The organism is Rhodobacter sp. 24-YEA-8 (assembly GCF_900105075.1).
Lineage (GTDB): Bacteria > Pseudomonadota > Alphaproteobacteria > Rhodobacterales > Rhodobacteraceae > Pseudogemmobacter.
In genome coordinates, this window is the sequence record NZ_FNSK01000002.1 from 170,012 (window position 1) to 225,742 (window position 55,731).

Below are 55,731 nucleotides of genomic sequence, written 5' to 3' on the forward strand. Positions count from 1 at the left end.
GTCGACATCGAGCCGGTGAACGCCACCGGTTCGAGAGAACCGGCGAGGCCTCGACCGGCAGTTCGACGTCGAAGCACCAGACTGGGTGTGGGTGACCGACATCACCTACATTCGGACGCAGGAAGGTTTTGCCTATCTTGCCGTTGTCATCGACCTCTATTCCCGGCGTGTGGTCGGCTGGTCGATGCAAAGCCGTCAGACGACAGATGTCGTCTTGCAGGCCTTGCTCATGGCTGTCTGGCGACGCAAGCCGAAGAACAAGGTGCTGATCCATTCGGACCAGGGCAGTCAGTTCACCAGCATGGATTGGGCTGCGTTTCTGCGCGCCCACAATCTTGAGCATTCGATGAGCCGCCGCGGCAACTGCCACGACAACGCAGTCGCCGAAAGCTTCTTCAACCTGCTCAAGCGCGAGCGGATCAGACGCAGGACCTACCGGACCCGCGAAGACGCAAGGCAGGACGTGTTCGATTACATCGAGATGTTCTACAACCCGAAGCGCAAGCATGCGAGAAACGGGATGCTGTCGCCCGCCGAGTTCGAACGGCAGCAGAAGATGAGACGCGAAGGCGTCTAAGAAACTCGGGGCTATTCAACCTGCTACCGTGGAATTACGACGCCCACGTGTGATCGGGACATCGCTTACGTTGATACCGGCACCTCACCCCATGAGTGCTGCCGCTGCAGCCGAACCACCGTTGGTCGCTGGACCCTCTCTCACACGTTCGGGCTTGTCGGAGGCTCCACATCCAGACGGTGAGTGACGACTGCTGCCACTAAAACCTCGGCCGAATCGCCGATGCCCGCCGCACCTTGGCTCTCTGACGCTATGACGACAACAATGACAGGCAGCATTGCTCGCTGGACAAAAAACCCACAGAAGCACGCCTGGCGCTTGAGCGCTTCATGGCAGCGCGCCCGGCGCGCTTCCCAGACTTGAAACAGATGCCCATCAACACCAATGGCTCCCGTTGTGAACGAGGGGCGACCCGGGGGGGCAGGTCAGCGCTACTGACTGCTTACGGCGAAAGCGCAGGGCCGGTGTGCGCCGAGATCGCAAATATAAGGGTTCTGAAGTTACCGGGCACCTCTGCGAGCTTGTTCAGGCTGAGAAGGTCAAGCTGGCGCAAGTGTAAAAAAATCACCCATTACAACGCACTAAAGCCATCCTTTCGAATGGCTTTAGGATCTGCTGCCCAGTTTCCCAGTTCAGCTATTAGCAATTGCTATGAGGGGAGAATGACATTAAGCGCTACCTGTGTCAACCCCATCTATCAACTCTTTGGTCAAAAGGCGGTTCCGTGAAGATCTGCTACATCGACGAAGCTGGCTGCACCGGAATGCTGCCTGCGGCGAACTCCGCCATTCAGCCCACATTGGTAATCGTCGGGGTGATCGTCGACTACGGTAAGCTACACGACCTCACTGACGGAATGCTCAACCTAAAGAAAAAATACTTCCCAAACCTGGCGCCCTCTAAGACAACCCACATGGGTTGGATGTTGCATGAGATAAAGGGCTCCGAAATCAGGAAAAATATTGCCACCGGCAGCAGAAACCAACGCCGACATGGTATGACATTCTTAACAGAAGTAATGAACCTGTGCGACCAGATTGAGGCGAAGCTGGTTGGCCGCGTATGGGTCAAGGGTGTCGGGGCGCCCATCGACGGCACCGCCATCTACACCTACTCTGTGCAGTCAATCTACACGAGTTTTCAGAATTTCCTGGTTAAACACAGTGACATGGGCTTCGTAGTTGCCGACAGTCGGATCAAGCATCTCAACACTCAGGTAGCCCATTCGATCTTTACGCAAAAGTTCAAGGGCTCAGGCGATGCATACGATCGGATCATAGAGCTCCCTGCATTTTCACACAGCGATAACCATGCTGGCCTTCAGCTGGCAGACGCCCTGTGTTCCGGAATCATCACTCCAATGGCGATATCAACCTATTGTGAAGGACACTTATCAGGGCCGCATATTCGCCCACGATACGTCGATATCAAGTCCGCGCTTTCGGCAAAATGCATGGGCCTTCAACATCGTTTCCAAGAGGCAAATGGAAGACATCGTGGCGGCTTGGTGGTGTCAGACCTTCTGGGACAGCAGTCGGGAGGGCGCCTGTTTAAGTCATGAATCGCGCCCAACCTCATGGAGGTTGCTGATGACATCGTATGCGGCGTCCACGATCTTTATGATGCGCTGGCGATGTGACTGGCTTATCGCAATCGATTGGGACATTTCACAAGGGAGGAAGTGTGCGCTGCCTTCATGGCAGGCAAGCCGACACGGGCAGATGAAAGAGCCAATGACCGCTTGATACCGTTCGTGGATAAGCTGTTCGGCGAAGGTGAAGACCGGAACCAAATCATCGGGGCGCTTATCAATCATCTTGTCCTGGCTGCAGCCTTCGAAGATTGCACGAGCTTCAATGAGGCGCGGCTGCGGTGGCGGGCCGTTCTTCACCATCCGGCTATTAGGATCACGGGTATTCACCCACAGGACATTGACGATTATGATGGGATACATCTGCCAATTCGGCCTTTCGGAGCGTATTGCTGCTCGCCAGTGCTGCGAAATTGTGTAGTCTGACAAGTCGGCACCACCTTACCTTGGACCACTCATGAAATTCGATGGCGACCAACATACAGCTCAGGCGATCGCTGATGAGTGGGAAATCGACGTAGATGCCCTCGATCGGACATCTTGGGTTCTTGAAGAACGCGAGGGAAATGACGGCGAAATTTACGGATATTTGGTCCGTTTCTCCCCTGACACGGATAACCATATACTGAAGGAGCTTGGGCTGGCATCTGGCGACTTGACGCGGGAAGTCAGCGCCTCAGCTTTCGAAACAGATGATTTTGATGACCGAGAGGATGACGATGACGGCATCTTCTCGTTAGAAAAGCCATTTCCGGATCTGTTTGCGCCCGCGGATGATGACGATAGCCGCGATATTCAGAAGAAAGGATCCGAAACATCGTATCTCGTCACTGAGGATGGTGCTTTCATTACGGATGAGGCTGGTAACCGAATCATTCTTGAGGGCACAGAGGCCGACGACGGGCTTGATGATCCAATTGCAGCTGCCCGTGATGAACTTCTGTCTCGTCTCACTGGGGTAGAAGACGCACTTCGCCAGCTACAGAAGAGCGGAGCGCCAAACCTCCACAATAATCCACCTGAACCGGTAGACGACAATCCGCTGAGCAGAGAAGATCTGGAAGGTATTCGTATCGCGATCGCGGAATTGCGCCGGGAGGCACAGGCAGACGTGCCGCAAGCCTCTGTTATAGGTGAACAAGGCAAGATCCTGAGAAACGTGGCATATTCAGTTACAGTCTGGATCGCACGAAAGCTGAATATGGGCGTTGATACGCTAATAAAATGGAGCATACCGGCTGGTGCAGCAGCGATCGCACATCGCGACCCGGAATTGGTTGCGCGCGCTTTGAACGCGGCCGCAGAAGCGGCGGAAAATTTGTCCAGAATCGTCGGCGGTGGGTGACATATGCGACGGCTGTGCTCTGGCCTTGAAGGTCAATGAAATAGCACGTTGGAAGACACCCCGTTGCCATTTTCTGAAAAGCATAGACCGGTCCTTCGGTAATCCTCCCCTTTAAAACGGGGAGGATTACCCGTTAGCGGACGGCAGGACACGTCAACTCATAGAAGAGTGAGGCGCCTGCCACACCAAACCTTTCCCTTAGTATTTCGGTTCGGATGGGCTTGATCCGGCTGCATGAAATGTTTGAAGATGAGACTCAGTATAACTGCGCGTGATCTCAAATGTCTAATTACCGGTTTCGCTGCCTCGGCCCATTTGAATTTCCTGTCTATAAAAGCACCCGACATTGGAAGAATCACAAGCGACTCTACGACCCGAAAACTGCCACAGAATCTGTGTTTAGCCAAGCAGCCATGGAAGAGCGCAGAATAGGGATCGATGGGATAAACGGGGCGATTGGTCTCTACGTCATCGGCATGAAACCTCGCGGGAAGCTGATCCCGTTCTATGTCGGGCAAGCGGCTCGTCAAACGATCAAGGCTCGGATATTTCAGAGACAGGACAAATTGGCTAAAGTAATTGAGATTCTAAATATTTATACGCATGCAAAACCATTTGTATTCCTGTTCCCGCTGCTTACGCCGAGCGGTCGGCTCGCGAAAATGCCGAAAGCGGGAGTATCAGGGACCTCGAATGCTCAAAGGATTATCACCAGCGCCGAATATATGATGATTGGCCACGCAATGAATGTGAATCCGTGGCTGCACAACATTTCTACCGTAGCAGAGCGAGAGCGATTTTCCATTGATGGAAGCCCAGGATCATGGGGTAATCAAACGAAAGATGCGCGATCTTATGCTGAAATGATGGGCTTCAGTAAGGCTTCTTCTGCTAGCGACAAGCTGCGCGAGGTGGGTGCGGCAATCGAGGACGTTAAGGACGCTGACACCCAGCTCATTGAGGAGGCGCTAGCCCACGAAGAAAGCCTCGAGGAGGAGCCCATGGACGTAAACGAAAATGGGGGCGGAGGGGAACAGTAGTGCCATGCTTCGTGAGTTGCGCCGATTGGCCGCTCCGTCCCGCAGAGCTGCCCCCGGCCTCCCCGGTTCAGCGCGGCGGGCGGGATTATGCCGCCGGGATCGACGCACAGAGCCCTGAGCTGCCATTCGGGGAAAGTCAGGCAAGATCCTTTTGCATTTTGTATCGCTTCAGGACGACACCCTTCCGCTCTACATTATCCTCTTCGACCACGACCCACCCGCGCTTTTGGAAGAAGGGATGTGCGACCAAGCTGGCTTCGGTTGTGAGTTGTGTCGCTCCGTTGTCTTTGGCCCAATCTTCTGCTGCATTCAGGAGGGTTCGGCCTACGCCCCTGCCGCTCGCGGAAGGTAGCACAAACGCCAAATCGACATATCCTGTCCGGTCGATAGTAATGAAGCCAATTGGTTCGCCGTCCGTTTCCGCGACAAAACCGTAAAGTGCTTCGACCCGAGCTTTCCAGCGATCAAGGTCGATCGCTTCTCCGCCCCAGGCAAGGCGTTGCGGATAGCTGTAGGAGGTTCTTGTCCCCTCATGCACAGTGCAGAAGAAGATGCGAGCAACCGCACTGTAGTCGTCAGGTGCCAAGGACCGAATATGGATCTGTGTGCTCATGTTCTCCCCACGGGGCAAAAGTTTAGCCTCGGAGGACGATCTCGGCAATGTCGGCTTCTCGACATCTTCAGCGCAAGCGGACGGTCTCGGGCGTGCCGAGTGACGGGAAGCGGTTCGTCTGGCGCGGGTGAACGCCATTGGTTCAGGAGAGCCTGTGCGGTCGTTCTGGCATCGACATGAATTCGTCGGTGATATCGACCATGTCTTCCACTTCACCCGACCGACGCGTTTGCAAGCGCGTAACGCTTCGTTTCGCGCCTGCAAACTGCGCAGCGGCGCCGTGATCGAGGATGACGATATCACCAGGAGCCGCTGACCACCCCACCTTTGATCCCTGTCTGGCCGGAAATTATTTTGCGCTGAAAGGCAGACATTATCTTCCATAAATGGAAGAAATATGGGTTCGCAGCATTTTCGTAAATCATTATAATTCAGTTACTTGAGATGGATTTCGGGGCGGTGAGTGGCAAAGTAATGGGTTCGCTAACATTCTGTTGAGAAACCAATCAGATAACGTCCATTGTTGAAATATCTACCGATTGAGTGCCATTTTCGAGGTATTCGCCGCCATTTGTTGGGGCATTAGCTGCCACTGAATCTGACAATCTTATTTAATTCAATGTAATCAATACCTTGAATGCGGCTCATGGGCAGCGATGACGTCAGCACTTCAATCCTTGGTCCCAGCCTGACTGCCAGCCCGGACCGGTTGACTCAATCGAGAACATTCCGGCAGCACTGGATGCGCCGAAACCGGCCACCGCGACCTGATCTCTAAGCCGAACCCCATCGACATCCATCGGAGACCAACCGGAAAGCGTCCGCTTTTCGCACCGGTCCCCTCATGCCGCGAGGTTGCCAACGCTATGACCAGGATACCCATGCTCGGGATCAGAATCTTCGATCCGGATCAGACCCCCGACGTCCTCCGCCAACGTTTCTTGAGCCATCTCGCGACACTCCGGTCCGCCAAGGATCCGGAGCTGGTCGGAAAGCCTTTGCACCCGGTTATCCTCAAATCTCTGGTGGGCGATCTGACCTTCGACGAGATCGAGAAGATCGGTCGGATCTGGTATTCGCGACATGCCGGAAATTGAAGCTATCCTGGCCACGTTGAAAACAAAGAAATTTCTGGGCCGCAGTGAGACGGTGATTGCCTTGTCGTCGCCCGTCCCGGACGCCCTCGTGCTCAAGGAGAGCAAGTGATGGAAGCGATGTTGTTTCTGAAAAGCCTGCTGCTAGGGGTCGCCATTGCGGCACCTCTTGGGCCGATCGGCGCGCTTTGCATCAACCGCACTCTGGAGCGCGGATTCACCGCGGGCGGTGCCGGTGGTCTCGGCACCGCACTTGCGGATGCGGTTTATGCGGCCCTGGCTGCTGTGGGCTTCGCGGCATTCTCACATGCGCTCGGTGTCATCGACACCCCCCTCCGTATTGTCGGCGGGGCCTTCATGCTCTGGCTCGGCTGGAAAAGCCTGACGCCCATGCCGCCCAGGAGAGCAGCAAAGGTTTCGGCGCGGGATCTCCTGGGAACCACCGTTGCAACTTTCATGCTGACGATCACCAACCCGATGACGATCCTGTCGTTTGCGGCCATGTTCGCCGGCCTTGGGCTGGCTTCCGGCGCCGGAGCGGTCGAGGCGGTTCTCGTGGTCTGCGGTGTCTTCATCGGGTCCATGCTGTGGTGGGCGGTCCTTAGCGGCGGCGTGGCTTTGGCCCGCCATCGGCTGCCGGAAACATTCGCCGGCTGGGTGTCGCGCATTTCCGGTGCCGTCCTTATCGTGTTCGGCATCTGGGCTGTCGGGTCTGCTGTTTTCTAAGGCTAAGACTGTGCCAGGTTTGCGGACCGCGCACGAACTGAGCTACTCCCCGATGCTTGGACAGTTTTCGAGGATGTTTAAGCTACCGCCTGTGCCTGCCGGTCGGTTTCGATGCTGTTGAAGTAGACCACGGCGGGGGGCAACCCGCCATGGGCAGTGTGTGGCCGCCGATGGTTATAGAAGCTGACCCAGGATCCGATTGCGGCCTTTGCCTGAGACCCGGTCTCCCAGGCATGCAGATAGACGCATTCGTATTTCAGGGACCGCCACAGGCGCTCGATGAAGACATTGTCGATGCACCGCCCCTTGCCGTCCATCGAGATGCGGGTTCCGACGCGTTTCAGCCGATCTGTCCAAGCGAAGGACGTGAACTGGCTGCCTTGGTCAGTGTTCATGATTGTGGGCGCGCCGAACCGGTGGATGGCCTCGTTCAACGCCTCGACGCAGAAGTCCGCTTCCAGGGTGTTCGATATGCGCCAGGCCAGAACTTTGCGCGTGAACCAGTCCATGATGGCGACCAGATACAGAAACCCCCGCCGCATCGGGAGATAGGTAATGTCGGCGCACCAGACCTGACCGGGGCGATCGACCCGCAGCCCGCCCAGCAGGTAGGGATAGGTCTTGTGGCCCTTTCTCGGCTTGCTGGTGTTGGGCTTCTGGTAAATCGGCATCAAACGCATGAGCCGCATCAGCCGCCGGATGCGCTTCTGGTTCACGCCGTGCCCCTCGTTTTGCAGATGCCAGGTCATCTGCCGGACGCCGTAGAAGGGCGTATCCATGAACTGCCGGTCGATCAGCTGCATCAGGCCGAGGTTCTGATCAGTCTCTCCAGCCGGCTCGTGGCAGAACGACGAGCGCGAGATCGACAGCAGGCGGCACTGCGCCCCGATCGACAGTGCAGGGTGGTCCCGTTCGATCATCCCACGCCTCACTTTCCGCTCCACGGCTTGAGCTTTCGTGACAAAAAATCGTTGGCGACAGCCAGCTCCCCGATCTTGGCGTGCAATGACCGGACCGTCTCTTCATCCACCTCCGTCGCGGGCTTCTTGCCGCCGCGCTCGAAGATGTCCGCAGCCCCGTCGAGCAGCGATTTCTTCCATTGATGGATCATCGTCGGATGCACGCCGTATTCGGCCGCCAACTCCGACACAGTGCGCTCGCCCTTGATGGCCTCAAGTGCCACGCGCGCCTTGAAGCCCGCGTCATGGTTCCTGCGTTTTCGCATGCCTGATCTCCTCGTCCGTGGAGACCAGCAAACGTCAGATCGTAGCTTCCGTCACTGTCCGATTTCCGGGGAGTAGCTCAATATGAGCGACTGAGGGATCTGTCGGTCGGAATTTTCGCCCAACATTCGACCGAGTCCTCCGCTCGCATCGCAACGCTCTTCGCGGATCAGACGGGCTATGCAACCCCTAAGATCGATGTGCGGGCAGCTGTTTTTGATGATGCGGGACGCATTCTTATGGTGCGCGAGACTGCCGACGCGGGACGATGGACGCTCCCGGGCGGATGGGCGGATGTGAACCATTCTCCGGCCGAAAACGCCGTCAAAGAAACCAGAGAAGAAAGCGGGTATGAGGTTGAGGTAATCAAGTTGGCTGCTGCTTGGGACCGCACGAAGCAAATGCATCCGGCCGGCGTATTCTCCTGCGCCAAAATGTTCTTCGTTTGTCGCCCTACAGGTGGCGCCGCGAGGACCGGCTTAGAAACATCTGAGATTGGCTGGTTCACGGAACGTGAATTGCCCGCCGACCTCTCGACCGCACGCGTTATGCAGAGGCAGATCACGCGCATGTTTGAGCATATTCGCCAGCCCTCGCTCCCGACAGACTTTGATTGATGGCGGTCGAGCGGCGCCGTGCTGAGGCTGCGCGGCTTACCACGTCAAATGGTGTTTGGCATCAAGGGCAAATCCAATCCTGCCATCCAACAGCAAGACATGCAGTTAATCAGAGACAGGATTGGACCAATCTTAACAGAACTGATGCCCGTTCAGAACCGCTGTCTGAGCTGCAGCGCGATGCTGCGGCCCTCCGCCTGGTCATGATACATGCCGGATGTGCCCAGGCTGCGGTAGTAGTTCCGGTCAAAGACGTTGTTCACCTTCAGCGCCAGCTCGGTCGTCTCGCTCACACGGTAGGTTGCGGCCAGGTCAATCGTGTAGAAGCCCGGTGCGGAGAGCGAGTTGCCATAGTCATAAATCCGGCTCGCCGCAGTGATGCCCGTTGCCAGGGAGAGCCCTGAAAGCGCCTCGCCCTGGAAATCGTGGCTTAGCCACAGAACGGCCTTGTGGCGCGGGGTGTTCGAGGCGCGTTTGCCCAGCCTGCTGAGATCACGGGATTCGGTTACCTTCTGATCCGTATAGGTGTAGCCGGCGGAAATGCCCCAGCCGTTGCCGAGATCGCCGCTCAGCTCCAGTTCTGCTCCACGTGAGCGGGTGGTGCCATCCGCGCGGTAAACGCGGGAAGGCCAGGGCCCGACGCGGTGGGCCTGATTGCTCCGTTCGATGTCAAAGACTGCAGCAGTGAAGAGCAGCCTGCCCTCCGACAGATCCCGCTTCAGGCCAATTTCATATTGCGTGCCGGTCATCGGTGCCAGCGGGCTGCCAGCCGCGTCCCGGTAGAATTGCGGCTCATGAATGTCGGACACACTTGCATAGAGCGACGTGAACGGATCCGCCCGCCAGACAAGGCCAAGCATCGGCGTGAAGAAAGCGTTCTCACGGTAATCCTGCAACACCGGGCCGGTGATGTCCGACGTCATCTCCGCCCAGCTGACCCGGCCGCCAGCGCTGAGAGTAAGACTGTCCGTCAGTCCGGCATTCAGCTGGCCATATATGCCATACTGCTTGTAGCGGCGATCCTGCAGGATGCCGTCATCGGCCAGTTCAGGGATCGGAAGATCGGTAACGGGATTGCTGATATCGACCGGAAAGGCGTCATAGCCCCAGCGTTCATCGACCTGCAGACGGGAACCGATGTAACTGAAACCAATCGTCGCCCTGTGATCACGGCCGAAAGCAGAAAATGGCCCGCTGAATGAGACATCAACCCCCTGCCCCCGCTCGCGGTCCTGGTTCACATTCAGGCCAAGATCCACCATCTGCGCCGTGCCGAGGTTGTAAACCGGGCTGATGGTCATGAGATCAAACTCGTCGATCTTCTGATCAAAATGATTGGCAGCGACCCGTACGGTCCAGCCATTGGCGAAGGCGTGGGTGATTTCGGCGGTAACCAGTGCGTATTCCGTGTCGAACCGGCCCCGATCCGAGCCAAGATAGGTTGACCGGTCAAAGTCGATGAGATGACCATCCTCATGCGAAGGCACACCCCAGAATGGGGTGCGGTCGTCCTTCTGATACATGGCGGAAATCCGGACCAGTGTGTCCGGTGTCAGATCATATTCCAGGGCACCGAACACCGCGGCCCGCTCATGGCTGACCACGTCGCGCTCAAAGCCCTCCTCCATGGTTGCGCCCGCAAAACGGCCGCGAAGACGTCCGTCCGCCGAAATCGGCCCGCCATAATCAAACTCCGCGCGCCGCATGCCGTAGCTGCCAAAGCTCAGGCCCCCATGCCCGGCCGCGAACTGAAGAGGGCGCTTGAAGCTGCGGCTGACCACGCCCCCCGGCTCTCCGGCACCTTCGAGAATGCCGGCGGGCCCCCGCAGGATTTCGATGCCGCCCAGCAGAAATCCATCGATGACCGGCGTGAAGTTGCTGTCCTCGCTGGTCATGCGAAGTCCCTCGACATTGTTCAGCGTGACAAAGCCGCGTGAAGTGATACCGGAAGCATAAGGGGTGCCGGAGATATTCATTCCGGTGCTGCGGCCGATTGCCTCGATGTCATCGGCGATCATTTCTCCGGTCAGGCGTTCCCGCCCTATGCCGCTAAGCGATAAGGGGACATCACGAACATCCGCAGGCGCTCGGCCCGCCACGGTTGTCGAGCGAGGGTTATACCCGGCCTCCTCACCCTGAAGCACAATCGTTCCCAGAAACACCCCCTGCTCGTCCGCAAAGAGCGGCTGCGCGGATGTGGACAGGATTGCTGCTGCAACAGACAATTTTCGCATTGGCAGGAAGCACCGACTCATGGTGGTGAGGACTGACCGGGTGAGCGACTTGGGCATGGGTTTCGACTCGTGTGTAATGTTATCACCTTACAATCACGTCCCAGTCGTCGTTACAACCATACATGGTGGTAGATTCTATTGGGCTGCGATCGATGACTAATGTGATCGTGCCGTTCTATCCGTGAGGGGTCCACGCTCATGCCGGGAGACGTTTCGCGATCAAGAAAAGCCAAGCTGCTGTCTCGCGCGCGTATTATGTCTGCCATCCATGGAAATCCGTCAGGCCATGGACCTTCGGAGGGAAACTGGATCATCGGATTGCGCAGCTGAATATTCTCCTCGGAGGGATCCTGGAGGTCACCGAAAACGAGAAGCCAAAGCCTGTCGATGTGGTTAGAGGGTTCATCAATGTGGCCAGGGAAGCGCCATTCAAGGAATATTTCCCGAAGCTCGAATATGCAATCTAAGGCGCAGCCGGAGCATTCTTCGCAATTCTGCGCCGCATCATAACTCCTCCTTGGTCCTCAGGGTCGATAAACTTGGAGATCTGGCCATCAATGATGACCTGCTGGATATGCTTCGTGAAAATGGTGCAAGTTGAGATGACCGGCAGCTTTGTCCCGCATCGCGGCCATTACTGGCCCGGCCCATCACGGCTCGCGAACGGTGCGGCCAGACCGATGCGGAGAGCCCCTGGCGGTCATTGATCCTGGTGATGAACCTGCCTATGTTATCGCAGTCACAGAAGGAGACTTATGCGCAGAGGCTTCGATTGAACCGCATGTAGCGGCATCGCTCGGCACATGGTTGCCGATCCTTTTTTGCATGATTTCTGTGGAGTTCTCATGGAGAACAACAACGTGGTGATCCGACCGTTTGACGCGGCAACGGATCTGAAAAAACTGTCCGACATCTGGTTTGAAGCCTCGATGAAGGCTCATCCCTTCATCGGCCAGGCAAGGCTGATCGAGCAGCGCCGCCTGATCGAGATCGAGTATCTTCCGAAGGCAGAGACTTCCGTGGCATGCCTGGACCGAGAGGCGGTAGGCTTCATCAGTCTCCTGGGCAATTTTATTGGCGGGATTTTTATTGCGCCAGACCGCCAGAGCCTTGGCGTTGGCCGCAGACTTATCGCTGATGCACTGGCCCGAAAGGGGGAGCTTTCTCTCGAGGTCTACACCGAAAATGAGCAGGCTGTTCGCTTCTACGAAAGGCTCGGTTTCCAAGAGGTATCCCGACGGAAAATCGACGACTTCGGCTTTGCGTTCCCGAATGCGACTTTAAGCCTGAAGGGGTGATATTAGCTCGGGCGAGGCTTCATTGCCTCGCCCAACCGCACTGCAAGTGACAGCCGCGTCCCCCATTGCTGGCACGCGCTTCAGATGGACGTTCTGAAGCCCTTTGTTGCCGTTCGAGATCAACCCCAGAGCGCAGGGAGAACGATGTCCCGCGTAAGGGGAGCGAGATCGAGGTGGTCCTGCGAGCCGGAAGACATCTCCACTGGCAGGTCGATCGCGTTACCTACAGTGCGACGGTCGTATTCGATCCTCGCCGCCTGAAACAAACCTCTACATGGCGCAAGTTGCGCAATGAAATCTACCCGCCCGAAGTCTCGGATGCGGAGGTTTTTGAGGTTCTTCTGGAACTGATCACAAGGGGGCCTGCCTGATGGCTGATCCCTTTTCGATTGCCTCTGGCGTCGTTGAGGTTCTTGGGGGCCTCAAGGGCCTTTTCGGTAAGAAGCCCAAGAACCCGACGCCTCGCGATAATCTTCTCTCTCAGCTGCAAGGCATTGAGGAGGGCGCAGAAAAGTACGGTTACAACCGTCTTACTCTTCTGCAGCATGGTCAAACCGCCGGTACTGGCCTTGGTGCAAGTGGCCCTCCGCTTGCCGCCATCTGGCTGCGGGATGTGCCGCTGTTCGATCCCCGTTTCGGCGATGCCGGTCAGGTCTTCGATCCCTTCACCTATATGGCGTGGCTTGCAGCAAAGACATCGCGCATAGCGCTGACGACGAGAAGCGCGGTCGTCACACTGCGCCACCCTATCGATCTAGCAAAGATGGCAACGACCATCGATCACCTGTCAAACGGGCGACTGATCTTGGGTATCGCCTCTGGCGACAGACCCGTCGAGTTTCCGGCCTATGGCACCCGCGGCTGCGTTCTGCGCGGCGGCGATATCAGTTCCTCCAGCGACAAGCCGGTTTGCGCCTCCGCCTTCAAGACGACCATTGCTGCGGCCTTCGCGTCCTCTCCCGCATCGTGATGGGCAAAATCTAGGGTCAGCGCCTTTTTCAGATGCCCAAGCCCGTGGCCGCCATTACCCCGAAATTCCGGCCATGCCCGGCGGGCGATCGTCACGCTGTTCACCCATCGCCATCCGGGGTCGGCAATGCCGCCCGCCCGGCAGGCTCCGCCCATGGCACGGCTGTCGAAAGTGCTGTGCTGGATGATGAGGTGAGTCTCAAGAAGCGGCGCGGTCAGGGGAAGGATCTGTAGAAATCTCGGGTCACCGCTCACGAAATCTCCGCCATCCTCCAGAAGCTTCGCGGCCTCTATCTTGACACGCCCCGTGATGCCACCTTCGACACCCATGCCGACCGCCTCCTCACCCGGGACGTGGCCGGCAACCTGACCCATGTCCCGGTCCGCTTCACCGACGGTCGTGAGACCCGCGGCATCATGGTGATCGATGGCGCCGGGGGCGGGAAGACCTCGCTGGTGGCCCGCGCGCTGAAACGCCACCCCGCGATGGCCGCGCCGGAAGGCGGGCTGCCGCGCTATATCAATGCCCGTGTCCCGACCCCGGTGACCTTCAAGGGCATGGGCACCACTCTTCTTCAGAAGAGCGGCTATGATCTGAGTGCGAACACCACAACGGCCTGGCAGGTCGGGGATAAATTGCGGGTCCGGCTCAAACTTCTGGGCATCAGCGTGCTCTGGATCGACGAGGCGCATGATTTTTCTGCGCGGATCGCGACCTCATCCTTCGCGCCCTGAAGGCGCTCACGCAGGGCGATGACGCGCTGATCATCATCCTCAGCGGCACGGAGCGCCTGCGCGATATCATCCGCACCGATGCCCAGCTGATGCGGCGTTTCACCGTGCAAAACCTGCCCCCTGTCGATGCCGCGACCGACACGGACAACTTCCTGCAGGTCATCAATGCCTATTGCCGCCACGCTGGCCTGGATGAACCGGTCGAGCCGGATCTGGTGCCGCGCCTCTTCCACGCCGGCCGCTACCGGTTTGGGCGTAGCATCGAGACCGTCATCGACTCCATCGAGGTCGCGCTGAATGCGGGCGCTTCCCGGCTGAGCCTCGAGCATTTCGCGGACCTTCACTTCATGAAGGAGGGCTGCTCGCGTGCGGAGAACCCCTTCGTCGCGCGGGAATGGTCCCATATCGACCTTGATGCGCCGGAGGCTGTTCCGGAACCGCGTCGCGGTGCTCGTCGGCGGAGGGTCGCATGATGGCCCGGCTTTACCCCGTCCTGCCCATCCATCCGGATGAGACACACCGTTCCTGGGCCGCCCGCCTGGCCGCCTTCCACATCGGCGCGCCCGTGACCGAGCTGTTCGAGGATATGAATATCGATCCGCTTGCCTACGCCTTGGGCGCTCCGGACGAGGTGGAGAACCGGATCGGCTCCCCGAACTCCTCGCGGATTACATTGCTAGGGTGCGAATGAGATCAGGGTACGACCGAACGCGCGATGCTCGCATCCAGCGCTTCAAACGCATTGAGACCGATGGTTTCGTATAATTCGGTCCGGGTCTGCATTTCGGGGATCAACGCCGTGGTGGCACCATCAAGGGCGAGCGCGGCGTAAAGTTTCGCCTGCGCCTTATTCGCAACCCGCAGCGACGAGACTGGCCAGATCACCATATCATAGCCGAGATCCTGAAACTCCTGTGCGGTCAGCGCGGGGGTGCGGCCGAACTCGGTCATGTTTGCCAGCAGTTTGACGCCGGGCAGTGCAGCACGGACCTCTTTGAACATCTCAACACTGGTGAGTGCCTCGGGGAAGATCGCATCGGCCCCGGCCTCGACATAGAGCTTCGCGCGGGCCACAACTCCTTCGATCCCTTCCGAGGCTGCGGCATCGGTGCGCGCGATGATCACCAGATCACGGCGCGCGCGGGCGGCGGCCGCAACCTTAGCCGCCATGTCCTGGGCACCCGCCAGCTTTTTGTCGTTCAGATGGCCGCATTTCTTGGGCAAAAGCTGGTCTTCCAGATGCACCGCCCCGGCCCCGGCCTCTTCGAATGTTCGGACCATGTGCATGACGTTCAGCGCTTCGCCGTAGCCGGTATCGCCATCGACCAGCAGCGGCAGCCCCGAGGCCCGCGCGATCTGGCGGATGAAAAAGGCAACCTCATCCACCGTTATGATGCCGAGATCCGGCAGGCCCATGCTGGCGGTCATCGCGGCACCCGACAGGTAAAGCGCCTCGAACCCGGCGGCCCTGGCCTGCAGCGCGGCCTGGCCGTTATGTGCGCCGGGCAGGCGCAGGATGCCGGGGCGCGACAAGGCCGCGCGGAAGCGCTGCCCCGCCGGGGCAAACGGCAGATCGTCGGCGACAAGATAGGGCATAGCTCAGGCCTCCGAAGGCGGGGCGAGAAGCCCGCGTTTCTCGATAGGGGTAAAGGCGCGGTCGTCGGGGCCAATGTAATGGGCCGAGGGGCGGATGATCTTGTTGTCCTGCCGCTGTTCGACCACATGCGCGCCCCAGCCGGAGGTGCGCGAGATCACAAAGATCGGCGTGAACATCGCGGTTGGCACGCCGAGGAGGTGATAGGAAACGGCGGAATACCAGTCGAGGTTCGGGAACATCCGCTTCTCGTCCATCATCACCGTCTCGATCCGCTCGGCGATGTCGAACATTTTGGGGCTGCCCGCCGCGTCCGAGAGCTGTTTCGCCACCCGCCTGATCACCACATTACGCGGATCGGCGATGGTATAGACCGGGTGGCCAAAGCCGATGATGACCTCTTTGCGCTCCATCCTTGCGCGGATGTCGGCCTCGGCCTCATCGGGAGTGTTGTAGCGCTTCTGAATTTCAAACGCGACTTCGTTGGCGCCGCCATGCTTCGGCCCCCGCAAAGCACCGATGGCGCCGGCAATTGCAGAATAGACATCCGAACCGGTGCCCGCGATGGTACGGGCGGTAAAGGTCGAGGCATTGAACTCGTGCTCGGCATAGAGGTTCAGCGTGGTCTGCATCGCGCGTATCTCGACTTCGCTGGGCGCAATACCGTGCAACAGATGCAGAAAATGCCCGGCGATGGTGTCGTCTTCGGTCTCGACTTCGATACGACGGCCATTCTGGGCAAAGTGGTGCCAGTAAAGCAGCATCGAACCCTGAGCCGCTATCAGCCGGTCGATGATATCCCGCGCGCCGGGGGTATTGTGGTCATGCGCCTCAGGGAGCACGCAGCCAAGCGCCGAGACGCCCGAGCGCAGCACATCCATCGGATGGGCGGCGGCCGGGATCGCCTCCAATGTCTCGCGCACGGCTTTCGGAAGGCCCCTGAGGGCCTTCAGTTTCGCTTTATAGGCCCGCAATTCGGGCGCGGTCGGCAATGTGCCATGCACCAGAAGATGAGCGACCTCCTCAAAGGTGCAGGCCTCGGCCAGATCGAGGATGTCATAGCCCCGATAATGCAGGTCATTGCCTGACTGGCCGACCGAACACAGCGCGGTATTCCCGGCCACCACGCCCGAAAGCGCGACGGATTTCTTGGGTTTCAGAACAGTGCCGCTCATCGTTCCCTCCTCATTTCCAGTCGAAGACGCCGCTCGGGCGGGGTGGGCCAAGGCGATCCGCACCGACGGTGAAGTTCAGCGCTGCGAGCTCGCCCGCTTTCAGGCTTTCCAGCGCCTCGACCGCTTGCAGGAAGCGGGTTTGCTCCGCGGTGGCGATGATGCCGTCCGAGAGGGTCAGGAATTTTTTGACGTAATTCTCTCGGATAAAGGGACGCGCCCCATCGGGATGGGCATCGGCCAGCGCCAGCTCGTCGGTGATCACGCGACCGTCTTTCAGCTTCACCTCGACGCGGCCACCGAAGGCTTTCATCTTCGGGTCCTGCGCGTGGTAGCGGCGGGTCCATTCCGGGTCTTCGGTGGTCGAAATCTTGTGCCACAGCGCCACGGTCCCGGGCCGGTTCGCGCGCTGCGGCGCGTAGGACTTCTCGTGGTGCCAGCCGCCGTCTTCGAGCGCGACCGCGAAGATATACATGATCGAATGGTCCAGCGTTTCGCGGCTGGCCTTCGGGTCCATCTTCTGCGGGTCATTCGCGCCGGTGCCGATCACGTAATGCGTATGATGGCTGGTATGAATCACGATGCTGTCGATCTGGCTCAGATCGCCGATCTGCGGCCGCATGCGACGGGCAAGGTCGATCAGCGCCTGGCTCTGATACTCCGCTGAATGCTCCTTGGTATAGGTGTCGAGGATCGCACGTTTGGCCTCGCCCTTCCCGGGCAGCGGCACCTGATAGCGGGCGTTCGGGCCGGACAGCAGATAGGCGATAAAGCCGTCCTCGCCCTCCCATGCCGGGCTCGGCGCGCCCTCGCCGCGCATCACGCGATCAACGGCTTCGATCGCCATCTTGCCGGCAAAGCTGGGGGCAAAGGCCTTCCAGCTGGAAATCTCGCCCTTGCGCGACTGGCGGGTGGTGGTGCTGACATGCAGCGCCTGCTGCACGGCCTGATAGATCGTCTCGGTGGGAAGGTTCAAAAGCGTGCCGATCCCGGCGGCGGCTGACGGCCCGAGATGAGCGATATGGTCGATCTTGTGCTCATGCAGGCAGATGCCGCGCACGAGGTTCACCTGGATCTCATAGCCGGTGGCCAGGCCCCGGATCAGATCCGCGCCGGACTTTCCGGTATGCTGGGCCACGGCCAGGATCGGCGGGATATTATCGCCCGGATGCGAGTAATCGGCGGCAAGGAAAGTGTCGTGGAAATCCAGTTCCCGCACCGCCGTACCATTGGCCCAGGCCGCCCATTCCGGGCTGACGCGATCATTCGCGAGACCGAAGACCGTGGCTCCCGGCTTCATCGGATGGCAGAGCGCCTGTGCCCGGGCCGAGGCCACCGGACGGCGCGCGACCGAGGCTGCCGCCACGGCGGCATTGTCGATGATCCGGTTGATGATCATCTCGGTGACCTGGGGCAGCACCGCAACCGGATCGGCGGCGACTTCGGCGATTTTCCAGGCCAGCTGATCTTCACGCGGCAGATGTTCGGCGGATTTCCAGGTCCGCAGGTCGTGGGTGATCATGTCTCTTCCCTTTTCATGAAACTTCCGGGCCGACCGGCCGGGGGCGACCGCCCTCATCGACGGCAACCATCTCAAATGCGCCTGAAAGCGCGATCCGCTCTCGCGCGCCGCCGATGCTGCGGGCGGTGCCCTGCACCTCGACCGTCATCGAGGACCGTCCGGTGCGGCTGACACGGGCGACCAGTTCCAGCATCTCGCCCACAGTGATCGGTGTCGTGAAATTCACCCGTTCGGACCGCGCCATGACCACAGCAGTGCCGGCATGGCGTGTGGCCGCGATGAAAGCCGCCTTTGCCAGGAGTGCCAGCGCATTGCCGCCGAACAGCGTCCCGTAATGGTTCGCCTGTTCGGGAAAGATCATCTCGATCATTCGGGTCTCGGATTCGGCAGACATGGCAAGGCCTTTACAAGATTGGCAAGGGCAGCTTCACACGGGCGGCAACAGCAGATAAACTACTGAAAATGCGACGATCTGCGAATAAATAGTCTGCGAATTGCGAAGGTTGCGAAGATGAGCAAGACCTATCTCGGCGTCCGCTTGCGGCGCCTGCGCGAAGAACGCGGCCTGACCCAGGCAGCCCTTGCCCGCGCGCTGGAGATCAGCCCGAGCTATCTGAACCAGATCGAGCAGAATGCGCGGCCGCTGACCGTGCCGGTCCTTTTGAAGCTGAACGCGGTATTTGGACTGGATGTGCAGCTCTTCTCGGATGAGGGCGAGGCACGGCTGATCACCGATCTGCGGGCGGCACTGGCCGACCAGGGGGCGGGCATCGCGCTCGCCGAACTGCGCGAGCTGGCCGCCAATATGCCCGAGGTCGCGCGCTCAATTGTCGCCATGCAGGCCCGGCTGCGCGAAACCACCGAACGCGCCGATCTCTTTGCGGGCCAGATCACCGGAGGCCCGGCCCATTCCCCCGCCGCTTTCGAGGCGGTCCGCGACTGGTTCTACGAGCGGCGCAACCACGTGGCAGAGCTGGACATGGCGGCCGAGGCCATCGGTGATACTCTGCCGGCAGGCCGGATGGCAGCCGGCCTGACCGACAGGCTCGCCGGGCGGCACGGGATCCGCATCGCGCAAAGCGCGGGCGATGCGCTGCGCCATTATGATCCGGCCGGGCGCATCCTGTCGCTTGCCGCCCATCTTGACCCGGGCCAGATTGCTTTTCAGATCGCAACGCAGCTCGCTTTTCTGGAGCAAGGCGAGGCCATCGCCCGGCTGTCCGATGACCCGAAACTCGGGCCAGAGGCGCGCAGCCTGCTGCAAATAGGGCTGGCCAACTATTTTGCCGGGGCCCTGATCCTGCCCTATCGCGCCTTCCTCGCCACCGCTGAGGCGACCCGCTACGACATCGATCTGATCGCGCGCCGCTTCGGCGTGGGGTTCGAGACGACCTGCCATCGCCTCTCCACCCTGCAGCGGCCGGACGCGCGGGGGGTCCCCTTCTTCTTCATCCGCGTCGACCGGGCCGGAAACATCTCGAAACGTCAGTCTGCGACCGATTTCCACTTCTCCCGCATCGGCGGGTCATGTCCGCTCTGGAACATTTACGAGGCCTTTGCCCGCCCGGGCGAGATCATCCGGCAGGTCGCGCAGATGCCCGACGGGCGAAGCTATTTGTGGATCGCAAGGCAGGTGCAAAGCGGCCAGGGCGGTTTTGGCGCGCCGGCCAAAACCTTCGCGGTGGCCCTAGGCTGCGATCTGACCCACGCGGAACGTCTGGTCTATGCTAATGGGTTAGATCTGAAAAACCCGGACATGGCCGCAAAGATCGGTCCGGGCTGCAAGGTCTGTGAGCGCTCTGCCTGCCCGCAAAGGGCGTTTCCAATGGTCGGCCGTGCGCTCGGCGCCAGCACAACCGAGGCCCGCTTCGCACCCTATTCCGGGACCGGCCAAGCGCATTAAAACAGCGGTCGGCCTTGCAGGCCATCACAACCCGTCTGCCCATAGTTGAGGCAATATGGGAATGCGTTATGCGGCTTGCGTGAGAGCCACGACCTCAGGCCGCCGCAGCGCTCGACCGGCCGCCGGCCCTGAGATCCGGCGGGTTCATCCCTGCCAATGCGATGCCGTCAGCGGGAAGAGCACGCCGCCACTCACCGGCAGAACGAACGGTCCGCCAAAGACCCTGCGCTCCGATGGCAACAACGGCAGCCTGGGCTTCACGACGGCCTCATCACAGCCGCAGAGACGCAAAGCAGGACAACTGTTGCACCGCGACACAGGTTCGTGCTGTGACACGCCCTCAGAGCAAAACCACCTGCTTGCCGGGCAGGATGCCTTGCCGAACCTCTGCAAGCACGTTCGGCAGTGTGGAAAATCCGGATACGCTTATCGGAGACAGCTCCAGGCAATCCTGCTCAACCATGCTGAAAAGCCGGGCTCCGGCCTGCCGCAACAGCCGCAGATCCTCGCGGCATCCATGCAGGTGGATGCTGTTCAGCGCCACTTCGTGCAGTGACAAAGCGGTAGAAAACGCAGGCATAGGCGCGCTTTCCTGCCTGTCCTGGATGCAGATCAGGTGGCCGTTATAGCCGATCAGCGGTGCCAGTATGCGGGCATGAGCACCACTGACCGTATCGAAAGCCGCGTAAAGACGGCGCGGGCCGAGGGCGGTTGTCAGATGCTGCTGCCAGTCCCGATCATGATAGTCGAAAACCCCGCTGACCCCGAGCGACAGCAATGCCGGATGATGCGAGGCGGAGGCAGTTGTCCAGACACGCCAGCCTGCCATCAGGGCAAGCTGGCAAAGGATCAGCCCGACCGCGCCGCCACCACCACAGACCAGCACATCGCGCGCTCCGGTGCCGGGTAGTTTTTCCAGGGCCTGCCAGGCTGTCAGGCCCGGACAGGGCAATGCGGCGGCGATCGCGTCATCCACGCCCGGCGGGACGGCCATAAGGGCATCCGCGCGGATCACTATATGGCTGGCAAAGCTGCCATCCCGCCCCAGGTCCTGATGATAGGCGTAACGCATGCCTGTCGGCAGCCTCACCCCTGCCCCTGCGGCAAGCAGGATGCCACAGCCATCGACCCCCGGAATATGTCCCGGGCGCCAGAGCGGATGCCCCCATTCGATCATCTTCCAGTCGACCGGGTTCAGCCCGATCGACCGGTTTTGCAGCAAAACCTCGCCGGGCCCGGGAACGGGCAGTGCACGGCTTTCCTGCTTCAGCCCCATGGGCTTCCCCTGGCTCTGCCATGTCCAGGCAATCATTTCATCCGCCATCACCCTCTCCCCCGCAAAGCCCGCCCGGCTGTCAGAACCCGCCGCTCACGAAACCGCCATCAACCGCGATCTCGGTGCCGGTGACATAGGCCGCCGCCGGAGCGGCGAGGAACAAAGCGGCCCCGATGATATCTTCAGCCCTGCCCCAGCGTTTGATGGCGCAACGGTGCAGAATGCGCCCGGTCAGACCGGCATCCTCTTGCAGGCCGGTTGTCATATCGGTCGCGATATATCCCGGCGTGACCGCGTTCACCCGGATTCCCTCGGCGGCAAAAGCATGGGCGAGATGGCGGGTCAGCCCCAGCACGCCCGCCTTGCTCGCACCATAGGCCGGCACCGCCGTATCGGTCAGATAGCTGAGCATCGAGGCCGTGTTGATGATCGAGCCGCCCTGGCGTGCCAGCAGGGGGCGTGCCGCCATGCTCAGCCCCATGACGCTGTTGAGGTTTACTTCCATGACTTCGAGGAAGGTGTCGGTTTCATATTCCTTGTCGGGCCGCGCAATCCCGGCGGCATTGACCAGAATATCGAGACGGCTGAACCCGTCGAAAGCGCTCTCCACCGCTTTGCGATCCGTCACATCGAGGCGGGCGAAGCGCATCCCTGCGACGGGCGGCGTGGCATTCAGCCGCCCGATCTTGGCCGCAGAACTGCCCATAGCGACGACCTCGGCGCCGAGGCGGGCAAAGGCCTCAGCGATGGCGAGGCCAATGCCACTGGTGCCGCCGGAAACGCAGACCGTCTGGCCGGCAAAAAGATCGGGGGCAAAGGATGCAAGCGGGGTGGTCATCTCAGCGGGTCTCCTACGGGAATTTCAGATCAGGCGCAGCCCTGGCGATAGCGCGCCAGCGTCAGCGAGAGGTCATATTGCTGCGCGGCGGCCAGGCGATAGGCCGCCAGCCCGGCCTCATAGACCGGGCGATGTGCAGGGCGCGGGCCATGTCGCGACGCTTCGGCATGGATCGCGCGGATGGGCGAGAAATCAGGCCAGATCTTCAGCGCATGGAAGGCGATGGCAGCTGCACCCAGCGTTGCCGCCTCCTGATCTACAGCGGTCTTGACCACATCGATCTCAAGAATATCCGCAAAGATCTGCCGCCAGAAGGCGCTGCGGGCGCCACCGCCAACCGCTACCAGTGACGGGCCGATGGGGGTCATACGGCGCAGTTCGTCCAGCGCCACGCGAAGACCATAGGCGACACCCTCGAACGCGGCACGCAACAGATCGCCACGGTCATGCTGCAGCGAAAGGCCGATCCAGCCACCCCGCACTTCGGCGCCGCCCTCCAGCGATGTGCCGCCGCCCAGCGTCGGCACCATCAGCAGACCGCGCGCCCCGGGCGGAGAGGCAGCCGCCAGCGTTTCCATTGCGGCATGGCTCATTCCTGCATCATCCGCGCCAAGGATCCTGCGGGTCCAGTCCATCGTGGTCCCCGAAGAGAAAATGGACGTGGCCGAGATGAACTGCCCCGGCACGAGATGGGCGAAAGCATATGAGCGGACTTTCGGGTCCAGCACCGGGCGTGCGGCGGATATCGTCAGCCAGCTGGACGAGCCCATCGAGGAAAAGAGATCGCCGTCCTCAAAGGTCTGCGCACCAAGCGCCATGCAGGAATTGTCAACCCCGCCGGCAATGACGGCCGTCCCGGGTTCAAGCCCGAGCGTCTGCGCGGCCGTCCTTGTCAGCTCGCCGATCACCGAGGCCGATGGCACGATTTCCGGCAGGATATCCGCGCGAAGCCCCGCTGCGGCAAGGATCTCGGGATCATATTGTCCGGCCAGCAGATCAAATGCCCCCGAACCGGAGGCATAAGACGGATCTGTCGCCATCCGCCCCGTCATCAGGAAATTGAGATAATCCTTGGTGCCGAGAATGCGGTCGGTACGGGCGAAGATCTCCGGGGCGTTCCGGCGCAGCCAGAGGATCTTGAACAGCGGATAAAGCGGGGCCGGGAAGCCATTTCCCGTGCGCAGATACCAGCTTTCTTCGTCGAAACGGTCAAAAAACGCCGCCGCATCCTGCTGCGCCCGCCCGTCTGACCAGATCGGGACCGCGTCCTGCAGCAACTGCCCCTCTGCATCGACCGGAATACAGCCAAGGCTGTGGCCCGAGAGACTGATCGCCCTGATATCTGCAGCGGTAAACCTGGCCGCCCCCCCTTTCGCCATCAATGCGGCGGTGGTTCGGACCAGCGCCTGCCACCAGTCTGCCGGCCGTTGCTCATGCAATGATGGCACGGGATAGAATGTCGGGTAATTCTCGACCACTTCGGCAAGCACCCTGCCATCGGGCGCAACAACGGCGCCTTTGAGCCCCCCGGTGCCGAGGTCGCATGCCAGAACCAGATCCTGCATCATTTCTCTCCCGCGTCTGTCTGGTCCGGCTCAGCCTGCGACCCTCAGCCCGCCATCCGGCAGGGAGCGGCAGGCGGCGATGAGGTCTCTGGCCACATCCGTATTGATGCCAAACCGCGTGACTCCGGCTTCGATCATTGCAGCAACGGTCTCCAGGTCGCGGATCCCGCCCGAGGCCTTGACGCCGATTTCCGCGCCGGCGGCCTCCCGGATCAGCCGAATATGGTGCAAGGTGGTGGGGAGCCCGGTCCATCCGGTGCCGGTTTTCACAAAGGCTGCCCCGGACGCCGCCACCAGCTTCGCCGCGCGGCGGATCTCGTCATCGCTCAGTCGCGAGACCTCGATGATCACCTTGACCGGCACCGGGGCCACGGCCTCGATCACAGCGGCAAGCTCTGTCGCCACATAGGCGTCATCGCCGGACTTCAGCCGCCCGATATTCATCATCATATCGACCTCGGTGGCGCCATCCGCCACCAGCCCGCGCGCCTCGACAAGCTTGGTTTCTGTACGGTTGCCGCCCGAGGGAAAGCCAATTGGGCCGCCCACCAGTACCCCGCAACCGCGCGGAAGCAATGTCGACAGCAATGCGGTGAAATGCGGCAGCGCATGGACGGCGATGAAGCCCTCGGATGTTGCGACATCGGCAACCTGGCGCAGATCGGCCTCGGTATGGAAGGCCTGGACCGCGCTGATATCGATCATCTGCGCAAGATCTCGCGGCGACAGGATGTTTTGGGCGGAGGCCTCGGCCATCGTCTTCTCCTCACTGGAATTATCGGGGGGAATGCCCCGGTCTCAGTCTGCGTCTCAGCCCTCGCCGCGCGCGCGGAACCGGGTAAGATGCTGTTTCATTTCTTTAAACCGGCTCGCCTGCTCGGCATCGCGGCGCAAAGCCACCGCGGTCGAGAGGATGTCGATTGTGACCAGGGCCGCGAGGCGCGAAATGGTCGGTGTATAGGCATCGGTATTGTCGAGTGTCTCGACCACCAGCACCACATCGCAATATTGCGCGAGCGGCCCCTCGGCCCCCAGAAGGCCCAGCACCTTTGCACCATTCCTGCGCGCAAGCTGTGCCACCTCGATCAGAGATTTCGTCATTGCGGTATTCGAGATCACCACCGCCACATCACCCGGGCGCATCATGCCCGCCTGCATGGTCATCTGGTGCAGGTCGCGCTCGGCACCGCAGGGAATGCCGAACAGCGGAAACTTCTGCTGTGCGTCCAGTGCCACGATGGCAGAGGCGCCGAAGCCGAAGAATTCCAGCCGCGCGGCATCTACCAGCAGGGATACCGCTGCCTCCATCCGCACGGTGTCAAGCTGGCGGCGGGCCCAGTCGAGGCTGGTAATCGTGTAATCAAAGATCTTGCCCGAAATGACCTGGACAGAGTCGAAAGCGGCAATCGCCGAATGGGTCGCCGGCGTCCCGAGCGCAAGACTATGGGCCAGCCGCAGCTTGAAATCGTTGAACCCCTCGCAGCCTACGGCAGTGCAGAACCGGATGACGGTGGGCTGGCTGACCTGGGCCAGTTCTGCCGTCTCTGCCACAGTGGCCGAAAGGAAACGCGACGGATCTTCCAGCACAAGATCTGCCACTTTGCGATCAGAGCGGCGCAGATCCGGCAGCGCCTGACGGATCGCGGTAAGGATATCGACGCCGGGATTGCTCCGCGCCTGTTCTGTCGCCCGTGGTTCCATTACCGCTCTCCTGCTCAAAATAGCTCACCCGACACAATAAGCCACGCCGGTCATGGCGCGTAATATCGCAAGATCGGTCCGTTGCGCAGCCAGGGCGTCGATCCGCCCGGGCGCACAGGTATTGAAGGCGAACATGCCGTAATGATGCGCCAGCAATGTCCCCGCCCCAACAGCGCAGGCAATCTCTGCCGCTTCTTCCAGCGAGAAGTTTCCCGGAACGCCCGAGGCTGTCAGCACGGGGTCGCGCCCGTTCACCGGCAAAAGTGCGATGTCAGGGGCGAAACCGGTGACATCAGAGACAAGCCCCTCAAAAGGCACACAATCCCCCGAATGCCAGAGCCGCAGATCCGGCGTCTCCAGGCCATAGCCAAGAAACCGGTGCTGCCCTGCCATATCCGTTTCAGGGGTTTCATGTGCCGCAGCAAAAACCCGAAGCGAAAGACCCGTTGAGAGTGCAATCCGCGCCCCCGCATCAGTGCCGGTAAGGCGCGGATCGGCCGGGTCGATCCCGCTGCGAAGCGCAGCCTCAGCCCGCTCCGCCTCGGGAAAGATAAAGCGCGCTGCCGGAAAGGCCTGCGCAATATGCGGCAGCGTGCCCGGATCCATATGATCGCCGTGGCGGTGGGTCAGCAAGACGAAATCAGGCTCCGGCAGGTCCCAGACTGCAACCGGCACCGGCATCATCCGCTCATGCGGGCGGGCCGTGCCGCGATATTTGTCCGCCAGGCTGTCAGAGAGGTAGGGATCGATCAGACCAAACCGGCCTGCGGCAAAGATCGCAAACCCTGCCTGGCCAAGCCAGAAAATTTCTGTCCCCCCGGCCTGTGCGCCACGCAGCCGGGCTGCGCGCAGCGCCGGCGCGAGATCTCCCGGGAAGGGTCTCGCGGTCAGAACGCGCCCGGGGGTCATGCCGGCGCCCCTGCTGAGGGTCCAAGGGCGCGGATCAGGTTCCGGACCGCAATCGAGGTGGCACGGCTGACGCTTTCTGCAGTCAAAGCGCCGATATGGCTGGTCGCAATGACATTCGGATCACCGGCAAGGGTCAGATCGCGCGGTGGTTCCTCGGCAAAGACATCGGTGCCGTAACCGCCGAGGGCGCCGCTCGCCAGCGCAGCTTTCATCGCCTGCTCATCGACCAGGCTCGCCCGGGCTGTGTTCACCACAAGCGCACCTGGCGGCAAAAGGGCAAGTTCTGCTGCGCCAAGCAAAGGCACCCCATCGGCACGGGCCGGCGCATGGAGGCTGATCAGATCGGCCGAGCGCAGCAGCTCTTCAAAGGACACAAAGGAAAACAGCGCCGGATGCAGGCCGGGATCGCGCGGGAAAGGATCAAAGGCCAGCACCTTTGCCCCCATCGCCACCACCACACGGGCGACATGCGCCCCGATCGCGCCCATTCCGACGATCCCGACCGTGCGCCCCGAGATCTCGGCCCCGCGTTTGCGCAGCCAGCCGCCGGATTTCACGCTCTGATCGGTTTCAGGGATATGGCGCGACAGGGACAGCATCAGACTGACAGCCAGTTCCGCCACACCAATGGCATTCGCGCCCTCGGCACGCAGCACCTGTACCCCCCGCGCCTCGCATTCTGCCAGGGGAAGATTGTCGGTGCCGACACCGTTTCTGGAAATTGCCCGCAGCGCCGATGCGGCCCGGATTACCTCGGCCGGGACCGGCTCGACCCCGGCAAGCCAGCCGACGCAACCTGGCAGCAGGCTGTTCAGATCCTCGGGCGTCGGTGTCTCACCGGCCTTTGCCCAGACGAGATCATAGCCCGCCTCTGTCAGCGGTGTCAGCTCTGCCGGGCGCAGGGCGGTCAGGGAACGGGGCGTGATCAGAATGCGGGTCATGGTCCTGCCTCAGAGTTTCGGCTTCTGGCGTCCCGCCGCATCGGCAATGCGGGAAATCTCGTTAAAGACCGGGCCGGAAACCGGGATTTCGATATCGAAGACCTCGGCAATCACCTGGGTCCAGCCATGCAGGAAATAGGTCCAGCCATCCTCGATCTGCAGCGCCTTTGCCGCGCGGGCGCGTTCGGCCTGCTGCAAAAAGACCAGGTCGCCGCGATAATTCAGATCCCAGGCAATGGCCTTCTCGGGGAAAAGCGCCGCATCGGTCAGCGGCGATCCGGGCGCATCTTTGCCAAGACCAGTCGCATTGACGACAACCGAGCCGGGCTTCAGTCCCGCCAGCAATTCATCATTGCGTCCCGGCCGGGCCGCGAGTTCATAGTCGAGCTGCGCATCGGTTTTGATCCCGGCATGCACCTTTGCAATCTCATCAAGGCGGGGCTGCGAGCGGTTCGAGACAATGATCCGCGACGGCACATCCGCACCCCGTGCCTTGCGCATCAGATGCCAGGTGATGGCGATGGTCGAGCCACCCGCGCCCAGCATCAGAAGCTCGGCCCCGGTCTTCGCAAAATGATCCGGCGGCAGGAATCCATCGAGGGCAAGCCCGGATGAGATGGGGTCCTTGGCATGGCAGCGCAGACGCCCGGCCCGTTTCGAGATACAGCTCACTTCATGCATCAGCTGTGCATGGGGGTCGATCTCGTCAAAGAGATCGCGGCAGGCCGCGAAAAGGTCAAGCTTATGGGTTGTCACCAGCGCGCCGAGCGAAAGCGGGTCATCACGGATGAATTCCACCGCCTCACGATATGCGGCGGGGTCGGCATGGAGCGGGAAATCAATCCCCCTGATACAGGCATCCTTCAGGCCGAGATGATCGGCCCAGGCCGGGAAGACCCGCATGATGGAAGAGGCGCCGGTGGTGACACCGATGAAGTAAAAGGTCGGGCGGGTTGCAGGCTCATAGCGGCTCATTTCGGTTCCTCACGCAGTCTTGCGGCCATGGTGACGGCTTCGCGGGCCTTGCGGGTGATGGCGGCGAAATCGCCCCGGGAAATATCCTCGCGGGTGGCGATCCAGGTTCCGCCCACGGCTGCGACGGCTGGCAGTGTCAGCCAGTCCCCCATTGTCGCAAGGCTGACACCGCCGGTCGGAATGAAACGGGGGGCGAGATGGGCAAAAGGCGCCGAGATCGCCGAAAGCATCGCGGGTCCGCCCGCCGCGCCTGCAGGGAAGAACTTGAAGAGTGAAAGCCCTTCTCCAAGCGCAAGGCTCAGCTCCGAAGGTGTCATCACGCCCGGGGCGAAGGGCAACCCGGTGCGCGCCGCTGCCGTCGTGATCGCCGGATCATAGCCCGGAGCAAGGCCGAAACGCGCCCCGGCGGCATGTGCTGCCTCAAGATTGGCCGCAGTCAGGATCGTGCCCGCGCCGGTGATCAGTTCCGGCCGTGCTTCGGTCAGTCTGGCAATCACATCCCCTGCCGCGCCGGTGCGGAACGTGATTTCTGCAACCGGCAGCCCGCCTTCCAGCAAGGCATCCGCAAGGGCCAGCGCCTGATCGGCTTGCTCTATGGCAATCACCGGCACGACGCCAAGCCGCGCGATATGGTCGAAAATCCCGCTTTGCATCCCCTGCCCTTTCAGATTGCCGTTGCCATGACCGCTGCAACCGCTTCCGGGCTGCGCGGGCTGTAGAGATCGTTTTCGCGTTGTTCCCAGCCGCCGTTCGCACTGGCATGGATACGGCTGCGCATACCGCCTGCACGGGCGATAATCTCGTAATCCTGGCCGGAATCGGACGGGTAGCAGAAGAACATGACCAGCGGCCCGGCGCCGGTATTGACCGAGCGGTGGATCCAGAAAGGCGGCACATAGCAGACGGTCAGCGGCGAGACTTCAACGATGCGGATCTCGCCTTCGGGCGATTCCAGAAGCATCAGGCCCTCGCCCGAAATACCCTGGTAGATCTCGGGGCGATTTCCGGCGCGATGGATATGCCCGCGGGTCATGAAAAACTCGTCGCCGATCATCCCGGGTTCCATATGCGTCATCCCGAAGATCAGATCGCCCGGGGCGTCCGTCGGGCGGAACTCCTCGACTGTATAGACAATCCGGTCACCCTCATGAGCCACCGCCCCGGCAAAGGCCGCCGCGTCGCGATAAAGCCCGCCAAGATCGGTAAGCCGCTTTTCATAACGGCCTGTACGATTGCCAAGCGTGCCTGTCTGCGGCCCGATCAGACAGGCCACGGGATCATAGAATTCCAAATTTTGCTCCTTCGTCGTCTCTCAGCGGATCGTGTAGCCGCCGTCGATCGCCAGATTGGCACCGCTGACCATCGCGGCCTGCGGGCTGGCGAGATAGAGGACCGCTTCAGCGACCTCTTCGGGTTTCGCAAAACGTCCGACCGGAATGGCGGCGCGGGTTTCGACACCCTTCTGGCCACCCCAGCTCATCAGACCAAGCTCGGTTTCGGTCACGGTGGGCGAGAGCGCATTCACCGTGATGCCGCGCTTGCCCCATTCCAGCGCCATGCAGCGGGTCATGCCAAGAATGCCTGCCTTGCTGGTGCAATAGGCGACATGACCCTCGATGCCGATTGTTGCGGCCTGCGAGGACATGTTGACGATGCGCCCATATCCCTGTTCCAGCATCGGCGCCGCTGCGGCTTTGGCGAACAGAAACGCCGCGCGCAGATTGATCGACAGCGTCGCATCCCAGAGATCAAGAGGATAATCCTCAGCCGGGGCCAGCGGGCCGATGCCGACATTGTTGATCAGGATATCAAGCCGCCCGAAAGCCTCCAGCGCCGCCTGAACGGCCCGGCTGCCGCAGTCATCCTCGCGTACATCCAGCTGCAAGGCGCGGTGCCCGGCGCCAAGACCGGCGGCGATTTCTGCAATTTTTTCATCCCGGTCAACCAGCAGGAGCCTGGCGCCACGTGCCGCAAACATCTGCGCGACCGCGAGGCCGATGCCTGCGGCAGCGCCGGTGATCAGCACCGGGCTGTTCTGAAAGCCGGTCTCAGAGCTGGGATTGGTCTGCATCACAGTACCTCACGTGCAAAGGCATCCAGGGCGAAGATCGCATCGCGCAGCGATTCCACGGAAAGCGCAACCGGCGTTGCCCAGGTGCATTGGCCAGGCGCCAGCGCGGCCCCGGCAACGCGGGTGATTTCTTCGGTGGTGACCTCTTCAAGCCCCAGTTCCGCAAGCGTCACCGGCAGGCCAAGGCTGCGGCAAAAGCGGATCATCGCTGCGATCTCTTCGGTGGCGCGGTTTTCCAGCATCAGAAGGCACAGCGTGCCGAAGGCCACCTTCTCGCCATGGAGAAGACCATGCGTCTGGGGCAGCACCGTCAGCCCGTCATGGATGCCATGCGCCGCCGAACAGCCACAGTTTTCAAAGCCCAGCCCGCTCATCAGGATATTGGCCTCGATGATCTGCTCAAGCGCGGCAGTGATCCGGCCTGCGCGCGCTGCGGCAACTGCTTTCGGCGCCTCTTCCATCAGAATATCATGACAGCGGCGCGCGACAGCGATGCCGACCTGGGTCGGGGGGAAGCCGCCCGCCACATAGTTATTCGTGCGGGAGTCGATGTTCGAGCGGGCCTCAAACCAGGTCGAGAGCGCGTCACCGATACCTGCGATCAGGAAGCGAACGGGCGCTGCCGCGACAATTTCGGTATCGACCAGCACAAGATCCGGATTGCGCGACAGGCGCAGGGATTCCTCGAACACCCCTGTCTCGGAATAGCGCACCGCGACGGCGGAACAGGGGGCATCGGTCGATGCAATGGTCGGCAGAATCACGATTCGGGCGCCGGTCTCAAGTGCCGCGATTTTTGCCGTATCGATTGCCTTGCCGCCGCCTGCGCCGATCACTGTCGATGCGCCCGTTTCACGGATCTGCGCGACGATACGGGCAATCTCGGCTGCGGAACATTCGCCACCGAATGCCAGGATCTGAAGATCCGGAATGCCCGCCACCGCGGCCGAAAGCCGGTCGAACACCGCCCGGTCGATCAGTATCAGGCTTTTCCCGCCCCAGGCAGAAAGGAAATCGCCCAGCCGCGCAATCGCGCCTCTTTCCTGGATATATTTCCCAGGTCCACCAAATGCGCGCGACATGCCATCCCTCACGTGTGTCGATGTAGTTTCACTACTAAGTACGTTGCAATGCTACATGTCAATAGCTTTATGGCCGGATATTTTTCAACTTTTTACAGTTGACACATTTATTTTTGTAATATTACTACTTATGAAGCATCAGGCAGATGCCGCAGCCAAAGGCAGGAGACCTATGGCCGCAGGGCGGAGGAGATCATGGCCAATAACCTGCAGATGGTATCGATCAGCAAGCATTTCGGGGGCATCTGCGCGCTGTCGGATGTGACTTTCACGGCAAATGGCGGCGAAGTTCATGCGCTTCTGGGCGAGAATGGCGCAGGCAAATCCACCCTGATGCGCGTCTTGTCCGGCGATCACCAGCCCGATCGCGGCAAGGTGGTTCTCGATGGCGAATCCCTGTCCCTTGCGAGCCCGCGCGCTGCGCGCGATCACGGAATTGCAGTGATCTATCAGGAATTTGCGCTTTGCCCGCATATGAGCGTGGCCGAAAACATCTTCATCGACGATCCGGGATTCGGGCGCAGTGTCATCAACTGGAAGAGTTTGTATTCCCGCGCATCCGAACTGGTCGCGAGCCTTGGCCTCGCAAAGCTGGATGTGCGCCGCCCTGTCTCGGATCTTTCGGTAGCAGAACAACAGATCGTCGAGATCTGCAAAGCGCTGCGCCGCAAATCCCGGGTGATCGTATTTGACGAGCCGTCGGCGGTGCTGACCGAGCGCGAAACCCGTCAGCTTTTCGACCTGATCCGCCGCCTTCGGGCGGAAGGTGTCTGCGTTATATATATCTCGCACCGGCTGGAAGAGATCTTCGAGATCTGCGATCGCGCAACGATCATGAAGGACGGGACCTATGTCGATACCGTGAATATTGCGGATATCGACCAGGGCCAGCTGGTCGCAATGATGGTCGGGCGCGAACTGACCCATATTTTCCCGCCGCGTCATGCCGTCATCGGCGCCCCGGTGCTGGAAGTTGACAATCTCAGGCTGGCCGAACTGGTCGGGGATGTCAGCTTCTCGGTGCGCGCCGGCGAGGTTCTTGGCTTTTATGGCCTGATCGGTGCGGGGCGGACCGAGGTGATGCGGGCGGTTTTCGGTGCAGACCGCGCGGTGTCGGGCGAGATCCGGCTAAAGGGTGCGCCCGTCCACAATACCAGCCCGGGCAAAGGCGTTGATAACGGCTTCGGCATGGTCCCCGAGGATCGCAAAGGTCAGGGTGTTCTGCTCGATCTGTCGATTGCGACAAACATCATGCTGCGGCGGCGCAACGGAACTGCCCGCATGGCAGGGATCCTCAATTCCGGCGCCGAGCGTGATCAGGTCGACCGGCTGATCTCTGCTTTGCGGATCAAAACGCCCTCTGGCATGCCGGAGGTCTCGACCCTGTCAGGTGGCAACCAGCAAAAGGTCGCGCTGGCAAAATGGCTGGCGACGGATCTTGAGGTGCTCATTCTCGATGAGCCGACACGCGGCGTCGATGTCGGGGCAAAATCGGAAATCTATCAGATCATCAATGAAGTGGCCGAGCGCGGCCTTGCGGTGATCGTCGTCTCCTCCGACCTGCCGGAACTGATTGGCATAGCCGACCGCATCATAGTGATGCGCTCTGGTGCGATCACAGGTGAATTGTCGGGGCAGGAAATGAACGAAAAGGCGCTGATCGCGCTGGCGATGGGAGTGAAAGAATGACGCGAACCGCAGCCTCGTCCGGGTCAGGACAAGTTACCGGCTTTCTGGTGCGCAACAGTTCTGTTGTCATGCTGGTGCTTCTCATTATCGCTTCGGCGATCCTGTCGGATGCCTTCCTGTCGCGGGGTAATATTTTCAACCTGCTGCGTCAGCTGACGCCGCTTTTGCTGATCAGCATCGGGATGCTGCTGGTCATCAATACCGGCGGCATCGATCTTTCGGTCGGCGCAATCGCGGCGGCCGGCGGTCTCGCCGTTGCGATCATGATCCCGCTTCTGCCCTTTGACGGCTTTGCCGCCGTGCTCACCGGTGTCCTTGCCATGCTGATCTTCGGCGGGCTGCTTGGGGCGTTCAACGGGGCTCTCGTGGCATGGTTCCAGCTGGCACCCTTTGTTGTGACGCTGGCCATGATGACCATCGCACGTGGCATGACCTATATGATGTCGAACGGTCAGCCGGTACGCCTGCCTTATGAGCTGGAGGCAACCGCAATTTTTGATGCCTTCGGCAGCGGCGGGCTGCCCTGGCTCCGGCTGCCCTGGCCGGTTGTGCTGTCGATCCTGGTGATCGCCTGCTTCTGGTTCCTGATGCAGCGCATGGTTTTCGGCCGCATGGTGATCGCGACCGGCAGCAACGAGACGGCAGTGCGCCTCGCCGGCATTCCGCATCGCCGCTATATCTTCGCGGTTTACGTGATCAGCGGCGCATTGGCAGCCCTGGCCGGGATCGTCGTCACCTCGCGCACCGGGGTCGGAACGCCAGTGGCCGGTCTGGGCTTTGAGCTGGATGCGATTGCGGCCTGCGTGATCGGCGGCGCGCGGCTTTCGGGTGGCAAGGGCACGGTTATCAATACGGTGATCGGCGTCCTCGTGCTCGGTCTTATCGGCAATATCATGAACCTGATGAGCGTGCCGTCCTACCCGCAGCAGATCATCAAGGGCCTGATCATCGTCGCCGCCGTGATGCTGCAACGCTTTGGCCGCGACCGGGCCTGACCTTTTTCCCAGGCGCACGCGCCTTCTTTCAGAACTGAAACCACCTCCGGGCGCGATGTCGCGCCGGGACCAGGACGTTACATTCATCACAGGGAGGAACCAGATGAAATCCGTGAACACCAGACTGGCCGTTTTGCTGGCAAGCGCCATCGCAATCCCCGCAGGAATTGTCTCGGCTCAGGAAGCCGACAAGCCCGAGATCTACAAGCTGATGCCCGACACCGCGCTGTCCGGCCTTGTCGATCCCTATATGCCCGACCGCACCGATATCGACAAAGCCTGGCCGAAAACGCCGGCTGACCCGGCCAAGATCCAGGTCGGTTGGACCGAGATCACCATGGGCGGGCCGTTTTTCGTCGAACTGATCAAGGGCGCGCAAAAGACCGCGGAAGCCGGAAATATTGTGCTTGATGTGCAGGTGGCTGACGGCGACCTGCAACGTCAATGTGGTCATATCGACACGTTCATCACCCAGGGCAAAGATCTGATCGTCATCGATCCGACCGACACGCTGGGGGTAGCCTCCTGTATTAACCGGGCGGTGGATGCGGGCATTCCGGTGCTTGCCATCGGCACCGTTCCGTCGGACCGCGCGCGCATCCTGACCACCATCACGCCGAACCCCTATGAGAACGGCTTCCGCACCGGCGAATATGTCGGCCAGAATGCGGGAACCGACCCGATTGTTGCGGCTCTCATCGTTGGCGTGGTTGGCAATTCCACTTCGGAAAGCCGCCTCAACGGCATGGTGTCCGGCATGGTCTGGCAGCGCGTTCAGGATCTCGGCCTGGACATCTCTCGTGAAGAGGCAATGCTGCGTGGCTACAACCTCTTCCAGCAGGCGAAGAAATCGGGCGGATTCAACGATGAGGAGCTGAAGTTCCAGGTCGTCGCAATGGGCGAGGGCAACTGGACCGAGGAAGGCGGGCTTGCCGCGGCCGAGGATATTCTGACGGCGCATGGCAGCAAACTTACCCATATCCTTGCTGACAATGACTGGATGGGCATCGGCTCGCTGCGGGCGCTGCGCAATACCGGCATCGAGACGATCAAAGTTGCCACCTCTGCCGATGGCGCGCGGATCGCACTGGAAGAGATTAAGAAGGGCAATCTTCTGGTGACAGGCACCTTCTCGGGCGAGCAGACCGGCGTCTCTGCCGTGGCCTTTATCGATCAGATCTTCAACAAAGGGTTTGATGCGCAGAATCTGCCGCTGGGCAGCTATTTCCCGGCCTATGCCATCACCCCGGAAAATGTTGACGATTTCATCGATCCGAACCCGGAAAACCAGTTCTATAAGTATGAGGTTTCTCCGGTCCTCAATATCGGTGAGATCCGCGCCGCTGCGGGCGTGAACTGATCTGCCCTGATCCGGATGAGGGGGCCAATGGCCCCCTCTGACTCTGTTCTCCGGTCTTCTGGCCTTTTGCCTGCGCCAGGGACAGCCCTTCCCTTCAGCATGAGGCCTGTGAATGTCCGCCCATCTCTCCAAGCCCCTCGTCATGATCACCGGCGCCAGTGCAGGGATCGGTTCTGAAATTGCCCGCACCTTTGCCGCCGCCGGATATCCATTGCTGCTCCTGGCGCGGCGGCGCGAAAAGCTGCTGGATCTCGGCCTTGCCAACGCTGTCTGCTGCGAGGCGGATGTGCGGGACCGGGACAGCATCCGCGCGGCCATTGTCGAAGGCGAGGCGCAGTCCGGCCCGGTCGATGTGCTGATCAACAATGCCGGCATTTCGCGCCTGGCACGGCTTGATGATCAGGATCCGGAAGACTGGCGCGATCTGATCGACATCAATGTGACCGGTGTTCTGAACTGCATGCATGCGGTTCTGCCCGCAATGAAGGCCCGCCGGCATGGAACCATCGTCAATATGTCGTCGATTGCCGGACGCAAGGTCTATCCTTTCCACGATGTCTATGGCGGCACCAAGCATTTTGTTCACGCTGTCAGCGACGGGGTGCGGGGCGCATCGGCAGAGTTCAATGTGCGGGTGATGACCGTGTCTCCGGGCATCACCAAATCCGAGATCGACAAAACCATCACCGATCCCGCAGCCTATGCTGTCTGGTCCGCTGATCGCGACCGGATGGAGGGGGGGATCGACGCAACCCATGTGGCCTCGGCGATCCTGTTCGCCTGCCAGCTGCCGCAATCGGTCAATCTTCAGGAACTGACGATTACTGCGACCGCTCAGGCCTATTGATGCACCCAGCTCAGCCGCGGAGAATACCCTGACGTGCAGCCGTTTGCGCTGCTCTGGCAGATCCTGCGTCGGATCCGTTCGCGCCTGATCAGGTTGAGAGCGCGCTCGTCGACTGCGTTGTCGTGGCAGTTTCCACGGCGGATTCGGGAACCTGCGCTTTCAGGCACAGAGCGAGGGCTTGCTCACCCGAGGCCGGTCCGAAACGTCGCCGACCGGATTGCCCGCCCGGTCGTCCGGGCGAGTGCATCGCGCCTGAGCCCGTCGGTGAAATTAGATCTGCCCATCATGGTCTCATTGCCTCAAAATCAGCGAAGAAGGTGTCCATGATACATGGGACTATTCATCGGCCAGCCTCACGGATTGCACCGGCATCCGCACTCCTGTCGTCTGAAGGATTTGTATCAGGCCACGTTGTACTATGCACCAGACGCCAGGAGGCCTTGCAGCCCGTCGACGGGCCCACCGGTCAGGCCTTCCGGATGGGCAAATATGTGATCCCGCGCTGAGGGCTCCCCCCTGTGGCCGGTCTGATAGCTCCCTGGCGGCGCGGCAATATGTGCGGCGCTGATAGCCCTGGCTTTCGGAATTTCAGGATCTGGCATACCTTTGGCGCCAGGGGTCAGATCAGGGTAAAGCATATGACACTCAGCGGTGGCCCTGGATACGCTCAGGACCACCGCTGAGTACCGAACCTGCCGGGCGGCAGCGACAGGTATCAGTTCTCGACCGCGCCGATTTGCCAGATAAAGACCGGCTCGGTGCCATTGACCGCGTGATCACCGAGGATACGCTCTTTGTAGATCAACGGGTTATGGTTCGCGGCGGTCCGGGCATTGCGCCAATAGCGGTCCAGCCCGAGCGCGGTATCCGCCGCCGAGGCGCTCAGCGCGTTGAAGAGGTCGCTGGTTGCCCGCAGCGCGAGCTCTGCCGCCGCAACCTGAGCTTCGGCCGAAGCCAGCTCCGCCGCGATATTGGCGGCGTCATCGGCGGCCTTGTCATCCGCCAGCGAGGTTTCATAGGCGCGATCCGCTGCGCGGGCGGCCTCGATGGTGGCGGCGCGGGCGGCAGAGGCAAAAGCGCGCGCGCGGCCCACGACCTGCAGGACCTGCGGATCCTGGCGGGCCACCGTGCCAGAGCCGTGCGAGAAGGCGCGTTTGCGGGCGGCGACCTTGCCCGCGACATCCTGCACCGCCGCCAGCGCCGCCCCGGACAGCACCGCATCCAGCACCAGCTGATAATAGGCGGTCTGATAGCGGAAGCGGGTCTCGAACGGCACGAGCCCCTCGGCCTCCAGCGCCGCTCCTTTGAACGTGGTGGTGCCGGTTCCGGTCAGCTTCTGGCCAAAGCCGGTCCAGTCATCCAGCCGGTCGATCCCCGGCTGATCGGCGCGCAGGATCGCCACCACCGGCGCCCCATTGTCTGAACGCACCGCGTAAGTGTCGATCCAGTCTGCAAAGATCGTACCAGTCGAATAGTATTTCTCACCATCGACCCGAAAGCCCTCCCCCTCGGGCGTGACTTTGGTAATGGTTTCGCCCAGCTTCACCTTGCCAATTTCCGACCAGGCATTGCCGGCGATCTCGCCCTTGCCAAATCGGCGGAGCCAGACCTCACCCTCGGCCCGCGGCGCCACCAGCCGGTCCTCGACCAGCGCGAAATGGCCGCGCAGCGCCTGGACGATATTGGTATCCGCCGCCGCAAGGTCGATCAGCAGATCGAAGAACTGCTCAAGGCTTGCGCCGGAACCGCCGAATTCAACCGGCACCCGCAGCGCGGTGAACCCGGCCTCTTTCAGCCATTTGATCTGCTCAAACGGCAATTGCCGCTCGCGCTCGCGCTGGTTGGCGCCCTCACGGATGCGTTCGAACAGCGGTGCGAAACGGGCCTTCAGCGCGGCCAGATCGGGAAGCGTCGCGGGCTGAAAGCTGGTTTCCTGTTTCGTCATTTTAGGGACTCCGGTTGCACCAGCCCGCCCTGCCCGGCGCAGTGGCGCCGGGGGCATCATGGCTGGTCGATGGGCTTATCGGCAGGCGCTGCTTTATTCTGCAGCGAAGGTTTGTTTTTTGCGGGCTTCGATGTCGCGGACGCGGGTGAGGACGTGTTTTCCGAAATAATCGACTTCCTCTTGGAAATGCAGGAAGCCGAGAAGGATGAGGTCGGCGCCGGCCTCTTTCAGGCCGACGATGCGTTCGGCGACCTGGTCGGGCGTGCCGATCAGGTTGGAGCGGAAGCCGTCATTATATTGTACGAGATCCTCGAAGGAGGATTTCGCCCAGTTGCCCTCGCCCTCGGGGCTGGCGCGGCCGGCATTCACCACCTGTCCGGCAAAGCCCCTGACGGCTTCGGGATTGGCCTTCGCGATGATCTCCTGCAGCACTGCCTGCGCTTCGGCTTCTGTCTCGCGCACGATGGCGAAGGCGTTGATGCCGACCTTCACCTTATGCCCGTTCGCCGCCGCTTTCGTGCGGATATCCTCGACCTGGGTACGCAGCCCCTCTGGCGTATTGCCATTGGTGAAATACCAGTCCGAGACCCGTGCCGCCATATCCCGCGCCGCGCGTGACGAGCCGCCCTGGAAGATTTCCGGTTGCGGATCAACGGGTTTGGGCTTCAGACTATAGTCGCTGAAGCGGTAGAAATCGCCCCGGAAGGTAAAGCTCTCCTCGCTCCAGATGCCGCGCAGCGCCCGGATGAATTCCTCGGATCTCCGGTAGCGCTCATCATGATCCAGCCAGGGCTCGCCGATCGCCGCGAACTCGCCCCGGAACCAGCCCGAGACCACATTGACCGCGATCCGCCCGCCCGAGAGATGGCTGATCGTGGCGATTTGCTTTGCCGCCAGCGCCGGGTTCCAGGGGCCGGGAAGCAGCGCCGCGATCACCTTCAGCCGTTCGGTATGGGCCAGAAGATCCTGGCTGAATGAGACGGATTCATGTTGGTTTTCAGCGCCGTAGCCGGCGGTAAAGCGGATCTGGCTCAGCGCATATTCAAAGCCTGCCGCTTCGGCGATCTGCGCCAGTCTGCGGTTATATTCCGGCGTCCAGCTGGTGCGCTGTTCGATATCCGAGATCACGAGGCCGCCCGATACATTGGGCACCCAATAGGCGAATTTGACGGGATCGGAGGTCATATGCAGCCCCTGTGAAACGGGATATTCTGTGAAACGGGTTATTCGGCGGCGGCGCGGATCCGCGCGGCCCTGGGGAAAATCGTGCTGAATTCGTCAATGGCGCGGGCGAGCCGGTTCAGCGCCGGGTCCGATACCAGCCGCCCCTCGCTGAAATCGCGGTCCGAGACATGCACGGCGGTCGAGAGCACGCGGGCCTCGAAAAAGGCAAATAGCGGCCGCAGCTGATGTTCCACCGCCAGCGCATGTTTCTCGCCCCCGCCGGTCGCGGCGATCAGCACCGGCTTGCGGAGCAGCGCGGCGGGGTCGATCAGATCGATCAGATGTTTGAAAAGACCGGGATAAGAGCCTTTGTAGATCGGCGTCGCGACGATCAGCGCATCGGCCTGCAAAAGCGTATCGAGATTGTGCCGCGCCTGCGGGCTGAGGTCATCGGCGCGCCGCGCCCGGCCCAGATCCTCGCCGAAATCGGCGATCTCGAACAGGGTTGTGCGCGCCTGCAGCCCGGCCCCGGCCAGATCCAGCGCCTGCCCGACCAGCGCACGCGTTTTCGACGGCGCGGTGATATTCCCCGCAAGACCCACGATATGAAGTTCGGACATGCAGCTTTCCTCAATCCCGACAAGCACCGTCGTGATAAGGCCCGAGTACCTCAACGCGCCATTCCAAATTCAGCCAAACCGCAGTGGGTTTCTTTCCTGGGTCTCCGCGCGTGTCTCCTGCTGGTAATTGCGGAACACGCGGAAACAGGACAGTTGTTTTCTGATTGCCCGCATTTGCAGCAGATTGTCACTGTCCCATCATGGCCCCGTGGGCAGGATCGGCTGCAAAGAGCGGAAGAATAATATTCGTGGCTTCACGGCGTTCCGGCACAGTAAACTGCACAGCCCCGCCATTGCCCGCCAGAACTGTCGGCATTTCCGGGGCGTGATGCGCCCCGGTGCGCGGCTCAGCGCCACCACCGGCTCCGGCGCGCTTCGGGATGGGTCGTCAGATTGCCGAAGGTGATTCCAATCAGTGTCAGGCGCGGTCAGTCCGGCGACTGAAGCAAGTCGTTTCATCATCCTGCTTCGGGATGGGGTCGCTTCGACGGGGCATGATCTGATTGGGTCAGTTCAAAAGCGAGGACAAAGCCCGGTCACCGCGACGACGCGCAGGGTCTGGATGTCGGCCAGCTCCAGGTGTGGTTTGCGACCGCGTGGCCGCTATATTGCCCCGCCGCTGCGCGGTTCCGGGGCGTCTTTTGTGAGGATTTCGGACCGCCGCCCGGCCGTCCCTCGGGCAGGCAGTGCCGGCGCGGTTTTGCGCAAAAACCGGCAGTGTTGCGCGGTTAATGGCGGCGGCCCTGGCAAGAGCAGTCAGACGGCGCATGGTGCTGGTCCTTTCGGGGACGGAATTGCGACTGAGATACTGGCCCCGAGGAAAACAGCTAGGACCAGATATCGGAACGGGCGAGGATCACTCAGGTCGCGGCGTGCCTGGCTGGGGCCAGATTCCGGGGCGAAGCCAGGCGTCAGGCCCGGACCATGGCATCCGCCCCTTGCATCTTTTGGCGGTGTCTCGGCTATGATCATCCGGGTAAGGTGACCCTCGAGCATCTTTGCCCGCAACGTGGCGGCGGCAGCTTGCAACCGGACAGCCTTTTCGCCTTTTGAAATGGCGCGTTCGGCGATCCATTCGGCCATTCAACCAGCTCTCATCCCGGCTGGCGCGCGCGCCGGAGAGCCGGATGCGGCTGGTTGCGGCTGCCGGTCATGATCTGCGAACACCGATGACGCGGATGAGGACGACCGCAGCCGCTGGCTGGCCGATCTGGCAGAGCCGGATCAGATTGCTGACAGCGCCATCCGGCTGCTGCGCGAAGAGGGCGGCGGCGATCTGACGGAACCGCTGCGGCTGGGCCGGATGCCGGAGGATATCGCCCTGGAGATGAGCGGGTTCGGCCAGAAGATGGTTCTGGTGGGAATGGTCGCGGTCACAGTCAGGCTGCAGGCGATGAAACGGGCGCGGCGCCACCGGATGATCAATGCCGCGACCCATGGCGGCGGCACTGCAAGTCTCGGGCCCGGGGGCGGGATGGCGGCCTTCACCTTCCAGAATCGCGGGTCAGGCATATCCGAATCGCTGATGGCCAGCGGGATCGAACCCTCCTTCCGCGTCGATCCGGGGCGGCAGAAACTGCCGCCAGGCTCCGGGCCGGGGCCTGCCATCGCGCGCGAGATCCTGGAGCATTTTTGGCGGTGCACTGAACATCCGCGCCCGCAGGAGTGGTGGGCTGCAACACGAAATCACCCTGTCCACATTGATTGCCCGGCCCCGACACAACTCCCGTTTCGCGCCCCCGTCTGCGAGGGGGCGGGATTTCATCGTGCCGCTTCCGGGAAGAGTTAATCCGCCTTGCACGAATTAACCCGGACTTTGCCGCGATTTTGCCCGATTTGCCGTTCCAACTACCTTTGGTTGAGTTGTGGCAGAATGCTGCAACGCCGCGCCTTCAAAGAAGAGACGTGTCATGGTCGCACTCGTGGTTATCCTCAGCGGACTTGCTGCTCTGGCAGCATCGGTGCTGGTCTGGTTCCTGGATGGGGGCATTGTCGCGGTGATGATGGCCTATGTGATCTCCGGCAATCTTTGCTTTGCCCTCCTGAGCGGCCTGGCCGGCTCGGTTCAGTCACCAGAAGCCAAGCCCGATTTTACCAGTGCCATTGAAGCCGATCTTCAGGCGCTGCTGGAAGAGCGTCTCAACAAAACGATCCGCAACCAGGCGCCGCCGCGCAAGCCGCGTTTTCCGCTTCTGCGTCGCAGCGGCGTTTCGCTGCCGGGCTCTGCAAAAGTGACCAGGTCGGCCAGAACCCGCACCCTCTTTCACTGACGCGAAGATCCATCCAAGTGGAGCCCCGGCCCTGTCTGGTCCGAAGTCTCGGGCTCTCAGGCCTCTTTTGATGGGGCCTGTGCTCAGTCAGGTGGTGGCAGGCGGTTCAGGATTGCCTCGACCTGACCGGGACTGCGCGCCGGTTTGACCAGATCGGTGATCACCTTGTCAAAGGTCACGGCATCTTCGCTGACCCGGAAGATCTGCCAGGGTTCCTGATCGCCCAGCTGCCCCTTCATCATCAGAATCTGCGGGAAGCCGCGCCGTGCAGGCAAGAGATAGACATCGGTCATCTGGATCGTCATGCCCGGCGCCGTTTCCCAGATCGGAATCGCAAGCCGGCCTTCCTCGCGGTCGAGGTAAAGCCCGTCCTGATCTCCGGACAGTGAAAAGCTGAGCGAACCGGAGAAGTCCTCTTCTTCCGGTGGAAGCGCCAGATCCACCAGCGACGCATCACCTGGCTTATGGCGCGGTTTCGCCCCGAGACGCGGCAGGGTTTTAGAAGGCGCCGCCGGCGCGGCACTGGCAATCGCTTCCGATGCAGTTTCGTAAGCCGGCCCGGCCGAACCAGCGCCTCCGCCAGCGGGCGGCGCAGCGGCAAGGGGCGGGAAATCCGGCTCAGGCAGCGGCGCTGCGGGGATCGTCACATTCCGCGGCGCGGCAGCCGCGGATCTGGACGCAGCCGATGGTGGCGCGGGCGCGGGCTGAGCCTCCTGCGCCATATCGGTTTCAGCCACGGAATGCGCGTCGGCCGGCGCCACGCCCTCGGTCGCCACAGTTTTGCGGTCTGATCCATCCGGCATCTGCCCCAATGGCAGCTGTGCCTGGGGCAGCAGAAGAAAGGCCCCCATCACACTGGCCGTCGCCGCAGACCCCGCTATCCCGAGCCGCCGGGGCGAAAGCCAGCGCGCGATCCGTGACGGCTCCGGCGCGGCAGGCGAGAGGCCGGCGGCGGCAAAACGCTCGCGGGCGCGGGCGATATCCGCCCGCATCAGCGCCGGATCGGGATCAGGCAAGGCCAGATCCGCCAGACGATCCAGCGGATCGGCCGGCGCAGTGTCACGGGAGTCGCGGCGACTGGTCACAACACTCCCCTCAGCGCTTTGCGGGCCTGGTGGATATGCCAGGACACCGTCACCTCTTTGCAGCCCATAATGCGGGCGGCTTCTGCCTGGGCAAGGCCCTCGCCATGCACCAGCAGGATCGCATCGCGTTGTTTTTCGGGCAAGGCCCGCACTGCTCGCCAGATATCGGCGACATGCAGCGCGTCCTCCTGATCGCCTTTGCTGAAATCATCGGTCAGAAGCGATGCCGCCGCCACCAGACGGCCCCGCCTTGCGCTGGCACGCTGCTGGTCGCGCACCGCATTGAGCGTCACCCGGTAAAGCCAGCCCTGGAAGGAGGCGCGGCCGTCAAAGCTGCGGATCGTCGTGCCAAGCCGCATGCAGACGGTCTGCGTCACATCTTCGGCATCGGCGCGATTGCCGGTCCAGCGGCAGGCAACGCGGAAGATAAAGGTGTAATGGCGCGACAACAGCAGTTCGAAAGCACCGGCATCACCGGCGCGCGCCTTTTCGACCAGAGGATCGGTGTCTGAGATCGGGGCGGGTCCCGGCACCTGTACAGCCAGACCGGCAGCATGTGTCCCGGCCCGGCTCTCGCCGACCCCTGTTTCGCCAGCCTGGACCTGAACGGCCCTGTCGCTTGCGGCCTCGCTTTGGGGCAAAGACCTCTCGCCGTGACGCATCATTCTACGCTTCGCAACCGTATACATCGCGAGAACAGCACTATTTTTCGGCCAAACGCAACCGGGAGCCGGCGGGGTTCCCCGCGGCCCTGTCCTTGCCGTAAAGGAAAGCGCCATGGTCATTGGCGGCTCCGCGACATAGTTGCAGCCCAGGCAGGTGAATTTCCTGCCGTCACAGCAAAGACGCCTGTCGCCTGCAGCATCCTGGTTAAGGCATGTCACAAATCCGTCAGAATGGCCCGGCCCGCCTGTCTGATTGCCAGCCGCACCGCCTTTGCCTAGACTTGGGCGATGCCCACGCTCCAACAGCTCAGATATCTTGTCGCCGTCGCGGACCAGCTGAATTTCAGCCGCGCGGCCGAGCTGTGCAATGTGGCGCAACCAACGCTGTCGATGCAGCTGCGGGCGCTGGAGGAGCGCCTTGGCGCGCAGCTGGTCGAGCGCAGCCGCGCCCGGGTCAGCCTGACGCCCATTGGCCGCGATGTGGCGCGTCGTGCACGAGATGTGATCGACAGTATCGAGGATATCCGCGAGGTCGCGCGCAGGGGGGATCCCGACGCGCCCCAGGCCTCGCTCCGGATCGGGGTGGTGCAGACGGTCGGAGCCTATGTGCTTTCGGTCGCGATGCCCGATCTGCGCGCCGCCTGGCCCGAAATGCGGGTCAATGTGCGCGAGGAGCGAACGGAAACCCTGATCCGTCAGCTGCTTGAGGGAACGTTTGACGTGATCCTGCTGGGCGAGGAGCTGCGGCGCGAGGATGTGGAACAGGCGCCGCTGATCACCGAACCCTTGCTGGCAGTGATGCCGGCAGATCACCGCCTCGCCGGACAAAGCGAGATCGCACCTCCCGATCTGGCGGGCGAAACGGTGCTGGGGTTCGATGGCGGCCCGGCGCTCAGACGGGCCGCGACGCGACTGTGCGCCTGGACCGGGGCGCGGCTGGCCCGCGATTACGAGGGCACCACGCTGGACACTTTGCGCCAGATGGTCGCGGCGGGAATGGGAATTTCGCTGCTGCCCGCGCTTTATATCCGGTCCGAGGTGCTGCGCGAACAGCTGGTGGTGGCGCGCCCGCTGGCCGAAGCGGTGCTGACCCGCAATATCACAATGGTCTGGCGCCGCGATGCACCGCGCAGACAAAGCTACACCGCCATCGCCGCGCGTTTTCGCGAAAGCCTCAGTCCCTGGCACAGCGGCTGATCAGTCGTATTGGATCCGGGTCGTCCAGCCCGAGACCGAGACCCCCCGCGCCGATGCAAAGCTTTGCGCAAGCTGGCTCAGATCGCTGCCGCCATCGACCACAGTACAGGAAATCACCCCGCTTTGCGTGGCGCGCAAGAGCCGCAGCCGCGCCCCCGCCCGGCGGAATTCACCGGCGAGATGTTCCAGCCCGTCCCAGCAATCCTCGACGGCGAGGTCGATCTCGAAAATCAGTGAGATGCCGGGGAAACTGGCGCGCAGGCTGTTGATCGAATCGACAGGGATCGCGAAATCGCACGCAGTGGCGGTTCTGGCCATGGGCCTCTCCTTCAGGTTACCGAAGGGCCAGAGGCGCCTCCGCTTTAGCTGCATTTTTTTCGCGCCCGCAATCTGAGCTTCAAATCGGCGCGTCGTCCGGGGCCTCGCTAGCATCCCAAAGCCCCTCTGGTCAAGGCAGCTGGCCAGGCGGGGGGAGACTGAAATTCTCTCACATCGCCGGATTGCGGAAGCAAAGCGTGGTTTTCCGCTGAACTCTGATCTTGTGCCAGCCAGCCGCAGCCGCTATCAAATAACGACAATAATGGTCGAGTATGATGCCCTTCCCCGCCCCGCCCTTGCATAAAAGAACACCATCGCGGCCCGGCGGGCTGCGGTCGGGGCAATATTGGCGAAATGGGAACAAACCGGTGCTTCCCTCCCCCAGACTCCCCTTTGCCGGAGAATACCATTCTCTTCCTTTGCAGGTTTCCGGCCCTGGCGTTCCTTGCTTAGTGGCGCGGCACGGTGCAATCAGGGGTGCTGAAACCGGAGTCGGCAATGGCCATTGAAATCGCCCAGCTGCGCAAAAGCTTTGGCCGCAATGAGGTGCTGAAAGGCATCGACATCGCGGTCGAGGATAAAGAGCTGATCGCCCTGCTCGGCCCGTCGGGCTCGGGCAAGACCACGCTGTTGCGCATCATCGCGGGTCTCGACTGGCCCGATTCCGGCCGGCTTGAGGTCGATGGGACCGCCTGGCTGTCGATCGCTGCCCGCGACCGTCGCATCGGTTTCGTCTTTCAGCATTATGCATTGTTCCCGCATATGTCGGTGCGCGACAATATTGCCTTCGGGATGACGGTCCGGCCCAGGGCCGAACGCCCTGGCAAGGCGGTGATTGCGCGCAAAGTCTCGGAACTTCTGCAATTTTTGCAGATCCCGCATCTGGCGGACCGGCTTCCCGGCCAGCTCTCGGGCGGGCAACGCCAGCGGGTCGCGCTTGGCCGGGCGCTGGCCATCGACCCCCGCGTCCTCTTGCTCGATGAGCCCTTCGGCGCGCTGGATGCCGCCGTGCGCCGCGATCTGCGGTCCTGGCTGCGGTCTGTGCATGATGCATCTGAGACCACGACGATTTTCGTCACCCATGACCAGGACGAGGCGTTCGAGCTTGCCGACCGGGTGGTGATCATGGGCGAAGGCCGGATCGAACAGATCGGTACCGCCGACCAGATCCATGACCACCCCGCCTCGCCTTTCGTGGCGCGGTTCATGGGCGCAACTATCGAATTGCCGGTGCGGATTGCTGCGGGCCGCGCGACGGCACCCGGGATCGACGCTGCCCGGCTTGAACGCCGCGCTTTGCCCGACGGAGCCGCCACGCTGTTCGTGCGCCCCGCCGATCTGACGCCGGTGCCCGACCCTGCCGGGCTGTGGCGTGTGAAACAGGTGACCTCGACCGGTGCCGTGCTGCGCCCGGTGCTGACCGGGCCTGAAGGCCAGGAGATCGCGGTCGAGATCCTGCGCCGCACGGCACCGGGCCTCTTGGCGGGGCAAAGCGTCACGCTGCGGGTCGAGACCGGCACCATTTTTACCGAAACGCCTCCCGGCCAGCGCGGCCAGGCAGGGCAATCCTCTGAAATCAAAGAAATTCCCCTGAAGGAGAAACAGAAATGAGCCTGATCTCTTCACTGCGCACCGCTGCAGCTGTTGTGGTTCTGGCAGCCGCTCCGGCGCTGGCCCAGGACAAGATCCTCAATGTCAGCTATGATATCGGCCGCGAGCTGTTCGAGGCGCTGAACCCGGTCTTTGCCAAGACCTGGAAGGAAACCACCGGCCGCGATGTCACCGTCGATCAGAGCCATGGCGGATCGTCTGCCCAGGCCCGCGCGATCCTTGAAGGTCTGAACGCCGATGTGGTGACCTTCAACCAGGAGACCGATATCGACGTGCTGGTCGATGGCGGTCTGGTCGATGCCGACTGGCGCAATGCCTTCCCGAATGGCGCCTCGCCCTATTATTCGCTGCCCGCATTCGTGGTGCGCGAAGGCAACCCGAAAGGCATCAAGGACTGGAGCGATCTGGTCCGCGACGATGTGCAGCCGGTCTTCGCCAATCCGCGCACCTCGGGTAATGCCCGCTACACCTATCTCGCGGCCTATGCTTTCGCGCTGGAAGCCAATGGCGGTGATGAGGCCAAGGCCAATGACTTCGTGAAGAAGCTTCTGTCCAACGTTCCGGTCTTCGATACCGGTGCGCGCGCCTCGAGCCAGACCTTTGCCGAGCGCAATATCGGCGATGTGCTGATCACCTTCGAGGCCGAAACTGCCGGCATCGTGGCCCAGTATCCGGGCCTGGAGCGTGTGACCCCCGGCACCAGCCTCTTCGCGGCTTTCCCGGTCGCCCTGGTCAAGGAAAACGCTGAAAAGAACGGCACGGTCGAGGTTGCAACCGCCTATCTGAACTGGCTCTACACCCCCGAAGCGCAGCGCGTTCTGGCAGCGCAGAACTTCCGCGTCACCGATAAGGACGTGGCGGCCGAGGTTGCGGCACAGTTCCCCGAAGTCAAACTGCTGACCGTCGACGTGCTGGGCGGATGGGCCGATATCAAGGCCAAGCATTTCGACGAGGGCGGCATTCTCGACCAGGTTTTCGAGAACTGATCTGTAAATGACCGTCGCTTCTGTCCGCATCAGGCCAAAGCGTGTTCTGCCGGGGTTCGCACTGAGCCTCGGCACCACGCTTCTATATGTCAGCGTGATCATCCTGATCCCGATCATCGCCCTGGTGATTTCGGGCGCCGGGATCGGCTGGGACAGATTCGTCCGTATCCTCACCTCGGCCCGAACGCTCGACGCGTTGCGGGTCACGGTGATGGCGGCGGCGATTGCGACGGTGATCAACGCATTTTACGGGCTCCTGATGGCCTGGGTGCTGACGCGTTACGAATTTCGTGGCCGCGCTTTCCTTGATGCGATGATGGATATTCCCTTCGCATTGCCCACCGCCGTGGCGGGCCTTGCGCTGACCTCGCTTTTCGCCTCGACCGGCTGGTTTGGGGGCCCGCTGGAGGCGATGGGGATACAGGTCGTCTATGCGCTTCCGGGGATCATCATCGCGATGACCTTCACCTCGGTGCCTTTCGTGGTGCGCGCGGTGCAGCCGGTGCTGGAAGACCTCGACCCTGCGCTGGAAGAGGCGGCAAAGACCCTGGGCGCCACACCCTGGCAGACCTTTTCAAAGGTGATCCTGCCCGCGATCCTCCCGGCCTGGCTTGGGGGCTGCACGGTGTCGATGGCGCGATCCATGGGGGAATTCGGGGCGGTGGTCTTTATCGCGGGCAATCTGCCCGGCAAGACCGAGATCGCCTCACTTCTCGCCTTCATCCGGCTGCAGGAATATGATTATCGCGGCGCCTCTGTGATTGCGCTGATCCTGCTGGTCTTCGCGCTTTTGCTGCTGCTGATCTCGAACCTGTTCCAGATCCGCGCCGCGCGCTACCGCGAGGGCGGCAAATGACTGTGACCCCGATGAGCGCCCAAGAGCAGATCGAAGCAGGCCGCCGTGCCGCCAATGCGGGCGAACGCCGGACCGCGCGGGTGCTGATCGCGCTGGCGCTGGTCAGCACCGCCTTCCTGATCGCCGCGCCCCTCGTCTATATCTTCTGGCGCGCTTTCGCGGCCGGGGTCGGAGGATACTGGGCCGCGATCACCACGCCCGACACGTTGCATGCGATCTGGTTGACGGTGATCGTCACGGTGATCGTGGTGCCGGTCAATGTTGCTTTCGGCATCGCGGTTGCCTGGGCGATTGCACGTTTCCGCTTTCCGGGGCGCGGACTGCTGATGACCATTGTCGAGATCCCCTTCTCGATCTCGCCGATCATTGCGGGCATCTGCTATCTGCTGCTTTATGGTCGCCAGGGGTTCCTTGGACCCTTCCTGCGCGAACATGATATTACCGTGCTCTTTGCCCTGCCGGGGATCGTGCTGGTCACCCTCTTCGTTACCGCCCCCTTTGTGGCGCGCGAGGTTCTGCCTCTGATGCTGGCGAAAGGCTCTGAACAAGAGGAAGCCGCCGTGACGCTTGGCGCCAGGGGCTGGCAGGTCTTTCGCTATGTCACATTGCCGGGGATCCGCTGGGCGCTGCTTTACGGCGCGGTGCTCTGTGCCGCGCGCGCGGTGGGCGAATTCGGCGGTGTCTCGGTCGTATCGGGCCGGGTGGCCGGGCAGACCAATACGCTGCCTTTGCAGATCGAGCTTCTGTACAACGAGATGAACACCTCTGTGGCAGCCTTTGCGGCCGCCTCGACCCTGACGATGATCGCGATCATCGCACTGATCGCCAAGACCTTCCTCGATTCCCACAACCGGCGCGGCTTACCGGACCTTTGCTGAGGCCCCCGGGCCTCAGCGCGTGACAGTGCTTTCCTTTGCCGCGATATAGCGCGCCATCTGGCCGGCCTGAACGCGAATGTCGGGGATCGCAGTGATCTCCCAGAACATCGCGCGCGAGACCGGACCAAGGGCGAAAAGCCGGTCAGAGGCCGCGCCACCCCGCCCGATCAGCCGCGCCTCGGGCGAGACCTCAAACCCGATGCGCAAAGGATCGACCCGCGCCGCCCCATTCGCCAGAAGCCCTGCCATCAATGGCGAGGCGTTCTTTTCCGGGTCATTGCGGATGCCACGACAGTCAATGATCCGCCCGACCTCCAGTCGTGCCGGGCCTGCCGCACCGCGCGGCTGGATCACGGCTGTCACCACCTCGTCCGCCGAATCGCCCGACGCCGGTTCGGCACGGATAAAGGCGGCCCGCTCAATCTTCAGCCGCCCTGCTTGCATCGCGGCCTCAAGCCGCGCGGCAGAGGCTGGCGGGATGCGGTGGCGATGCACCTCCCACCAGGTGGCGCCATGGCGCAGGAAACGCCGGCGCTGGTCCAGATCCATATTCTGCCAGATCAGGCTGACATAAGGCCGGATCCCGTCGACCGCCGACCGCCAGGTGCCGCCTTCGGCCTCCGCATCGGCGACCAGACCGCGCAGCCAGGCCAGCAACCGGCTGACCGGCGCCCCCAGAGGCACTGTTTCGGCCGGGATCTTCAGCGCGGCCCCTGGCCCGTGGGACCGCGGCAAAAGCCCGCGCCGCGAGATCGCGATGATCTGCCCCTGATGCCCGGCCCGTTCCAGCGAAAGCACCTGATCCACCATCGAAAGCCCGGTGCCGATGATCAGAACCTGAGCCCCGTCACCTGGCGGCGTATTGACCGACCAGGCACCCGAGATCAGCCCTGACGGGTCGTCCCTGGGCACGACATGCCCGGTCGCAAGCACCGCATAGGCGCCCTTCAGCTGCCGCCCGTCATCCAGCTCGGCCTTCACGCCGCCCCCGCGCTCGCTGATCCCGAGACAATCGGCCTTGATACAGACCAGCCGCCCCGACGCCGTCCAGGGCGCCAGCAGGCAGGACAGATAGCTGCCATAGGTGGCGCGTCCGACAAAGCTTTCGCTGTCATGACGGCCCGGTGCATTGTTCTCGAGCCAGTGCAGAAAGTGATCCGGCTCATCCGGAAAGGCGCTCATATTATGGACGCGCGTGTTCAGCAGATGGTCGGGATCACTGGTCGAGTAAGCGATTCCACAACCCAGAAGATGCCGGCCCTCGACCACAGTGACCCTGAGATCGGTGTTCTGGCGCAACAGATTTGCGGCAAAAAGCACACCGCTCGCGCCGCCGCCGATCACCAGAACATCACGCCAGCCTTCCTCGCGCGCGAAGGGCTCGGCTCGGGTCACAGGGGTATGGCTCATCTCTGGTCCGTCTTGTGCTGGCATCATGATCAACTGGCCGGCCCCGGGTTATGGTCCAACGGCAACCATCCAGAACCAATTCTGGTCCAGAATACCAGCCAAACGCAGAATATTGTTCCAAGATGCTACTTGCAAACAGAAATCTTATCGTCTCTCCGGATGGGGCAGAGTGGAAACCCTCTGCCGCTGCTCGCGCCTGCGCAGAAAGCAGCCCGGGCAGGCGCGGATCCCAAAATCTGAATGCAATTTTCCAAAAACGCGTCTACTAGGAAAAAACTGTTTCCAGCGCAGAGTGTCATATAAATTGCAATTCTTTGGATGTGGAATTAGTCATCCCCTATTGTCTGAAATAAAATTCACTGAGTAACCGCGCGAGTATCATTCATGTCCTTGAGCGAAACCCCTTTCGGGGTAGCAAAAATTCAGCACCGCAAGGGGCTGAAACGCCTGTGCGACTTCGCACTTGCTTTGATCACTTTACCTATCACCCTGCCGATGATGCTGATGATCGCCGTTGCGATCCGAGTCGGATCCGGCGGCCCTGCCCTGATGCGGCTGAGCTGTCTCGGCCTGAACGGGCGCGTCTTCCGGCAATACCGCTTTCGCGTGATCCGGGGCGACCTTTCGGCGGCGGATCTGTTGCACGCCAATGCAGCTGATGCGGGACATCTGACTCCGCTTGGCGCGGTTCTGCTGTCAACCGGGCTCAATCTTCTGCCACAGGTGCTGAATGTTCTGTGGGGGGACATGTCCTTTATCGGTCCGCGTGCGGTTGCGGTCGCGGCTACGGACCGGCGGGAGAAACCCGATAACCGGCTGTTAGCGGTACGTCCCGGGATTGTCACTCCGGATGCATTTCATCCCGCAGGACAAAGTCTGAGCGAAAGTGAGCGGATGGCCCTTTCGCTGGCCTATGTTCGCTGTGCCGGCGCCTGCACCGATGGCAGGCTGGTTCTGCAATCGGCCGCAAGGATCTTTCGGCGCCGGAGCTGAGTGCTTTCGCTGATTTCCAGCGAGGCAGGCTTCCAGAGGGACAGCACCGGATGCACCGGCCGGCCGCTCATACGGCCAGCCTGTCTGGTTCAGCGATTGACCCGCCGATATTCTCGCGCGGAAGCAATCTGTGCATCACGCTCGGCATAGATCCTGACCAGTCGTGACATGCTGGACGCATCTGTTGCCGCCAGTGACGCGCGGCGGATCTCGTCTTCGCCAAGTGACAGCAGATCGTCATAGACCGCATCCATTTGCCGGTCGGATCGATTGCCTGCCGTCCCGGTCAGGAACTGACGGAAGATCAGCAGCGCAGACAAACTGCCCGCGACGATCCAGACCAGCAGCGCCGCACCCAAACCCAGCCCTGTAACAAGGCCAATCAGCCCATTTATCAACCCGATAACGCCACCGGCCACTATTGCGATTACAGCCATCGCCTGACCTCCTGATTCCGTCCGTGCCCCATCGCGCAGTCGACGGGGGGGTTGATTGCATTCACCTGCACAAGGTGCAGAAAAGGTTACGGTCACCACCGGGACAGGGATCCCGGCGGTGACCGTCGCCGATCATCCTGGAACGTGACCCAGGCCGATCACCGGGCTGAAGGCAGCAGAGCCGGTTTGACCGGGGAGCACTGTCACCTCTCTGTTTTTCAGCCCGTGTTGGGCAGTCACTGGCCTGAGCTCCAGTGCCGCCGCATCACTCAGCACCACATTTTCATGCAGAGCCGCGAAATTGCGAACCCGGTCGATCCGCTCATCTGTGCAATCGAGCAGGGCGGCCAGAGCCGAAACCTTGCCCATCGGCTTGACCGTGCCGACATAGTCATAAGGCGCATTGTCCGAGCGCTTGAGCACCCGGTTCATCACCGGATCGATCACCGTGATGATGTCCGAGATACCTGCATTGCGGCAGGTTTCAAGCGTGGCGACCATCAGTTCGCATGTGGCGCGTGACACCGTGGTATCCGCCCCGTCCCGCGACAGCCGGGCCGTATCAACACAGAAGCGGGTCGATTCCCAGATCCTGGACGACCGCAGCGGTGCCTCGCCATCGAGGATCTCGCTGAACACATCCGACAGCATATGCGGGCCGGTCGTCTGAAGCAGGCGGACGCAGGAGATGACCTCGCCTTCGGTATCCAGCCCAACCAGGTAGAGCGGGTCGAGATGATCAAAGCGATCGATTTCGCGGCCTTGCTCGATGCTCACGTCCCAACCCAGACGGTCACTGAAAACCCGGGCGCGCAGCCGGTACATATCGTCAAGAACATCTTCAAACAGATGTTTGTTTACGGCGTCGATTACGATGATCATGGCAACCCCCATTGTCACATGTCCTCAGACGTTAACCACTGGTTGTGCCGCCCGATACTCGGGGAATCCCGTATTTATGAAGATTTTTTCTGCCTTTTCACGCCGGAAAAACGTCATGCTCCGCCACGGGCTCCTGCCCTGACGGTCAATGAGGTCGTGCCCCGTGCTGTATCAGATCGGATAGATCAGATGTTGGGCAATGGCCCTGGCGATTGCCTGGGCTGTGGTCAGCGAAAAAAGCTTTTCGCGCGCCGAGCGCAGATGCACTTCGACGGTACGATGCGAAATATTCAGAATGTCTGCGATGTCCTGCTGGGTCTTGCCGGCAGCGGTCCATTGCAAAATCTCCACCTCACGCGAAGACAGCGGCGTGCGGCGCAGGACATTGGAAAACGCATCGGAATTCATCACAGCGTCATGCATATGAACGGCGATCGATTGCAGATCGCCGATATGCTCGGCGATCATCGAATGCCATTCATGATCGTCGGTGTCGCGCGTCACGCTGAGCATCCCGGTATCACCGAAAGGCCCGCGCACCGGGATCGTCACACCGCGGTCAGAGATCCCGAATTCCCGTGCGGCACAGAAAACAACGCGAAAATTCTCGCTTTGTTCGATCCGCGCCCAGTCGATCGGCGCGATGCTGCGCTGCGCGATTCGCAGGGTCGGATCAATCAGGTGATAGGCCTGTTGAGTATAATGGCGTTTCCACTCTTCAGGATAGGTGACATAGCCATGCATTGTGCCGGCAACCGGGTTTGACCCCAGATAGGCTACATGATCGAATCCAAAGCGATCCCGCACCTGTTCAAGGAAGCAGTCGAATTTACCGGCCTGGCCGGCAACCTCGCTCAGGTCGATGAGCTCCGTCATGATCCCTTTTCCCGGTTCAGAGTAAGACAGTCGTACAAGTTGAAGGGTTGCGCCCTCAAACCTGTTAACGCAAGCCTAAAAGCGGCACTTACGTTTAATGTTTCCAAATTGTGGCAGAGCCGTCCGGTTGACCGGTCATAGTCCCTGAAACATGTCTGATGACTCAAGTCTCGATCAAAGTGAGCAGAGGAGCACCCGAATCTGATCAGCCTGGCAATGCGGCGATATAGTCGCGCACCTGCCTGTCGGTCAATGCCACGCTTTGCCCCGGGCGAGACAGCCCCGATCCAGGGCCAGAACCACTCGTGCCCGGGGCAAAACGGGGTGGCAACGCCGGGCCCATAGACCAGATTTGCCACTGGGGTCGCAGCTTCCATGCCAGGGACGGGATTTTGCGCTGTCCCAGCCTGCCGCCGGGTTTTGCCACAGCCTCAACATGTGTGGCGGTCGGGACGGTGTCGGCTGCCGATGATCGCGCGGGTTTCGAAAGCTGCGCTCAACTCCTCGATCAGGGTTAAGCCAGCCTCGGCCATCTCATCGACATGAGCCTGCGCCTCTTCCGGGCGGATGCCGCACAGGATAGCCACCAGCGAACAGTCCCTGAACGCCGCAACAAATTCCATCATCAGATCCGCGTTTCGCGCTTTCATAAAGCCCGCGCCCGTTCGTCTTGTGTGCCGGGCAGGAGATAGACGCCGTCACCACCGCTTGCTGCGATCTGGCCGGTCACCTCAGTCACTTCGTCGCTCATCCCACCGGGGAAATCGCCCCGCCGGGCCCGATACCGCACCAGTCACGAAATGGAAATGACGACCGCCTTGCGCGCGGTGTTCCACCAGGGCAGCGGCAAGTGCCTCCGCATCCAGCGGCAGATAGCGCGTCTCAGCCCAGCCATTGCGGATGGTGACCATGTCGTCGGGAATCACCGGCACGACCGTACCCGGTCAGGGCACCAGCGCCGTTTCAAGGGGCAGAGCTAAATTGGCGCCACGCACGGCAAGGCTCCCCTGCCCCGCTGCGGTCGCCACGAGATCCG

55 protein-coding genes and 3 pseudogenes (1 of these 58 running past the window's edge) are annotated in these 55,731 nt (G+C 61.5%); 24 read left to right on the forward strand and 34 right to left on the reverse strand.

The genetic code is table 11. From position 1 onward, the window contains the following. Both BLW25_RS17315 and BLW25_RS17320 read left to right on the forward strand, forming a co-directional pair. Positions 1 to 577: pseudogene (locus tag BLW25_RS17315) on the forward strand (IS3 family transposase); it begins 602 nt to the left of the window's first position. Positions 578 to 1,301: 724 nt separating this feature from the next. Beyond that, positions 1,302 to 2,138, forward strand: coding sequence for a DUF3800 domain-containing protein (locus tag BLW25_RS17320; protein WP_092902473.1), 837 nt, complete (start codon positions 1,302 to 1,304; stop codon positions 2,136 to 2,138). Here BLW25_RS17320 and BLW25_RS17325 read toward each other — a convergent pair. Beyond that, on the reverse strand, positions 2,133 to 2,531 hold the full coding sequence (locus tag BLW25_RS17325) for a hypothetical protein (RefSeq protein ID WP_092902475.1): 399 nt from the start codon (positions 2,529 to 2,531) through the stop codon (positions 2,133 to 2,135). The two genes, BLW25_RS17320 and BLW25_RS17325, sit on opposite strands and share 6 nt — an antisense overlap. Before the next feature lie 94 nt (positions 2,532 to 2,625). Between BLW25_RS17325 and BLW25_RS17330 the strand changes: the two genes are divergently transcribed. Next, a complete protein-coding gene (locus BLW25_RS17330) occupies positions 2,626 to 3,513 on the forward strand; it encodes a hypothetical protein (protein WP_092902477.1) in 888 nt (295 codons plus the stop codon). Between the two features lie 281 nt (positions 3,514 to 3,794). Then, a complete protein-coding gene (locus BLW25_RS17335) occupies positions 3,795 to 4,553 on the forward strand; it encodes a hypothetical protein (RefSeq protein WP_143040547.1) in 759 nt (252 codons plus the stop codon). Positions 4,554 to 4,689: 136 nt separating this feature from the next. Here BLW25_RS17335 and BLW25_RS17340 read toward each other — a convergent pair whose 3' ends face one another. Together BLW25_RS17340 and BLW25_RS25535 are read right to left on the reverse strand one after the other, a co-directional pair. After that, the gene (locus tag BLW25_RS17340; RefSeq protein WP_171909626.1) at positions 4,690 to 5,166 is read right to left on the reverse strand and encodes a GNAT family N-acetyltransferase; all 477 of its coding nucleotides are present in this window, start codon (positions 5,164 to 5,166) and stop codon (positions 4,690 to 4,692) included. A 67-nt stretch (positions 5,167 to 5,233) separates the two neighbouring features. Next, a pseudogene (locus BLW25_RS25535) lies at positions 5,234 to 5,430 on the reverse strand (IS5/IS1182 family transposase); the annotation flags it as partial. 617 nt (positions 5,431 to 6,047) lie between these two features. Between BLW25_RS25535 and BLW25_RS17345 the strand changes: the two are divergent. Together BLW25_RS17345 and BLW25_RS17350 are read left to right on the forward strand one after the other, a co-directional pair. Then, positions 6,048 to 6,263, forward strand: coding sequence for a hypothetical protein (locus BLW25_RS17345; RefSeq protein ID WP_092902482.1), 216 nt, complete (start codon positions 6,048 to 6,050; stop codon positions 6,261 to 6,263). 108 nt (positions 6,264 to 6,371) lie between these two features. Then, on the forward strand, positions 6,372 to 6,986 hold the full coding sequence (locus tag BLW25_RS17350) for a LysE family translocator (protein ID WP_092902484.1): 615 nt from the start codon (positions 6,372 to 6,374) through the stop codon (positions 6,984 to 6,986). Between the two features lie 77 nt (positions 6,987 to 7,063). On the opposite strand, the pseudogene BLW25_RS17355 reads toward BLW25_RS17350, so the two are convergent. Then, positions 7,064 to 8,211 (reverse strand): annotated as a pseudogene (locus tag BLW25_RS17355) (IS3 family transposase). Positions 8,212 to 8,409: 198 nt separating this feature from the next. Here BLW25_RS17355 and BLW25_RS17360 point away from each other — a divergent pair. After that, complete coding sequence (locus BLW25_RS17360) at positions 8,410 to 8,826, forward strand: NUDIX domain-containing protein (RefSeq protein ID WP_216279407.1); 417 nt, start codon at positions 8,410 to 8,412, stop codon at positions 8,824 to 8,826. A gap of 152 nt (positions 8,827 to 8,978) precedes the next feature. Here the strand turns inward: BLW25_RS17360 and BLW25_RS17365 are convergent, their stop codons facing one another. Continuing rightward, on the reverse strand, positions 8,979 to 11,117 hold the full coding sequence (locus BLW25_RS17365) for a TonB-dependent siderophore receptor (RefSeq protein WP_092902488.1): 2,139 nt from the start codon (positions 11,115 to 11,117) through the stop codon (positions 8,979 to 8,981). Positions 11,118 to 11,905: 788 nt separating this feature from the next. Between BLW25_RS17365 and BLW25_RS17370 the strand changes: the two genes are divergently transcribed. The 5 genes from BLW25_RS17370 to BLW25_RS17390 all read left to right on the forward strand — a co-directional run bounded on the left by BLW25_RS17370 (position 11,906) and on the right by BLW25_RS17390 (position 14,753). After that, entirely contained in the window at positions 11,906 to 12,358 is a 453-nt protein-coding gene (locus BLW25_RS17370; protein WP_092903075.1) for a GNAT family N-acetyltransferase, read from the forward strand. A gap of 370 nt (positions 12,359 to 12,728) precedes the next feature. Beyond that, the gene (locus tag BLW25_RS24740; protein ID WP_216279408.1) at positions 12,729 to 13,328 is read left to right on the forward strand and encodes an LLM class flavin-dependent oxidoreductase; all 600 of its coding nucleotides are present in this window, start codon (positions 12,729 to 12,731) and stop codon (positions 13,326 to 13,328) included. A 353-nt stretch (positions 13,329 to 13,681) separates the two neighbouring features. Continuing rightward, the gene (locus BLW25_RS17380; RefSeq protein ID WP_092902490.1) at positions 13,682 to 14,062 is read left to right on the forward strand and encodes a P-loop NTPase family protein; all 381 of its coding nucleotides are present in this window, start codon (positions 13,682 to 13,684) and stop codon (positions 14,060 to 14,062) included. Between the two features lie 89 nt (positions 14,063 to 14,151). Beyond that, on the forward strand, positions 14,152 to 14,535 hold the full coding sequence (locus tag BLW25_RS17385) for a hypothetical protein (RefSeq protein WP_092902492.1): 384 nt from the start codon (positions 14,152 to 14,154) through the stop codon (positions 14,533 to 14,535). After that, positions 14,532 to 14,753 (forward strand): hypothetical protein, encoded by a 222-nt coding sequence (locus tag BLW25_RS17390; protein ID WP_092902494.1) that lies wholly within the window; start codon positions 14,532 to 14,534, stop codon positions 14,751 to 14,753. Before BLW25_RS17385 ends, BLW25_RS17390 begins: the two co-directional genes overlap by 4 nt. A 2-nt stretch (positions 14,754 to 14,755) precedes the next feature. Here the strand turns inward: BLW25_RS17390 and prpB are convergent, their stop codons facing one another. From prpB to BLW25_RS17410, 4 genes are read right to left on the reverse strand one after another with little or no spacing between them, the layout of a single operon-like run. Beyond that, positions 14,756 to 15,658, reverse strand: coding sequence for a methylisocitrate lyase (gene prpB / locus BLW25_RS17395; protein ID WP_092902496.1), 903 nt, complete (start codon positions 15,656 to 15,658; stop codon positions 14,756 to 14,758). A gap of 3 nt (positions 15,659 to 15,661) precedes the next feature. Continuing rightward, positions 15,662 to 16,831, reverse strand: a complete 1,170-nt coding sequence (prpC, locus tag BLW25_RS17400; protein WP_092902498.1) for a bifunctional 2-methylcitrate synthase/citrate synthase — start codon at positions 16,829 to 16,831, stop codon at positions 15,662 to 15,664. Between the two features lie 10 nt (positions 16,832 to 16,841). After that, positions 16,842 to 18,350, reverse strand: a complete 1,509-nt coding sequence (locus BLW25_RS17405; protein WP_092902500.1) for an MmgE/PrpD family protein — start codon at positions 18,348 to 18,350, stop codon at positions 16,842 to 16,844. Between the two features lie 13 nt (positions 18,351 to 18,363). Further along, on the reverse strand, positions 18,364 to 18,744 hold the full coding sequence (locus BLW25_RS17410; RefSeq protein ID WP_092902502.1) for an acyl-CoA thioesterase: 381 nt from the start codon (positions 18,742 to 18,744) through the stop codon (positions 18,364 to 18,366). 117 nt (positions 18,745 to 18,861) lie between these two features. Between BLW25_RS17410 and BLW25_RS17415 the strand changes: the two genes are divergently transcribed. Further along, positions 18,862 to 20,253 carry a short-chain fatty acyl-CoA regulator family protein gene (locus BLW25_RS17415; RefSeq protein WP_092902504.1) on the forward strand — a complete coding sequence of 464 codons (1,392 nt, stop codon included), beginning with the start codon at positions 18,862 to 18,864 and terminating at the stop codon, positions 20,251 to 20,253. Between the two features lie 340 nt (positions 20,254 to 20,593). Here the strand turns inward: BLW25_RS17415 and BLW25_RS17420 are convergent, their stop codons facing one another. Genes BLW25_RS17420 through BLW25_RS17475 form a run of 12 tightly spaced genes read right to left on the reverse strand, consistent with a single transcriptional unit; the run spans position 20,594 to position 31,611 of the window. Further along, entirely contained in the window at positions 20,594 to 21,577 is a 984-nt protein-coding gene (locus tag BLW25_RS17420) for a zinc-binding dehydrogenase (protein WP_092902506.1), read from the reverse strand. A gap of 31 nt (positions 21,578 to 21,608) precedes the next feature. Then, on the reverse strand, positions 21,609 to 22,367 hold the full coding sequence (locus BLW25_RS17425) for an SDR family NAD(P)-dependent oxidoreductase (protein WP_092902508.1): 759 nt from the start codon (positions 22,365 to 22,367) through the stop codon (positions 21,609 to 21,611). A 29-nt stretch (positions 22,368 to 22,396) separates the two neighbouring features. Further along, on the reverse strand, positions 22,397 to 23,932 hold the full coding sequence (locus BLW25_RS17430; protein WP_092903077.1) for a xylulokinase: 1,536 nt from the start codon (positions 23,930 to 23,932) through the stop codon (positions 22,397 to 22,399). A gap of 30 nt (positions 23,933 to 23,962) precedes the next feature. Next, the gene (gene deoC, locus BLW25_RS17435) at positions 23,963 to 24,688 is read right to left on the reverse strand and encodes a deoxyribose-phosphate aldolase (RefSeq protein WP_092902510.1); all 726 of its coding nucleotides are present in this window, start codon (positions 24,686 to 24,688) and stop codon (positions 23,963 to 23,965) included. Positions 24,689 to 24,742: 54 nt separating this feature from the next. Further along, entirely contained in the window at positions 24,743 to 25,633 is an 891-nt protein-coding gene (locus tag BLW25_RS17440; RefSeq protein WP_092902512.1) for an SIS domain-containing protein, read from the reverse strand. A 24-nt stretch (positions 25,634 to 25,657) separates the two neighbouring features. Then, on the reverse strand, positions 25,658 to 26,542 hold the full coding sequence (locus BLW25_RS17445; protein WP_092902514.1) for an MBL fold metallo-hydrolase: 885 nt from the start codon (positions 26,540 to 26,542) through the stop codon (positions 25,658 to 25,660). Then, a complete protein-coding gene (locus BLW25_RS17450; RefSeq protein ID WP_092902516.1) occupies positions 26,539 to 27,483 on the reverse strand; it encodes a phosphoglycerate dehydrogenase in 945 nt (314 codons plus the stop codon). Before BLW25_RS17450 ends, BLW25_RS17445 begins: the two co-directional genes overlap by 4 nt. A 9-nt stretch (positions 27,484 to 27,492) precedes the next feature. Continuing rightward, positions 27,493 to 28,458 carry a shikimate dehydrogenase family protein gene (locus BLW25_RS17455; RefSeq protein ID WP_092902518.1) on the reverse strand — a complete coding sequence of 322 codons (966 nt, stop codon included), beginning with the start codon at positions 28,456 to 28,458 and terminating at the stop codon, positions 27,493 to 27,495. Next, positions 28,455 to 29,111: a bifunctional 4-hydroxy-2-oxoglutarate aldolase/2-dehydro-3-deoxy-phosphogluconate aldolase gene (gene eda / locus BLW25_RS17460; protein ID WP_092902520.1), complete on the reverse strand. Its 657-nt coding sequence runs from the start codon at positions 29,109 to 29,111 to the stop codon at positions 28,455 to 28,457. The genes BLW25_RS17455 and eda overlap by 4 nt, the downstream gene beginning before the upstream one ends. A gap of 11 nt (positions 29,112 to 29,122) precedes the next feature. Next, positions 29,123 to 29,749 carry a glucose-6-phosphate isomerase family protein gene (locus BLW25_RS17465; protein WP_092902522.1) on the reverse strand — a complete coding sequence of 209 codons (627 nt, stop codon included), beginning with the start codon at positions 29,747 to 29,749 and terminating at the stop codon, positions 29,123 to 29,125. 21 nt (positions 29,750 to 29,770) lie between these two features. Next, positions 29,771 to 30,529, reverse strand: a complete 759-nt coding sequence (locus BLW25_RS17470) for a GolD/DthD family dehydrogenase (RefSeq protein ID WP_092902524.1) — start codon at positions 30,527 to 30,529, stop codon at positions 29,771 to 29,773. Then, the gene (locus tag BLW25_RS17475) at positions 30,529 to 31,611 is read right to left on the reverse strand and encodes a glycerol dehydrogenase (protein ID WP_092902526.1); all 1,083 of its coding nucleotides are present in this window, start codon (positions 31,609 to 31,611) and stop codon (positions 30,529 to 30,531) included. The genes BLW25_RS17470 and BLW25_RS17475 overlap by 1 nt, the downstream gene beginning before the upstream one ends. 195 nt (positions 31,612 to 31,806) lie before the next feature. On the opposite strand from BLW25_RS17475, the gene BLW25_RS17480 reads away from it, so the two are divergent. From BLW25_RS17480 to BLW25_RS17495, 4 genes are all read left to right on the forward strand, one after another. Beyond that, positions 31,807 to 33,300, forward strand: a complete 1,494-nt coding sequence (locus BLW25_RS17480) for a sugar ABC transporter ATP-binding protein (RefSeq protein WP_092902528.1) — start codon at positions 31,807 to 31,809, stop codon at positions 33,298 to 33,300. Beyond that, positions 33,297 to 34,295 carry an ABC transporter permease gene (locus tag BLW25_RS17485; protein WP_092902530.1) on the forward strand — a complete coding sequence of 333 codons (999 nt, stop codon included), beginning with the start codon at positions 33,297 to 33,299 and terminating at the stop codon, positions 34,293 to 34,295. The genes BLW25_RS17480 and BLW25_RS17485 overlap by 4 nt, the downstream gene beginning before the upstream one ends. A gap of 103 nt (positions 34,296 to 34,398) precedes the next feature. Continuing rightward, complete coding sequence (locus BLW25_RS17490) at positions 34,399 to 35,655, forward strand: sugar ABC transporter substrate-binding protein (RefSeq protein ID WP_092902532.1); 1,257 nt, start codon at positions 34,399 to 34,401, stop codon at positions 35,653 to 35,655. Positions 35,656 to 35,767: 112 nt separating this feature from the next. Then, positions 35,768 to 36,502: an SDR family oxidoreductase gene (locus BLW25_RS17495; RefSeq protein ID WP_092902534.1), complete on the forward strand. Its 735-nt coding sequence runs from the start codon at positions 35,768 to 35,770 to the stop codon at positions 36,500 to 36,502. Between the two features lie 715 nt (positions 36,503 to 37,217). Here the strand turns inward: BLW25_RS17495 and BLW25_RS17500 are convergent. The 4 genes from BLW25_RS17500 to BLW25_RS24050 all read right to left on the reverse strand — a co-directional run bounded on the left by BLW25_RS17500 (position 37,218) and on the right by BLW25_RS24050 (position 41,669). After that, a complete protein-coding gene (locus BLW25_RS17500) occupies positions 37,218 to 38,447 on the reverse strand; it encodes an acyl-CoA dehydrogenase family protein (protein ID WP_092902536.1) in 1,230 nt (409 codons plus the stop codon). Positions 38,448 to 38,540: 93 nt separating this feature from the next. After that, on the reverse strand, positions 38,541 to 39,632 hold the full coding sequence (sfnG, locus tag BLW25_RS17505) for a dimethylsulfone monooxygenase SfnG (RefSeq protein ID WP_092902538.1): 1,092 nt from the start codon (positions 39,630 to 39,632) through the stop codon (positions 38,541 to 38,543). A gap of 38 nt (positions 39,633 to 39,670) precedes the next feature. Continuing rightward, positions 39,671 to 40,231 (reverse strand): NAD(P)H-dependent oxidoreductase, encoded by a 561-nt coding sequence (locus BLW25_RS17510; RefSeq protein WP_092902540.1) that lies wholly within the window; start codon positions 40,229 to 40,231, stop codon positions 39,671 to 39,673. 1,150 nt (positions 40,232 to 41,381) lie between these two features. Next, on the reverse strand, positions 41,382 to 41,669 hold the full coding sequence (locus BLW25_RS24050) for a hypothetical protein (RefSeq protein ID WP_143040549.1): 288 nt from the start codon (positions 41,667 to 41,669) through the stop codon (positions 41,382 to 41,384). A 472-nt stretch (positions 41,670 to 42,141) separates the two neighbouring features. Between BLW25_RS24050 and BLW25_RS17520 the strand changes: the two genes are divergently transcribed. Continuing rightward, the gene (locus tag BLW25_RS17520) at positions 42,142 to 42,501 is read left to right on the forward strand and encodes a hypothetical protein (protein WP_092902544.1); all 360 of its coding nucleotides are present in this window, start codon (positions 42,142 to 42,144) and stop codon (positions 42,499 to 42,501) included. Positions 42,502 to 42,584: 83 nt separating this feature from the next. Here BLW25_RS17520 and BLW25_RS17525 read toward each other — a convergent pair whose 3' ends face one another. Together BLW25_RS17525 and BLW25_RS17530 are read right to left on the reverse strand one after the other, a co-directional pair. Then, positions 42,585 to 43,586 (reverse strand): hypothetical protein, encoded by a 1,002-nt coding sequence (locus BLW25_RS17525; RefSeq protein WP_092902546.1) that lies wholly within the window; start codon positions 43,584 to 43,586, stop codon positions 42,585 to 42,587. Further along, complete coding sequence (locus BLW25_RS17530) at positions 43,583 to 44,251, reverse strand: RNA polymerase sigma factor (RefSeq protein WP_216279409.1); 669 nt, start codon at positions 44,249 to 44,251, stop codon at positions 43,583 to 43,585. The genes BLW25_RS17525 and BLW25_RS17530 overlap by 4 nt, the downstream gene beginning before the upstream one ends. A 288-nt stretch (positions 44,252 to 44,539) precedes the next feature. Between BLW25_RS17530 and BLW25_RS17535 the strand changes: the two genes are divergently transcribed. Next, positions 44,540 to 45,448 (forward strand): hydrogen peroxide-inducible genes activator, encoded by a 909-nt coding sequence (locus BLW25_RS17535; protein WP_092902548.1) that lies wholly within the window; start codon positions 44,540 to 44,542, stop codon positions 45,446 to 45,448. Here BLW25_RS17535 and BLW25_RS17540 read toward each other — a convergent pair whose 3' ends face one another. Continuing rightward, complete coding sequence (locus tag BLW25_RS17540; RefSeq protein WP_092902550.1) at positions 45,449 to 45,766, reverse strand: hypothetical protein; 318 nt, start codon at positions 45,764 to 45,766, stop codon at positions 45,449 to 45,451. It lies immediately after the preceding gene. Between the two features lie 498 nt (positions 45,767 to 46,264). On the opposite strand from BLW25_RS17540, the gene BLW25_RS17545 reads away from it, so the two are divergent. The 4 genes from BLW25_RS17545 to cysW are packed head-to-tail and all read left to right on the forward strand — an operon-like array spanning position 46,265 to position 50,097. Beyond that, the gene (locus tag BLW25_RS17545) at positions 46,265 to 47,377 is read left to right on the forward strand and encodes a sulfate/molybdate ABC transporter ATP-binding protein (protein WP_092902552.1); all 1,113 of its coding nucleotides are present in this window, start codon (positions 46,265 to 46,267) and stop codon (positions 47,375 to 47,377) included. A 5-nt stretch (positions 47,378 to 47,382) separates the two neighbouring features. Beyond that, a complete protein-coding gene (locus BLW25_RS17550; RefSeq protein WP_394328452.1) occupies positions 47,383 to 48,363 on the forward strand; it encodes a sulfate ABC transporter substrate-binding protein in 981 nt (326 codons plus the stop codon). 7 nt (positions 48,364 to 48,370) lie between these two features. Beyond that, positions 48,371 to 49,219 (forward strand): sulfate ABC transporter permease subunit CysT, encoded by an 849-nt coding sequence (cysT, locus tag BLW25_RS17555; RefSeq protein ID WP_092902556.1) that lies wholly within the window; start codon positions 48,371 to 48,373, stop codon positions 49,217 to 49,219. An 11-nt stretch (positions 49,220 to 49,230) separates the two neighbouring features. Beyond that, the gene (gene cysW / locus BLW25_RS17560) at positions 49,231 to 50,097 is read left to right on the forward strand and encodes a sulfate ABC transporter permease subunit CysW (RefSeq protein WP_092903081.1); all 867 of its coding nucleotides are present in this window, start codon (positions 49,231 to 49,233) and stop codon (positions 50,095 to 50,097) included. Positions 50,098 to 50,109: 12 nt separating this feature from the next. Here the strand turns inward: cysW and BLW25_RS17565 are convergent, their stop codons facing one another. Next, the gene (locus BLW25_RS17565; protein WP_092902558.1) at positions 50,110 to 51,507 is read right to left on the reverse strand and encodes an FAD/NAD(P)-binding protein; all 1,398 of its coding nucleotides are present in this window, start codon (positions 51,505 to 51,507) and stop codon (positions 50,110 to 50,112) included. Positions 51,508 to 51,891: 384 nt separating this feature from the next. Between BLW25_RS17565 and BLW25_RS17570 the strand changes: the two genes are divergently transcribed. Further along, complete coding sequence (locus tag BLW25_RS17570) at positions 51,892 to 52,500, forward strand: sugar transferase (RefSeq protein ID WP_092902560.1); 609 nt, start codon at positions 51,892 to 51,894, stop codon at positions 52,498 to 52,500. Positions 52,501 to 52,589: 89 nt separating this feature from the next. Here BLW25_RS17570 and BLW25_RS17575 read toward each other — a convergent pair whose 3' ends face one another. The 5 genes from BLW25_RS17575 to BLW25_RS24055 all read right to left on the reverse strand — a co-directional run bounded on the left by BLW25_RS17575 (position 52,590) and on the right by BLW25_RS24055 (position 55,627). Next, entirely contained in the window at positions 52,590 to 52,937 is a 348-nt protein-coding gene (locus BLW25_RS17575) for a hypothetical protein (protein WP_092902562.1), read from the reverse strand. Between the two features lie 132 nt (positions 52,938 to 53,069). Continuing rightward, positions 53,070 to 53,819, reverse strand: coding sequence for an acyl-homoserine-lactone synthase (locus tag BLW25_RS17580; protein ID WP_092903083.1), 750 nt, complete (start codon positions 53,817 to 53,819; stop codon positions 53,070 to 53,072). A 171-nt stretch (positions 53,820 to 53,990) separates the two neighbouring features. Beyond that, complete coding sequence (locus BLW25_RS17585; RefSeq protein WP_092902564.1) at positions 53,991 to 54,695, reverse strand: LuxR family transcriptional regulator; 705 nt, start codon at positions 54,693 to 54,695, stop codon at positions 53,991 to 53,993. 431 nt (positions 54,696 to 55,126) lie between these two features. Continuing rightward, positions 55,127 to 55,318 carry a beta/alpha barrel domain-containing protein gene (locus tag BLW25_RS17590; RefSeq protein WP_143040550.1) on the reverse strand — a complete coding sequence of 64 codons (192 nt, stop codon included), beginning with the start codon at positions 55,316 to 55,318 and terminating at the stop codon, positions 55,127 to 55,129. 108 nt (positions 55,319 to 55,426) lie between these two features. Further along, entirely contained in the window at positions 55,427 to 55,627 is a 201-nt protein-coding gene (locus BLW25_RS24055; protein WP_143040551.1) for a hypothetical protein, read from the reverse strand. Positions 55,628 to 55,731 lie beyond the last annotated feature (104 nt).

Coding starts and splice junctions, on each gene's coding strand:
- BLW25_RS17325 (WP_092902475.1), bottom strand. CDS start 2,531: ATGTATCCCATCATAATCGTCAATGTCCTGTGGGTGAATACCCGTGAT.
- BLW25_RS17330 (WP_092902477.1), top strand. CDS start 2,626: ATGAAATTCGATGGCGACCAACATACAGCTCAGGCGATCGCTGATGAG.
- BLW25_RS17335 (WP_143040547.1), top strand. CDS start 3,795: ATGTCTAATTACCGGTTTCGCTGCCTCGGCCCATTTGAATTTCCTGTC.
- BLW25_RS17340 (WP_171909626.1), bottom strand. CDS start 5,166: ATGAGCACACAGATCCATATTCGGTCCTTGGCACCTGACGACTACAGT.
- BLW25_RS17345 (WP_092902482.1), top strand. CDS start 6,048: ATGCTCGGGATCAGAATCTTCGATCCGGATCAGACCCCCGACGTCCTC.
- BLW25_RS17350 (WP_092902484.1), top strand. CDS start 6,372: ATGGAAGCGATGTTGTTTCTGAAAAGCCTGCTGCTAGGGGTCGCCATT.
- BLW25_RS17365 (WP_092902488.1), bottom strand. CDS start 11,117: ATGCCCAAGTCGCTCACCCGGTCAGTCCTCACCACCATGAGTCGGTGC.
- BLW25_RS17370 (WP_092903075.1), top strand. CDS start 11,906: ATGGAGAACAACAACGTGGTGATCCGACCGTTTGACGCGGCAACGGAT.
- BLW25_RS24740 (WP_216279408.1), top strand. CDS start 12,729: ATGGCTGATCCCTTTTCGATTGCCTCTGGCGTCGTTGAGGTTCTTGGG.
- BLW25_RS17385 (WP_092902492.1), top strand. CDS start 14,152: ATGCGGCGTTTCACCGTGCAAAACCTGCCCCCTGTCGATGCCGCGACC.
- BLW25_RS17390 (WP_092902494.1), top strand. CDS start 14,532: ATGATGGCCCGGCTTTACCCCGTCCTGCCCATCCATCCGGATGAGACA.
- prpB (WP_092902496.1), bottom strand. CDS start 15,658: ATGCCCTATCTTGTCGCCGACGATCTGCCGTTTGCCCCGGCGGGGCAG.
- prpC (WP_092902498.1), bottom strand. CDS start 16,831: ATGAGCGGCACTGTTCTGAAACCCAAGAAATCCGTCGCGCTTTCGGGC.
- BLW25_RS17405 (WP_092902500.1), bottom strand. CDS start 18,350: ATGATCACCCACGACCTGCGGACCTGGAAATCCGCCGAACATCTGCCG.
- BLW25_RS17410 (WP_092902502.1), bottom strand. CDS start 18,744: ATGTCTGCCGAATCCGAGACCCGAATGATCGAGATGATCTTTCCCGAA.
- BLW25_RS17415 (WP_092902504.1), top strand. CDS start 18,862: ATGAGCAAGACCTATCTCGGCGTCCGCTTGCGGCGCCTGCGCGAAGAA.
- BLW25_RS17420 (WP_092902506.1), bottom strand. CDS start 21,577: ATGGCGGATGAAATGATTGCCTGGACATGGCAGAGCCAGGGGAAGCCC.
- BLW25_RS17425 (WP_092902508.1), bottom strand. CDS start 22,367: ATGACCACCCCGCTTGCATCCTTTGCCCCCGATCTTTTTGCCGGCCAG.
- BLW25_RS17430 (WP_092903077.1), bottom strand. CDS start 23,932: ATGCAGGATCTGGTTCTGGCATGCGACCTCGGCACCGGGGGGCTCAAA.
- deoC (WP_092902510.1), bottom strand. CDS start 24,688: ATGGCCGAGGCCTCCGCCCAAAACATCCTGTCGCCGCGAGATCTTGCG.
- BLW25_RS17440 (WP_092902512.1), bottom strand. CDS start 25,633: ATGGAACCACGGGCGACAGAACAGGCGCGGAGCAATCCCGGCGTCGAT.
- BLW25_RS17445 (WP_092902514.1), bottom strand. CDS start 26,542: ATGACCCCCGGGCGCGTTCTGACCGCGAGACCCTTCCCGGGAGATCTC.
- BLW25_RS17450 (WP_092902516.1), bottom strand. CDS start 27,483: ATGACCCGCATTCTGATCACGCCCCGTTCCCTGACCGCCCTGCGCCCG.
- BLW25_RS17455 (WP_092902518.1), bottom strand. CDS start 28,458: ATGAGCCGCTATGAGCCTGCAACCCGCCCGACCTTTTACTTCATCGGT.
- eda (WP_092902520.1), bottom strand. CDS start 29,111: ATGCAAAGCGGGATTTTCGACCATATCGCGCGGCTTGGCGTCGTGCCG.
- BLW25_RS17470 (WP_092902524.1), bottom strand. CDS start 30,529: ATGCAGACCAATCCCAGCTCTGAGACCGGCTTTCAGAACAGCCCGGTG.
- BLW25_RS17475 (WP_092902526.1), bottom strand. CDS start 31,611: ATGTCGCGCGCATTTGGTGGACCTGGGAAATATATCCAGGAAAGAGGC.
- BLW25_RS17480 (WP_092902528.1), top strand. CDS start 31,807: ATGGCCAATAACCTGCAGATGGTATCGATCAGCAAGCATTTCGGGGGC.
- BLW25_RS17485 (WP_092902530.1), top strand. CDS start 33,297: ATGACGCGAACCGCAGCCTCGTCCGGGTCAGGACAAGTTACCGGCTTT.
- BLW25_RS17490 (WP_092902532.1), top strand. CDS start 34,399: ATGAAATCCGTGAACACCAGACTGGCCGTTTTGCTGGCAAGCGCCATC.
- BLW25_RS17495 (WP_092902534.1), top strand. CDS start 35,768: ATGTCCGCCCATCTCTCCAAGCCCCTCGTCATGATCACCGGCGCCAGT.
- BLW25_RS17500 (WP_092902536.1), bottom strand. CDS start 38,447: ATGACGAAACAGGAAACCAGCTTTCAGCCCGCGACGCTTCCCGATCTG.
- sfnG (WP_092902538.1), bottom strand. CDS start 39,632: ATGACCTCCGATCCCGTCAAATTCGCCTATTGGGTGCCCAATGTATCG.
- BLW25_RS17510 (WP_092902540.1), bottom strand. CDS start 40,231: ATGTCCGAACTTCATATCGTGGGTCTTGCGGGGAATATCACCGCGCCG.
- BLW25_RS24050 (WP_143040549.1), bottom strand. CDS start 41,669: ATGGGTCGCGGCATTGATCATCCGGTGGCGCCGCGCCCGTTTCATCGC.
- BLW25_RS17520 (WP_092902544.1), top strand. CDS start 42,142: ATGGTCGCACTCGTGGTTATCCTCAGCGGACTTGCTGCTCTGGCAGCA.
- BLW25_RS17530 (WP_216279409.1), bottom strand. CDS start 44,251: ATGATGCGTCACGGCGAGAGGTCTTTGCCCCAAAGCGAGGCCGCAAGC.
- BLW25_RS17535 (WP_092902548.1), top strand. CDS start 44,540: ATGCCCACGCTCCAACAGCTCAGATATCTTGTCGCCGTCGCGGACCAG.
- BLW25_RS17540 (WP_092902550.1), bottom strand. CDS start 45,766: ATGGCCAGAACCGCCACTGCGTGCGATTTCGCGATCCCTGTCGATTCG.
- BLW25_RS17545 (WP_092902552.1), top strand. CDS start 46,265: ATGGCCATTGAAATCGCCCAGCTGCGCAAAAGCTTTGGCCGCAATGAG.
- cysT (WP_092902556.1), top strand. CDS start 48,371: ATGACCGTCGCTTCTGTCCGCATCAGGCCAAAGCGTGTTCTGCCGGGG.
- cysW (WP_092903081.1), top strand. CDS start 49,231: ATGAGCGCCCAAGAGCAGATCGAAGCAGGCCGCCGTGCCGCCAATGCG.
- BLW25_RS17565 (WP_092902558.1), bottom strand. CDS start 51,507: ATGAGCCATACCCCTGTGACCCGAGCCGAGCCCTTCGCGCGCGAGGAA.
- BLW25_RS17570 (WP_092902560.1), top strand. CDS start 51,892: ATGTCCTTGAGCGAAACCCCTTTCGGGGTAGCAAAAATTCAGCACCGC.
- BLW25_RS17575 (WP_092902562.1), bottom strand. CDS start 52,937: ATGGCTGTAATCGCAATAGTGGCCGGTGGCGTTATCGGGTTGATAAAT.
- BLW25_RS17580 (WP_092903083.1), bottom strand. CDS start 53,819: ATGATCATCGTAATCGACGCCGTAAACAAACATCTGTTTGAAGATGTT.
- BLW25_RS17585 (WP_092902564.1), bottom strand. CDS start 54,695: ATGACGGAGCTCATCGACCTGAGCGAGGTTGCCGGCCAGGCCGGTAAA.
- BLW25_RS17590 (WP_143040550.1), bottom strand. CDS start 55,318: ATGGAATTTGTTGCGGCGTTCAGGGACTGTTCGCTGGTGGCTATCCTG.